Origin of the sequence: Leucothrix arctica (assembly GCF_003172895.1) — a bacterium.
GTDB lineage: Bacteria > Pseudomonadota > Gammaproteobacteria > Thiotrichales > Thiotrichaceae > Leucothrix > Leucothrix arctica.
In genome coordinates this window covers 57,672-114,440 of record NZ_QGKL01000042.1, presented here as the reverse complement: position 1 = coordinate 114,440, position 56,769 = coordinate 57,672, and the positions used below count along the sequence as shown (strand labels likewise).

The following is a 56,769-nucleotide window of genomic DNA, read 5'->3' as shown; positions in this document are numbered from 1 at the left end:
TGGTACATGGTAAGTACAGCCTTTACGATAAAATGCCCGGTGATCATTGGCAAAAACTAGCAAACCAGCGTTTATTTTACGCGTGGCAATATGCACACCCCGGCAAAAAGCTCATGTTTATGGGTGGAGAAATCTCTCAACCTGAAGAGTGGAATGAAATGACACAGCTCAACTGGCATGCTGCTAGTGAAGGTGACCGTCATGGAGTCAACCTACTCGTTGCCGACTTAAACAAACTATACCGCGACTGTAAGCCACTGCATGAACTCGACTTTTCAGACAAAGGCTTCCGCTGGATAGACTGTAACGACTCTGACCAGTCCGTATTGTCATTGCTTCGCTATGACCAAGAAGGTAATCACATTGTGTGTGTGTTCAATTTCACACCTATTCCAAGGCATGATTACCGTATCGGTATACCTACTGCGAGCGATTACACAGAAATCCTCAACACTGACTCTAGCTATTATAGCGGCAGTGACTGTGGAAATAGCGATACAATCAGTTACGAAGAGAAACCATGGATGGGCTTTGAACAGTCCATAAGTATAACGCTACCTCCGCTAGCCGCTCTGTTTTTGAAGGTAAAAAAATGAATGTATTGTTTGCCAGTAGCGAAGTCTGGCCACTGATAAAAACAGGTGGTTTAGGCGACGTTTCTTATAGCTTGCCGCACGCCCTTCAAAATGAAGGACAGAACGTCAGAATTATCATGCCTGCGTACCGTGACGTATTGAAAGTCTGTACTGATCTCAAAATATTAGGCTGGATGGACTCACCTTATGGCTATATGAAGCCAGCGATTCGTTTGCTTGAAGCCAAGCATCCCGACATCAAAATACCGCTTTGGTTGATTGATTGTCAGTCGCTATTTGACCGTCCCGGTAATCCATATTCAAATACCGAAGGCCATGACTGGTTTGATAATGCTGAGCGCTTTACGCAGTTCTCATGGGCTGTGTCAGAAGTCGCGATGGGTCATGTGGTTGATGACTGGAAGGCCGATGTTGTTCATGCCAATGACTGGCAAACTGGCTTAGTCTCTGCTTTTTTGGACAACTACGCTGATCGTCCAAAGCGTATATTTACCATTCACAACCTTGCCTACAGCGGTAACTATTCACGACAAATTTTTGATGACCTTGGACTACCTAAACAATGGTGGTCATCTGAAGGTGTTGAGTTTTACGGTGGCTTTTCGATGTTGAAGGCAGGCCTTATTTACTCTGATGCCATTACTACCGTCAGCCCAACCTATGCCAAAGAAATTCGCACCTCTGAGTTTGGTCATGGCTTAGAAGGTATCCTCTCTTCACGCAGTTACAAGCTGAGTGGTATTTTGAATGGTATTGACGATGAAGTATGGAATCCTGAAAAAGATCCCTACATAGCCAATAACTATTCACTAGAAACAATAGAAGAAGGCAAACTCAACAATAAACGTGCGCTGCTTGAAAAGTATGTGGATGAGCCAACCGAAGCCATGTTAGCTGCGCCACTATTAGGTATGGTGACCCGCCTTGTAGAGCAAAAAGGTGTGGATTTAATCACTCAAGCGATCCCTTCATTGATTAGTGAAAGCGATGCCAATTTCATACTGATGGGTTCAGGTAATCCTTATTATGAACGTGTCATCCATGAGTTGTGTGAGCACTACCCTGACCGTGTATTTAGTTATATCGGCTATTCAGAACCCATCGCTCACCTAGTTGAAGCCGCCAGTGACATATTCCTAATGCCTTCACGCTTTGAGCCATGCGGTTTAAACCAAATGTATAGCTTACGGTATGGCACCTTACCGTTAGTTCATAACACTGGTGGTCTCGCCGATACTGTCGTTAATGCCTCAGCAGAAGCCATCAATGATAAAACGGCTAATGGTTTTGTCATGTATTCTGCAGACACCGCAGCATTTATCTCGACCATTAAGCACGCACTCTACTTATATCAAGACCCAACACAGTGGAAAGCACTCCAAACAACCGCGATGCAGGAAGATTTTGCTTGGCGACACAGCGCACAACTTTATCTTTCTCTATACAAATAGTACACCATCATTAATCGATGCGTCCCTGATTAAAGGATTAATTCATGAACACCAATAAGAACCATGAGTCAAAGTCGCGCTTACAGCCTTTGCCTGTCACTAGCGATGCGCTAGAAGCTAGCTTTAACCATTATCTGACCTACTACCTTGGCCACAACTCAGTAACACTGCCTGACTATGCCTACAATGCGATCAGCCTCACTTTGCGTGATCGCATTATGGCCAATTGGTCAAATACAAATGCTGCACAAACGACCCCCGGGGTTCGACGTGCTTATTATGTCTCGCTAGAGTTTTTAATCGGTCGAGCACTAGGCAACCACCTATTGAATATGGACATCAAGCCTGAAGCTAAAGGGGCGCTTGAGTCTTTTGCAGTACACCTTGAAGATGCCATTGAAGCGGAACCTGACGCAGGTTTAGGTAACGGTGGATTAGGTCGTCTTGCTGCTTGCTTCCTTGATAGTTGTGCAACGTTACAACTACCCGTGACGGGCTATGGTATTCGTTACCAGTACGGTATGTTCCGCCAAGAAATCATCAATGGTTATCAAGATGAAGAGCCAGATCACTGGTTACGTGACGGCAACCCATGGGAAATCGAGCGCGCAGAAGACTCTGTTCGAGTCAAATTTGGCGGACGCACGGAATATCGCTTAAATGATGCTGGTGTGATGAAGGCTTATTGGTTAGATACACGAGATGTCGTGGCTATTCCTTATGACATGCCAGTAACCGGTTACCAAAACACCACGGTTAATACACTGCGTTTATGGCAAGCAACAGCGACAGACGAGTTCAATCTTGATGAGTTCAACGCGGGAAGTTACACAGACTCAGTGGGCGCTAAAAATAGTGCTGAAAATATCTCGATGGTGCTGTATCCAAACGATACCACTGAGAATGGTAAAGAGCTTCGCCTTAAGCAACAATACTTCTTAGCGTCTGCCAGCATCCAAGATGTTATTCGTCAGTGGGAAATGCGTTTTGACGGAAAGCCAGACTACTCAACGTTTGCCGATGACAATGTGTTCCAAATGAATGACACACATCCGACCATCTCTGTCGCAGAACTGATGCGTATTTTGATGGATGAAAAATGCATGTCATGGGATGCCGCATGGACTGTTGTGACTAAGTCATTAGCTTACACCAACCACACCCTCCTTCCAGAAGCACTGGAAAAGTGGTCGGTAGGTCTATTTGAAAAACTACTACCACGCCTGTTAGATATTATTTATGAAATCAATAGTCGCTTCTTAAGAGTTGTTGCACAGCGCTGGCCGGCAGACACTGCTCGCTTAGCACGTATGTCGATTATTGAAGAAGGTCCAACTAAGTTTGTGCGTATGGCACACCTTGCCATTGTTGGTAGCTTCTCTACAAACGGCGTTGCAGCGTTGCACTCAGAGCTACTTAAAAAGGGTCTGTTTCATGACTTTTATGAGTTATGGCCTGAGAAATTTAACAACAAAACAAATGGTGTCACGCCGCGTCGTTGGATTGCCCATGCAAACCCAATGATGACAGAGTTAATCACTAGTAAAATTGGTGATGGTTGGATTCGTGACTTATCACAGATTGAACAACTAGCACCTTTTGCTGACGTTAAAAACACTGAGTTTAGACAGAACTGGAAGGCCGTTAAACAGGCCAACAAAACACGCCTTGCAGATCTAATCAAAGAACGTATAGGTGTTGAGTTCAACCCTGAAGCAATGTTTGATGTACAGGTTAAACGTATCCATGAGTACAAGCGCCAATTATTAAATGTGCTGCATGTTATTCACTTATATAGCCAAATCAAAAACGGCAAAGGCGACAAGCATTGCCCACGTTGCGTTCTTATTGGTGGTAAAGCCGCTCCGGGTTATGAGCTTGCGAAAGATATTATCAAACTTATCAATAACGTTGCTGAAGTGATCAATAACGATAAAGATATCGGAGATCAGCTGAAGCTAGCATTCCTTCCAAACTACAATGTTTCTTCAATGGAAATTATTGCACCGGGCGCTGACTTGTCTGAACAGATTTCAACGGCAGGTAAAGAAGCATCAGGCACTGGTAACATGAAGTTCATGATGAATGGCGCGCTAACCATTGGTACGTATGATGGTGCAAACATTGAAATCATGGATGCAGTTGGGGAGGAAAACTTCTTCTTGTTTGGTCTACGTGAAAACGAGGTTGCAGATTTAAGAGGCAACTACCGACCCTATGAATGTGTTGATCATGATGAAGACCTGAAAGACGTTATTAGCCTGTTACAGTGCGGTCACTTTAACGCCAATGAGCCAGGTATTTTCGATAACATCATTAGCAGCTTACTTAACTTTAACGACCCTTGGATGACACTGGCAGACTTCCGTAGTTATGTCGATGCGCAAGAAGCCGTTGCAGCGGAGTGGAAGGATCAAGAGAGCTGGATAACAAAAAGTATTTTGAACAGTGCACGCAGTGGTTTCTTCTCAACAGACCGAACTATGGAGTCTTATAACGAAGAAATTTGGAAGCTGGAAAAAGTGACGACCTGATGTTGACAATTATGCAGCTACACAAATCAGTAGCTGCATAATTCAGTATTGATTGATTTTTAATCGATTCGCTGAAAGCCATACAAACAAAGGGTTAATCAATGAAATAACCCGTTATTAGCACTTATATCCACACAGATTGTGGATAACTATACAGACTCTCTAAATTGTCTAATTCTATTTTCAGACGATTCTGTAAACACATAACGCTTCGCTTGCTCTGCTTGAATACGTAACTTACGCTCTTGTAATGCTTCTTTACGCCTAGACTCTGTTGGCTGACTAGGTCTAACAATCGCCTTCAAAGTACTCACAAATTCTTGATACGCAGCATCTGATTTATCGCCACTATTCCATTCTTTTAAGCTCGCGATATCTGACCTATTAAATGCTGAAGGCAACTCCGCTGTTTTATAAAACACAGATATAAGCTTACCTGACTGTTCAGCCTGTTTTGCATCTTGTAACACCCAGTAGTCATCAACCGCTAAAGGCGACCAAATAGCCAAAACATTTTTTGCTGCTTCGAGCGCCGTTTGACTGTCTGGACGGATGTCATCACCCAAGACTGCAACGTGCTCCCACCAGACACTATAACCGTCAGACTCAAGTGCACTGACTAGTTTAGAAACCCAGTGTCTTTCCCTCGTGCTATAGCTGATATACAAGTCGGTCATTACGTCGTTCCTTTTTATTGTTAAGTTAATAATAACCACACACAGGCTTAACGTAAGCACCACTAGACGGATGGTAGCAGAAACACGATTTGTATTATTTTAGTACTAAAGGTAATCCAGCGACGATCAACACCGCATTATTCGCAACTGCCGCAACCTCTTGATGCAGTTTCCCAGCAATATCCACATAGTCGCGTGTAAGTTCACCCATCGGAATGATTCCCATCCCTACTTCGTTACTCACAAAGATAATGTTTCCGGGTAGTGTCTCTAATACGGCTAACAAGGCACTTTTTTCTGCCGCCATTAACGACTTATCTTCTGCACAAAGAAGATTGGTGACCCACATGGTCAAACAATCAACTAGCACGGTTACATTCGGTGCGGCATGTTGCTTTAAACTTGCTGCAAGTTCGATAGGTGTATTGACCGTTTGCCATTCACTGGGCCTAACACTTTGATGAAGCTTTACACGCTGTGCGATCGCCTCATCGCGTATTTCAGCCGTCGCCAAATAAATCACCTTGTTACCACTTTGTTTAGCCAAGTTTTCAGCGTAAGCACTTTTACCCGAGCGTGCCCCACCTAAGACCAATGTCAACTGCATACTTTCTCTCTTATCATGAGTAATTCTTCCGTCTATATTAACAGTTTAGTAAGGCCCTAAAACATCAAGCTAAGGCAGAAATTAAAGACTTTGATGTACATAATTGAACCTCCACCTAGCAACACTTGTCACACTCCTATATTACTAATACCCGTATTTAGAATGAACGTAAGCGCTCAATGTATGAAGGGATTTTTGGGTGGTTGGGACCGTTGATCGGGGTTTAGTAATCGCTGGACTGATTTTATACATTTTGTATAATGACCTTGCAGAGCGCTACCTATCTACAGCGTTATAATCCACAAGTTTATAATAAAGTCGTTGCAAATCTTTGATATTGCACACTTAGTCCTATAAAATGTGTAGTAATTACCATATTTATCAGCCAAGACAAGCTGTTACAACAAAAAACCTAATCATTAAATAATATTTCAGGGAAAGGAAAGTCTATGGACGTTTTAAGCCGCCTTAAGCAAGTCGCTTCTATATCTACCGTTGTTTTATGCATCAGTGCAGGTGCATTCACTCAAGCTACTGCCGCAGAGCGTTATATCGTTTCTGGCGTGGAAAGCTGGGATACTTTGAATATTCGTTCACAGCCTAACCACCGTAGCACCATCATTGGTGAAATCCCTGCAAATGGTAGCAGCATCAACAGTACTGGCGAAGAGTCAGGCAGCGGTCGCTCTACATGGACTAAGGTCAGCTTCAATGGTGTTTCTGGTTGGGTTAGCAAGCGCTACCTAGCAACAGACTACTCGTTCGTCGCACCTACACCAGCAGCGCCGGCAGTACCTGCGTACAGACCACAGCCTGCTTACACGCCACAAGTATCTGTATCAGTTGCCCGTACTGGTAGTATTTATGATTCAGGCGCTGGCACTACTACAAGCGCTGTTCGTAGTGTTTATGTTGGCCCAGGTAACGGTTTACCAGCAATTACTCGTAAGCAACAGCCAACGCGAGTTGCTCCTGTACAGCAAAGAAGAACTCCAGTTTCAGTTAGCCATACTCACCCTGCAAATGAGTGCACACGTTCTTCAACGCATTCTCATCCAGGTGGTGGCAACACGCATCAGCATCGTTACAGTTGTCAGGGTAAAGCAACGCAACAAGCACGCCCTCAAGTACAAGTTCGTGCGGCTAGCAATGCAAACTCACACACTCACCCGAGCAACCAGTTTACAAATGCTGTAACACACACACATGCAAGTGGTAATGCTAACCATAACCACAACTACGGTGGTCAGCAACGCACAGTACAACAGCCAACTCAGCAACGCGTTCAAGTTCGAGCCGCTGCTACAGGGACTGCACATACGCACCCTCGTAACCAGTTCTCAAACGCTGTGACACATACGCATGCGAGCAACAACCCTCAGCATGCACACAACTATGCAGGTAACCGCACGCAACAGCAGCAAGCGCGTACTGTGACGCCAACAGCTAACCAGCCTGTGACTCACATTCACCCACAGACTGCTTACAACAAGAAGACGACTCATACACATGTTGGCGGCGCTGGCGTTCATTTGCATGACTTCTTATTGCCTAAGACTAATCAAGTTCGACAGCAGCAGGTTTCTAACAATGACGCGAACCTTCACCGTCATCAAGCAAACCAGTTCACTCGCTCAACAGCACACACTCATGCAAATGGCCGTGTTGCTCATAACCACAGTTACAGTGGTCAACGTTAATAGCCTGAGGTAATGATGATTCAATCATCGTACTTACAGTGCATTTGGTCGGCTTAAGGGGGTAACAACTGGCATCAGCTGTTATTTCTATTGACTGCAAAATTTACCCCCCGTAAATTCGACCTTATATAGCCTCAGCAACATAGATATGTTCTGGGGCTTTTTTGTTATAAATAAGGATATTTATATGACTCGTTTTAGCAAGTTCACACGGATTGGGCTCACTATTGCTGCTACTTTATTTAGCGTACAAATCGCACAGGCAGCCGTTTTTCAAATCAATGGTGTCGAAAGTTGGGATACGCTCAATATGCGTTCACAGCCTGGCTCAAAAAGTGCCGTCGTCACTAAGATTCCCGCTAACGGAAAATACATTCGTGCAACAGGACAACGTCAATCCGTTGGTAATACGGTTTGGACAAAAGTCACTTGGCAAGGTAAAACAGGCTGGGTAAGTGAGCGTTTCATTCGCCCTATGCAAGCCGCTCCTGCACAAGCCCGACCAACTGCCCCAAATACCGCCGCACGAGCGCCTCAGCGTCCACAGCCAGCAGCTGCACCTAGAGCAGCAGTGCCTCGCACTAAAGCAGTCTCTGGCTCAAAAGGGAAATGGGTATTGGAGTGTGGCGACCGTAGCCCATTCTGGCGCACCATCGTTCACCCTAAGGCATTGGATGTTAACTTGCGTGGACAAGCAGCAGGTATGATTCCAATCACCTATGAAAAGCAACGTAGAAATCGCTGGAATACAGCGATGAAGACAGAGCTTAAAAGCTCTAACGGTCGCTTTACAACGAACCTAACGATAAAGTATACAAAGCAATGTCTGCATACTTTATCTAATCAGAAAGTACACTACCGAGTAGATGCACTGATTAATGGTGAGCAATTGAATGGCTGCTGCAAAGCGGTTCGCATTCAGTAGCAGCCAAACAAAATAGAAAAGGTTTAAACCTTTTAGAAATCTGAGTCAGGAGTCGACTTGTAATAAGACGGCTTCGGCTCAGCATTTTCACTTCGGTCAGTACTCTGACTCGAACTTTGATTTTGCGTGTCCTTACCGCCAACATTATTACCAAAGCCTTTCTTCTCACGACGTTTCTTCTGAGTTTCTTTCAGCTTTACACGACGCTTCTTACCGACTTCTTTCTTTGGCTTCTTACGTGATGGCGCTGCTGGTGCTATCTCATCCGGCTCAAAACCTGGAATCGTCTCACGCGGCAAACGCTCTCTCGTGTACTTCTCGATCGCTTCGTAGTGCGCAAGCTCATGGTGAGCAACTAAGTTGATTGCCTGACCTGTCTTACCTGCACGACCCGTACGACCAATACGATGCTGGTAGTCATTTGCTTGACGAGGTAGCTCGTAGTTAATCACACAATCTAGCTGACCAATATCAATACCACGTGCCGCAATATCCGTTGCCACTAACACACGCAAGTTACCTTGCTTAAAACGCGCCAAGGCATGCTCACGCTGCTCTGTAGGCACACTGCCGTGAAGCGTTAGTACATCGACATCTAACGACTTAAGTGCTGCTGTCAGCTGATCACAACTCTTCTTGGTCGTCGCAAACACTAAGACCTGCTCCCAGTCATTTTCTAGCAACAGGAAGTTTAACGCTTGAATCTTCTCACGCTGGTTAACGATAGCAACGTGCTGATCAATTAGAACCTTCGCGCCCAGCGGCACATCGATCACTTCAGGGTTATTGAGTACTTTACGCACCAAGTCACGAATAGAGTCAGGGAACGTCGCTGTAAAGAACAAGTTTTGACGCTTGTTTGGAAGGTGACGTAACACCGTCTCAACTTCATCTTGAAAATCTTGACTGATCAGACGATCAACTTCATCCAAAACCAAAGTACGCAGCTTGTTAAACACCACAGCCTTTGCTTCGATCAAACTAAGCAGTCTAGCGGGTGTTGCAACCAACACCTCGATACCGTCCTGCAAAATCGCCTGTTGCTTTTCTATCTCAACACCACCGTAAACACTAGTACAACGAACAGAGGGTCTCATCTTACAACCCATTGCTGCAACAACGTCAGAGACTTGCAATGCAAGCTCACGCGTAGGTACTAAGATAAGCGCACGAATGTGATGCCCTCTAGCGCCTTGAGCGCCCTCTTCTTCACGCTGAAGAATAAGCGACTGCAATAGTGGTAAAACGTATGCAGCTGTCTTTCCACTCCCGGTTTCAGCACTTGCTAAGACGTCACGTCCCTCTAAAATCTTAGGAATAGAACGCCCTTGAATTGGCATAGGACGGTCGTACCCTTGCAATTTAATTGCCTCAAGTAACGGTCGTGCTAGCTCAAAACGAGCAAATGAATTTTCTTCGGGGGTGGTGTAAGCCATAATCTTTTCGCAGAAACTAAATCAATTGCTTATTCTATCGCAAAGCTAGCGGTTATTGCAGCTTTAACTCAATGCCTTTTGTAACTGTAAATACGAATTTTTAGGCGTACGCTCCAGCGAATCAAAGTCAACATGGACTAAGCCAAAACGCTTTTCATAGCCCACTGCCCACTCATAATTATCGAGCAACGACCACGCGTAGTAACCTTTCACTGGCACACCTTCAGCAATGGCTTGCTTTACCGCATCCATATGTTGATTTAGGAAATTAATACGAGGCTCATCATCAATCACACCATTCTCATCCACAGTATCGTATGACGCCATGCCATTCTCAGTGATATAGATGGGTAGACCTTTTGTATACTCACGGTCAGCCCACGTTAAAAAGTGATGCAAACCGTCAGGGTAAATCTCCCAACCCATCGACGTTTTATCCAACGGCCCTTCAACCGTTTTATGTGCTGGGAATTGATCAGTACCATCAGGACTGATAATGCTGCGCGTGTAGTAGTTCACACCCAAAAAATCAACCTTCTCCGCAATCGTCGGAAAATCATCCTGATAATTTTTTGGTAAGTGCGGCTCAAGTCCAACCAGCACATCTTCAGGATAGGCCTGATTAAACACACCCCCTAAGAACCAACGATTATAAATACCGTCAAACAGGTGTGCAGACTCAATCGCCTCTGGTGTGTCATCCACTGGTTGGGAGTATTCAAAGTTAAGCACCACACCCACATTATCCATACCCAGACCACGCATGGCTTGTACCGACTTACCGTGAGCTACTAATACATGATGCATCGCACGAGCAGCAGCACGAATGTCTTTAACACCAGGCGCATGCTGTCCGAGGAAGTGACTCAGCCAAGTAACACACCAAGGTTCGTTAAACGTCGCCGCAGCATGAACGCGATCACCAATACGACCCATTACGACTTCTGTAAAATCAGCAAACCAGTTAGCAATATCGCCATTTCTCCAACCGCCTTGGTCAAGCAAAGCACTTGGTAGTTCCCAATGGTACAGCGACACATTGGGCTTAATCCCACGCTCCAATAAACCGTCAACAATACGTTCGTAATAGTCCAATCCTTCTTGATTTACCGCGCCACGCCCTTCTGGCATAACTCGCGCCCAAGATGTTGAAAAACGATAGCTATCAAACCCACCCGCTTTAATCAGATCTAAATCACCTTCCCACTGATGATAATGATCACAGGCGACACCACCGTCTTCACCACGCACAACGTTACCCGGAGTAGCAGCAAAGTCGTCCCACTGTGAGCGCCCACAGCCACCGAAGTCACTGCCTTCTATTTGATAAGCAGAGGTTGCAACACCGAAGTCGAAGCCCTCAGGAAAGTCCGAGCGCTTAAAGTTAATGCTCATTCGATTCACTCCTCATGAATATTGGTCTATGTAATATTAGTTTAGACAGAAACAGGACGACCAGTGGATTTACCAAGCACAAGCTCAGCCTCCCACAACTCATGGTATGGATCTGCTTTGGGCTGATTAATTTGATCTAATAGTATTTCAGCAACGCGGACACCCGCGTCTCTGATGGAAGAACGCACAGAGGTAAACATGGGGATGTCACCACTGTTTTGTAAAAATGACAACTGATCGTCAAAGGTAACGATCGAGACATCCTTACCAACTGTTAAGCCCGCTTCTTGAACCGCTCGCATCGCACCCATACTCGGTAAAATACTCGATAACAATATTGCCGTCGGTGGTTTAGCTCGCTTAAGCAGCTGCTTCATTGACTCGTAACCTTGTGGTTCGGTCATCTCACCCGTGAACATAATCTCAGGGTTAATCTCAATACTGGCTTCATGCAGCGCTTCTTCATAACCTGAACGACGACGCATCGCAAAGTTCATAAACTCAAAACCATTTATAAAAGCAATATCCCTGTGCCCAAGATCTAATAAATAGTTAGTCGCACGCTTAAATGCACGCACGTTATTGACGTCTACCCAGTTGTAAGTCGACTCATCCTGATTCGTACGTCCGTGAACAACAAAAGGAATGCCGATGTCTTGCAGCGCTTCTATTCGTGCATCGTAATTTGAAGGGCCATGGACAATCACACCATCGACACGACCATCTTTTGCAAGCTTTTTATAAACAGACTCTTCTTCGCCTTCCGCAACAACACGGATCAACATGTCGTAGCCCGCTTTACAGTAAACGTCACCCGCGCCGGATATGAAGTCAGAGAAGTGAGGGTTCATCACCATGTGTTTACTTAAAGGAATCACATGACCAATCGCCATCGCTTTACCTTTGGCCAAACCACTCGCCAAATGACTTGGGTGATAGTTATTAGCTTCAGCCGCCTCCACTACTCGCTTTCGAGTGGCTTCGCTGACCTCAGGGTAACCATTGATTGCTCGACTGACAGTTGTCGGTGAAAGCTTTAAGAAATCGGAAAGCTCTTTCAAATTCATAAACACATCCAAAGCGCTTTAAAATAATAGCGAATAAATATACCTCAAATATAAATAATCGACAACAATAAATTAAAACAAGCCAATATTACCTTGACAATACCTAGTAACATTGGTCTGATATTAAGGCTAAGTGGTTTTCCAAAGCGCTTTGATCAGTTTTGGATAATCAGAAAACTATTTTTCATACCCATGATGTTCCGAGGAGGAATCTACAATGATGAAGAAGATCCTATTAGCAACGGCAGTTGCAGCTAGCTTATCTTGCGGCAGTTTGTTTGCGGCTGATGAAGGCTTGAAATTTAAGCCAGGTGAAGACAGTAAGTTTAACTGGGCAAGCTACGAAGCGTTAAAAGAGATGAAGCTAACCGGTGAGACAATCACCCTATTTGGCCCATGGTTAGGTCCAGATAAAGCGCTCATAGAAAGTGTTACCGCTTACTTTGAAGAAGCAACAGGCGCAGATGTTAAGTACGCTGGCTCTGACTCGTTTGAGCAGCAAATCGTCATTGATACTCAAGCAGGTAGCCCACCTAATATCGCTATCTTCCCTCAACCGGGCTTAGCCGCAGACCTTGCCGCTAAAGGTTTACTAACGCCACTAGGCGATGACAGTAAAACATGGCTTGCAGACAACTACTCAGCCGGTCAGTCATGGGTTGAGTTGGGTACGTACAAGAACAAAGAAGGTAAAAAAGACTTTTACGGTTTCCCATACAAGACAGACGTTAAGTCGCTTGTTTGGTACATCCCTGAAAATCTTGAAGAAAACGACTACGAAGTCCCTGAGACGCTTGAGGAGCTAAAAGCACTCACAACCCAAATTGCCGCTAATGGCGAAAAAGCATGGTGTATTGGTCTTGGTTCTGGTGGCGCTACTGGCTGGCCAGCAACAGACTGGGTTGAAGACATGATGCTACGTACCGTGTCGACAGCAGACTACGACAAGTGGATCACAAACGAACTTAAGTTTGACGACCCTAAAGTTATAGCCGCACTAGAAGAGTTTGGTTGGTTCGCTAAAAACGACGACTATGTGGCTGGTGGCGCAGGCACCGTGGCAACAACTGACTTCCGTGACAGCCCTAAAGGCTTATTCACCTCACCACCACAGTGCTACTTCCACCACCAAGCATCTTTTATTCCTTCGTTTTTCCCAGAAGGAACAAAGCTTGGCGAAGATGCTGACTTCTTCTACTTCCCTGCCTATGAAAGCAAAGACCTAGGTAAGCCAGTTCTTGGTGCAGGTACAACCTTTGCAATCACTAAAGATTCAAAAGGTGCTAAGGCATTTATTGAATTCTTGAAGTCGCCAATTGCTCACGAAATTTGGATGGCACAGTCTGGCTTCTTAACGCCATTCAAAGGTGCTAATACCAAAGCTTACGCAAACGATGCACTCAGAAAACAAGGTGAGATCCTACTTGGCGCAACCAGCTTCCGCTTTGATGGCTCTGACCTTATGCCGGGTAAGATCGGTGCTGGTGCATTTTGGACAGGCATGGTCGACTACACAGGCGGTAAGTCTGCTAAAGATGTTGCAGAAGGCATTCAGAAATCATGGGATGACCTAGTTAAGTAATCGCTACACATACTCTCTAGGTCGCTGGGCCTTAAGTCTTTAAGGCTCAGCGCTTCTGTTCTAACTCTCTAAGTGAACACATTATGGAACAAATAATCTTTGCCCTTGTCGTCATGGTGCTAGGTATCGCTGGTTGCATATTCTACTTTGTAGGTAGCAATTACGTACTCGACCGCGTCTATGGTATTCATGGAAAAAGCCCTGAAGTTGCCGCAAAAAATTTGCGCCGCATAGCATTGATTCGCCCTTGGTTATTTCTCGGGCCAGCATTCTTAGCATTAACTGTTTATCTTATTTACCCCGTTTTTGCCTCGCTTTATATCTCACTATTTGACAAGACGGGTGACACATTCATCGGCATCAATAACTACACGTGGTTATTTGCCAATGACGAGTTTTTACAGTCATTTATGAATAATATGATGTGGCTACTCATCGTACCCGCAGCATCAACCTTTTTAGGCCTTGTAATAGCCGCCCTAACTGACCGTGTTTGGTGGGGAAATATTGCTAAAAGTCTCATCTTTATGCCCATGGCAATTTCCTTTATTGGTGCCTCAATCATCTGGAAATTCATTTATGACTACCGTGGTGATGGCGTAGAGCAAATTGGTTTACTCAATGCCATCGTCGAGTTTTTTGGTGGCACACCCGAAGCATGGTTAACCATGCCCGGCTGGAACAATATATTTCTAATGCTCATCCTAATCTGGGTACAAACCGGTTTTGCGATGGTCATTCTATCCGCTGCGTTACGTGGCATCCCTGAAGAAACGGTTGAAGCTGCAGTCATTGATGGCGCTAGTGGTATCCGTATTTTCTTCCAAATTATGATCCCTCAAATTTGGACAACCATTGCCGTAGTCTGGACTACGATCACCATATTGGTACTCAAAGTGTTCGACATAGTACTCGCCATGACCAATGGCCAATGGGATACGCAAGTACTCGCCAACCTCATGTTTGACTGGATGTTTAGAGGTGGCGGTGACTTTGGAAGAGGTGCGGCCGTTGCGGTCATCATAATGGTATTAGTTATCCCAATTATGATTTGGAACATTCGCCAAGAAAGCAAAGGAGGCCGATAAATGATTATGAGTAAAACAAGCTGGGGTGCGCAAACACTCGTCCATCTCAGCGTATTAGTCTTAGTCATTATGTGGACGATCCCGACGGCAGGTTTGTTTATCTCATCCATTCGAGATAAAGATCAGTTAGCCTTATCGGGCTGGTGGACGTCGCTTTCAGACTCACAACAAAACCTAATGCACCGTACCGAAGGCCCAGACAGTCAAACACTCGTTGACGGTAAGTACATACTCAAAGGCAATATTTTTGGGGCAGAAAAAGCCAACGATATTTCAGTCTTTGGTTGGAAGTCACGTAGCCCTGAAGCGTTTAAAGCGGGCACAACGGCTGACATGAACAAAGGCCAGACCATGGCGGTTGAAGCCAATGGCGACTACCTACTCACCTCACCGACCGAGTGGACAGGGTCACGCGGTAAACGAGTATTCTATAAAGTCACCGTTCCACCTCGCTTCACCTTAGATAATTATAAAGAGGTGCTTAGCTCGGAAGGTATTGGCCAGTCGTTTATCAACTCATTAACCGTGACCATCCCATCCACTGTTATTCCAATATTGATGGCGGCCTTTGCAGCTTACGCACTCGCATGGATGGAGTTCCCTGGACGGTTTGTATTAGTCGCAATTGTTGTGGGCTTGTTAGTAGTGCCTATACAAATGTCATTGATTCCATTACTACAACTGTACAACAGTATCGGGAGTTTCTTTGGCGTTAGTCCCAAAGGCTACCTCGGAATATGGCTCGCCCATACCGGCTTTGGTTTGCCGCTCGCCATATACCTACTACGTAACTACATCGCTGGACTGCCTAAAGAAATTATCGAATCTGCCCGTGTCGATGGGGCTAACCACTTCACGGTATTCGTTAAAATCATATTACCGTTGTCGTTCCCTGCACTGGCCTCTTTCGCCATCTTCCAGTTCCTTTGGGTGTGGAATGACTTGTTGATTGCCATGGTATTCCTCGGTAACGGTGAAGATGAAATCGTACTGACAGGACGCTTACGCGAAATGCTTGGCTCTCGTGGCGGTAACTGGGAAATTTTAACGGCATCAGCATTCATCACCATCATTGTTCCACTCTGCGTATTCTTTAGCTTACAACGCTATCTGGTGCGCGGTTTGTTGGCTGGCTCGGTCAAATAGGGAGACCACTATCATGAATAATCAAACAACGTTAACGCCGAGCATCGATCAAGATTGGTGGCGCGGTGCGGTCATCTATCAGGTTTACCCACGCTCATACCAAGATACCAATGGTGACGGTATTGGTGACTTAAAAGGCATTACACAACGCCTACCTTACATCTCAGCGCTAGGTACGGATGCGGTGTGGATTTCACCGTTTTTCAAGTCTCCTATGAAAGACTTTGGTTATGACGTGTCGGACTACTGCGACATCGACCCGATGTTTGGCAACCTGCAAGACTTTGACGACATGATCGAAAAGGCTCACTCGTTGGGCCTAAAAATCATGATCGATTTAGTACTGTCACATACGGCTGACTCACACGAGTGGTTTAAAGAAAGTCGTAGCAGTAAAGACAATGCAAAACACGATTGGTATGTCTGGGCGGATGCTAAGCCTGACGGCAGTGCGCCAAACAATTGGTTATCAATTTTTGGTGGCCCTGCTTGGACATGGGACACCACGCGTTGCCAGTACTACATGCACAACTTCCTCACGTCACAGCCTGATCTCAACTTCCATAACATGGACGTACAGCAGTCACTACTAGACGTAGCTCGCTTCTGGTTAGAACGTGGTGTGGATGGCTTTAGACTTGATACCATTAACTTCTACATGTGCGACAAGCAGCTACGTGACAACCCTGCTTTACCCATTGAAGAGCGCAATGACACGATTGCTCCAAGTGTTAACCCGTACAATTTCCAGAACCACTTGTACGACAAGAACCAACCTGAAAACATCCTATTCCTTGAACGCTTACGCGCATTAATGGACGAGTACCCAGCGCGAGCAGCAGTGGGTGAAGTGGGCGACGCACAGTACGGCATGAAGATCCTTAACGATTACACCCAAGGCAATAGCCGCATGCACATGTGTTATTCGTTTGAGTTTTTATCGGGCAAAGCACCCTCTGCTGACTACATTTTTAATGTGCTGAGTCGCTTCTCCAAAGAGGCACCTAATAGCTGGTCTTGCTGGGCATTTTCAAACCACGATGTAGTGCGTCATGCGACTCGCTGGGCAGATAACCATACCGATAAAGACGATTACTTACGCATGATGACAACCTTCTTGCTGACCTTACGTGGCTCGGTGTGTTTGTACCAAGGTGAAGAATTAGGTCTCCCTGAAGCAGACGTCAGTTTTGATGATTTGCAAGATCCTTACGGCATCCAGTTTTGGCCAACGTTCAAAGGGCGTGACGGCTGTAGAACCCCTATTCCATGGGAAAAGGACGCTGTCAATGCAGGCTTTAGTGACACTAAAACGTGGCTTCCTGTCGCGGAAAGTCATTACGCACTAAGCGTTGATCAACAAGTTAATGACAGCAATTCTATCTATACGTTTTACCAACAAATCTTGTCATTTAGACGAGAACACCCTGTCTTAGCAAAAGGAGAGCTGAGTGAGTTGAACTGCGACGGACAAGTACTATCGTTAGTTCGTCATGACGACTCTAACGCCTTGCTGTGCGTGTTTAACATTGGTAATGACCCTGTTGAAGTCAACGTTCCTCAAAAGGATGCAGCGATAGTTAACACACATTTAGTCAGCGGCCAGTTACAAGAAGGCACCCTGACACTAGGTGCATGGAGTGCTTCAATTATTGAGCTTCCTCACTTTAAAAACACATCAAAAAGGTAAGCTCATGCAAGGTTTAAAACTAACCAACTTAAAGAAAAGTTACGGTCTTATTGAGGTTATCCATGGCGTTGACTTAGAGATAGATAAGGGTGAATTCATTGTCTTTGTTGGCCCATCGGGTTGTGGTAAGTCAACGTTGCTACGAATGATTGCAGGCTTAGAGTCGATCACTGACGGTAAGCGAGTCAATGAAACGCCGCCGTCATTACGCGGCATTGCCATGGTGTTTCAAAGTTATGCGCTCTACCCACACATGACGGTTTACGACAATATGGCGTTTAGCTTGCGCATCACTAAGGCCAGTAAAGACGAGATTGATCAACGCGTGCGTAAGGCGGCAGACACACTGCAATTAACTGATTACTTAACACGACTACCTAAAGCATTGTCTGGTGGGCAACGCCAGCGTGTAGCCATTGGCCGTGCGATTGTACGAAACCCTAAGGTGTTTTTATTTGATGAGCCACTGTCTAACCTTGACGCAGCGCTTCGAGTCAAAACACGCCTTGAAATTGCGTCGCTAAAAGAAAATATGCCCGGCACAACCATGATTTATGTGACACATGATCAGGTTGAAGCGATGACATTAGCCGATCGTATCGTAGTGTTATCTGCGGGTAAAATCGAACAAGTTGGCTCACCGCTAGAACTATACACACGCCCTGCTAATTTGTTTGTGGCTCAGTTTATTGGCTCTCCAGCGATGAATATTATCAGCGCTAAAGTAGCTTCAGTGAGAGATGACACAACGACTATTGTTTTAGGCGGAGGCAATACACCGACACTACCGTTTGCACTCAGCAGTGACCAAGTGAGTAAGCCCGTTCACTTTGGTATTCGTCCGGAAGACTTGGAGTTGTGTGACCCATCTGAGGCGGTCGTTAAAGGAAATATTTCATTCATCGAATCACTCGGTGAAGTGACCATTTTGTATGTTGAAGTGGAAGGCAGCAAAGAACCATTTGTTGCTAAATTGGCAGGGATTATGTCGCTTGAGCGTGGCTCAGACGTAGCCTTTAAAGCGCCAGCAGACAAACTTCATCTGTTTGATGAAGCGGGGTTGACTCTCCGTAAGTAATTACGTGAGAGTACGGGGAAGATGCCCTAGTAGGTGGTAAGTGCTTTGCCATTTATTAGGGCATTTTTATATGCGTTATTTGTCGACCTTAATCTTGGCCCTTTTCTGTGTTGCTCATCTTTATAAACAAAGTATCATTGCCTGCTCCCCCTTCAAAAAATAGGCTAACCATGAGCTGGATTTTATTCACCTGTTTTGCCGCTTTTTGCCAAGCATGGCGCAACGCACTACAAAGCAAACTCAGCAAGCAGCTCAATGTCCTTGGTGTCACCCTCGCCCGCTTTCTCTGGGCAAGCCCTTTAGCTTTAGTCTACCTAATTGGTTTATACCAATGGCAACCCGCTGAAATACCCCACTTCGCTGCGAAGTCTTATTTTTTTATTGGTAGTGCAGCGGTTATGCAAATAGTCGCTACTGCATTGATGGTAGTGTTATTTAAGCAAAAGAACTTTGCCGTCGGTGCAGGTTTGGCGAAATGCGAAGCACCTGTCGCCGCACTCTTAGGCGTCATGTTTTTTAGTACTACACTTACCTACTTAGGCTGGATCGGTGTTGCCATTGGTGCGATAGCTATAATGATTTTAAGCTCACCTGACAAGATCAAAGACATTTCACTAAAAACCATTATGATCGGACTAGCGTGTAGTAGTGCATTTGCACTGACATCACTCTGGGTACGAGAAGCGAGCCTTAGCCTCAACATTCCTTTTCCACACAGTGCCGCATGGGTGCTGTTCTTAGTGATCACGTTGCAAACCTTGATGCTTGTGGTTTATCTATTTATACGTGACAGACAAACACTCAAGCATATGGTCACCAGTCATAAGATGATGGTGATGTGGACGAGTTTGATGAGCTTTCTGGGGTCGTTAGGTTGGTTTAGTGCGATGTCATTACAGACAGTGCCCTACGTTAAAACGCTTGGGCAGATTGAAATATTCTTTATGATACTGATCTCTACTTACTGGTTGAAAGAACAAACGCGTAAGAAGGATATGTTGGCGTTAGTGCTGGTTGGGATAGCGGCGGTTTTGGTGATGGTTCACTAAACCAGTATGCATTGGTATTTTCTTATTCGCCACCATTGAGCATGTCATGTAAATGAGTGAGATTTTCTTTGTTTGCTTTATATAGCTCACCCGCTGCAGTAATAAAACGCTCAGAGTAAGATCCGTTATTATCATTGGTGCACTCATATACAATTGATTTTAACCTCTGTAGTTCTTCAATTTGATACCCGGCTAAAAGCATATCAATGAGTAGCCTTTCAGTCATGAAAGAAAAACTATCGAATTGTGATATCCCTGAGTCAATCATGTTTTTTGCATAGCGATGAACATTAACTTCAAAAGTGGGGTAATCCTTATCATCAGTGAATAGGTAAATCTCAGCTTTCTTTTCGCCCCATAGCAAGTCGGTATTATTGAGAATAACATTTGCCCAGATGATTGAGGCAGCTTCATAACTATCATCCGGGTGACCTAGCTCATACTCACAGTAACCGAGCATGTATAGATCCTTGATGCTGCCATCAAAGTGACACTCTTGTTTATATTCATGCCCAAGCCAGCATTTATCCCAGAAATCTCTATATAGGGAAATGGCGTCATCAAGAAAGAAAGTGTCAGATAGTTTTACGATATTCATAAAATTAATCCTGAATACTCATCATCAAAAAGCCTGTAAACGCGGCATTGCTAGGACTTAACTTCGGGTCAGACTCATCACGCAAGTTAGTCAAAAACTCACTATAGTCACGATAAAACTCAAACGATGGTCGTGGCTTGTAAACCAACTCCTTATCCATTTCAAAGTACTTCAAAATAGACTTGGTAGTATTGGGTTTAATAAACCAATTCTCCTTCATATCGAAGTAATAAGGAATCGCACTAATCAGCGACCAGCGCCCTAGTTTCAAGGTCACTAACTGCTCAAGTATCTGATCAAAACCTTTCTCTTTATCGCCATGTAGCATGTCAAACAAAGCATCTGCCAATAGCTCACGCTCAACGGGAGAAAGCGTACCTATCGCATCTTTAAACTTTGGCTTATCGAACATAGAGATCATCGACGAACGAGAGATCATCAATATCATATTTTTGATGATGGCTTCTGGCATTCCAAACTGAGTTTCGGCAAACATCTCTTGCGCTTGAATGGCTAACTTATCGACGTTGTGTTTCTTACGAATTTTGAGCATTTCAGGATCATCAAAGCCGTCAGGGAAACGTGCAAAAAAGTCGCCTTGTAGTTCAAATAGCTTGTCGATTCTCATAAAATATCCTCGTTAAATTCTGGCGATAGTTTATCATTTTTTAAACGTGGATAGTGCAAAATAGAGACTACTGAGAATCCTCATACAACCAAACCATGCGGTCCAGAAACCACATCTTTGCCAAATAGACAAAACTCATCCCATGCAACGTCAGATAAATATTCAAATCCCAGAGACCATAAATTAAGATCAACCCACCTATCGTCTGCAAGCCATTCAAAATCAATATCGGTAGTTTGTGTTTTTCTAAACTAGCAGCGTCCTTGTCCGTGATATAAACCCTCTCCCCTAATACCGCTTTAGCGCCCCAGTTATCAAAGCTAGTAGGCTTCGCAAATAAACGCGGGTTCACCACTACCCAAACCACCAAAATAACAATAGGAATAAGGCAGTACCAGCCTAACCAAACCCTCGACCATACGGCTAAAACAATAAAGGGTAGCGTTGCAAACCGAGTCCATATTGACCAAGGGTTTGCATGGTGCAGCCAACTCTCTTCATCTGGCAGAAAAATTTTTGAAAGGCCTTTTTTCATATCCATAAGTAGACCAACAGCTGGTTAGAAGAAACTTTATTTTACGCGCTGTAGCGCCTTTGTTACGAATTTTCCGGTATTAAAACGATAATAAAAATAATTGATTAAATACTTTTAAAGTTAATATTATCGATTTTATATTGCATAATTTATTATTATCGTTTTAAATAAATGTGTTATCGCCTCTTTTTGCAGTGTGTTTCACCAATAAAGTATCTGAAACAGTACTCAAGGAGCAGAAATTAACCTACTGGATTTTCCAGCGGGTACAAGGAGGAGAGCTTCATGCAAAAGAAAATTATTACTGGTGCAATATCAGTTTTAGCAAGTATGGCCATTATTCCCAGTGTCAGTTTTGGACATCACGGTGTAAACGGTCAATTCGACCTATCCAAGACCTTAGAAAAAACAGGAACAGTCACCCGAGTACGCTTCGTAAACCCCCATTCGTATGTCTATTTCGACGTTAAAGATGATGCAGGTAAAGTCGCCAACTGGCGTTGTGAGTTGCGTTCAGGCAGTTTGCTAAAACGCAAAGGCTGGAAGAAAGAGTTATTTTCTAAAGGCACTGAAATCAAAATCGCTGGCTCACCTGCCCGCAAAGAACCAACGACGTGTTACACAGACACCGTTACTTTTAGTGATGGTCGCATGCTGTCACGTTACGGCTCGTTTGATAAATCTGGCAAAATAGTTAACCCAAAACTAGATGCTGCTGCACTTGAAGCTGCCGCTAAAAAAGCGGGTGCTACCCTCAACGTCCCAGACTTATCGGGTAACTGGGGAGAGCCAGTAGCGGATGGCCCACCGGTAGCTTATGGTGTTGGACGACCGCCTGCTTATGAGTTAACACAAGCTGCGAAAGATGTAGGTAACAAATGGACTTCAGCTGACAACCCTCGTTTCAACTGTAAACCGACTAACATCATTCTTGATTATCGCTTTGACCAGATGATTAATAAGTTCGAACAGTCTGCAACGGAAATCACGTTGACCTACGGCTTTATGGACGTGGTTCGTAAAATCCATCTCGATGGCAAGTTTCCAGACAAGATCGAACCAACGCTGGCGGGCTACTCTGTAGGCACTTGGAAAGACGGTAAACTTGAGGTTAAAACCAAAGGATTTGCTGAAGGTTTCATCGCAGTCATTGGCGGGCGTTCAAAAGCCTCTATTCCGCATAGTGACCAAATGGAAGTCGCTGAGACTTTCTATATTGATGACAAAGGTGAGTTAGTGCGTGAATACACAATGACTGACCCTGTTTATCTTGCTAAGCCATTTAGCCACCTTAACAAGTCAGTTAAAACCACAGATGCGTTTGAAAGCTTTGCCTGTGACGACTTAACGGTAGAAGAAGGTTTTACCGAAAAGTCATAACGCCATAAGCGTTGTAAAAGCCGCTATCCGAATGCTAATCCCCTGATTTTTGGATAGCGGTGTTTATGTAAAATTTATTGTTAACACTGCAAATGTGTAGAACATGTGAAGATGATGTGAATCTGGGTAAATGTGATGTCTTAGTCATAACGTTTGAACTAAGCTCTTACCTAATAACTAATCAAGCAGACTCAACAATAAATACATTTAACGTGTCTATCTTTGATCACATTTTTTAACCAATTTATCTCTAGAGAACCCCATGGAAGATTTCCTATTTTCACTCGAAGACTCAGCACTTGGGATGTATGTTTCAAGTTCCATATGGGGCTATCCGATCGTACTGTCGCTGCACGCGCTAGGTATGGCCGCATTGGTCGGTGTATCGCTCATGTTAGCGTTTAGAGCACTGGGCTTTGCTAAAGTCATCCCCGTGACCTCACTCGCATCCTACTGGCGCATTGCTCAAGTAGCATTCATCATCAACCTACTTTCAGGGGTCGGACTGTTTTTGGGGAGCGCTTCAGAGCTTGCTTACAACATACCGTTTCTTATCAAAATCGTCTTAGTATTTGTCGGTCTTTTTTTGACTCAACGCTTAGTAAACGTCTGCATAAACGGTGATGGCGACGTGAAAAAGTCTGATCGAAATTTAGCAGCATGGTCAGTGATTGCTTGGGTCGGTGCATTAATAACGGGCCGTCTAATCGGCTACGTACTTTAGGGGTGTGACAAATGAATGACGTAATTGATTGGCTAACGGCCACACCACTAAACGCTTTTATCACAAACAACAGCTGGGTTTGGCCGAGTATGGAAATGATCCATTTCTTGGGTCTGTGCTTGCTGTTTGGTTCTTTGATCATTATAGATTTGCGTACACTAGGTTTTGCTCGCAAATTACCCATCACCTCGGTGGACGTATTTATCACCCTCACGCTAATCGGCTTCTTGCTCAACTTAGTAACAGGCGCACTGTTTGTCGTTGGTGATCCTGAGCGTTACTTTGTGAATATTGCCTTTAAAATCAAGATGGGGCTTATCGCTATTGCCGCGATTAATGCACTCATCTACATACTGACGATACAACCAAAAATACATGCTGGCGCTGACTCACAAGACTTGCCTCGTTATGCAAAAGTAGTAGCGATAGTGTCACTGACTATATGGACATGCGTGATCGTATTAGGTCGCTTCATTCCATACGTTGAAGACTTGTAACTCCCGATGATAAAGCTGACAGACATAACGACACCTAAAATATTACTGCTGCTAGTAATCATCGCTAGCAGCATACTTGGGCAAGCCTTTGCTCACGGTGTAGCTGGTACAGACCAGTCATACTTAATGCAACTTGATGGCGTACACGCTTTCCCAATGATGTACTTGGGTGCGAAACACATGGTCACGGGTTACGACCACTTACTCTACCTTGCTTGCGTCATCTTCTTTTTACGAGACTTAAAGGACGTCATAAAGTTTGTCAGCCTGTTTGCGATTGGTCACTCGATCACACTGCTGTTTGGCGTACTGTCAGGCATACACGTTAACGTATTCTTTATTGATGCCATTATTGGGTTATCGGTCTGCTACAAAGCACTGGAAAACCTCGGTACTATTCGCTTTCTTGACCCTAAGATCGCGGTGTTTGGTTTTGGTCTTGTGCATGGCTTTGGACTGTCGTCTAAACTCCAAGACCTCTCGCTATCTGAAGATGGCCTAATCAGCAATATGATCTACTTTAATGTCGGTGTTGAGATTGGACAAATCATCGCACTTACCTTCCTCTTTCTATTATTTTCTTGGCTCCGTTCGCTCAAGAATTTCTCAAACATTGCACGTGACTCTAACGTCGTGTTATTCGGAGCTGGCTTAGTGCTATTCGGAATGCAGACCGTTGGATTCTTTATTACCTAGGTGGCTTATGACAAACGACGTAAAACCAGACTCAACCATTACTAAACGCTTAATCGTCTCATCAATCGGTGCTGCGGCACTCCTTGTAGCCTTTGTATTACCTGCAGAATATGGCATTGACCCAACGGGTGTCGGTGAACTAACCGGTGTTAAAGCATTATCTAAGACGACTGCACCTGCAAAAGCGGGGACTGATTTCGGTCAGACGATGAATTTCAATATTGAGAAATATGATCTAGAAGCCGAAGAGATTAATCAATCGATTCGCGGTCTGCTTAAGTTAGAAGACAAAGTCTTTAAATCTGAAACAATCGTGATTGATTTAGAAGACTTGGGTGAGATGGAACACAAATTCATCATGAAACAAAACTCGTCACTGCTCTACTCATGGAAAGTGTTAAACGCCAAAGGCGATGGAGTGTTTTATGAGTTCCATGGCCACCCTTCAACCGCTGATGCACCGAACTACCCTGACGGCTTTGAACAGGCTTACAGCAAAGGCGAAGGCTTCGGTCAAAGCGGTACGTTTACTGCACCATTCCCTGGCTATCACGGTTGGTTCTTTATGAACTTAGAAGAAGGCCCTATCAAGATTGAAATCACCGTGAGTGGTTACTACGACGAGCACAAAGAAATGCACCGTGCAGTTGATGGTGTAGTGACTAACAAGGTTGAGTTTTAATTAAGTCACATTGCCTATCGCTTTGTTGGTGAGTTATTGATGACTGATCACGAGTCACCGATTACTGCTGCCAGCAAAGCGGTTTATTTACTGTTTCTGTAACGTGCCACTGTAAGACAATAACAAACCAATCACAGGGGCTTCAAACCCCACGTAGAACTTGTAACCACCCTCCTCGATGTATTTGTACGCCTTTGACTTTGGGAACATCCAAACAGGTAAAAGCACTCCAAATAAGCTAAAACTCAAACAACGCCAGTACCAACCGTGATCTTTGATATCGACGGTTAACTTCATCTGTAGCGGCCCAGTTTTTTCTATCCAGTAGCCGTCTTTGATTGTTTTTATTGGCTCGAAGGTAGACTTCATTTCGGTGGTGTTGTTAAATTTTCTATCCCAATGCAAACCAACATCACTGTGACTGATCGTGACGCAGAGATCGTTTGTGCCAACTGGTGGTAGGTTTAGTTTTGCTTGAAGTCGCTTACCTAAGATACCAGCGATTCCAGTCCCTAATACCACGTCTACTTTACCGACAAGTTTGCCGCCGTATTGGTGCAACGCTTGTAATTCTGGCGCTAGTTTTGAAAAATCGTTTGCGAACCAGTTTTTAACGATGTTGCTGGTCATGGTTATTTCCTGTGCGGGTAACACGTTCAGTGACAAAAGTTTTCTAAAGCATGAACAAGGCTTACGCCTATTCATAGAGATAATACCTCTAAAATTGTGTCATAGCTTTCATCTATCGCACTGGTTGTATTTATCCACTTAACAAAATTAATGAGAATGATTACTATTTAAATCATCAACACAAACACTCATTTGGACTTTGTCATGTTAAAAACTATTACTTTCGCTATCGTACACTTCGCAACGGCTTTCACAGTCGCTTACTTAATCACTGGTAGCTTGGTCGTTGGAGGCGCAGTTGCCTTAATAGAGCCAGCCGTTAATACCGTTGTTTTCTACTTCCACGAAAAGATTTGGGCTAAGTACGATGTAGCGCAGTTTTTCACAAGCTTGTTACCTGCTAGCAGACGACATGCATAAACTAGAAACACCAACGCGCACCGAGATAATTGCTGTTCCCGCCGGTATAAAAGTCATCAAGCCGTCATATTAGTTCGATACCCTCACCCCTCGAACTAATAGGCGGCTTACAAGGTTTCATGTGCAAATTTTCTTAATCGACGGTATCGGCCCATTCTTTCGTGGCTATGAGCGTAAAAAGATAAATTGGTCTAAGATTCCATTTGCCCACTTAGATACCGATGGCCCAGGCAGGCACAACCAGTTCTACAACATTCGTCAGGACATGAACGAGTTTGCACACCACGTCAGCCAACAAGGTTACAACGCTGTATCTCTGGATGATGTGAGTCACCTAGTCACGCACCCTTGGTACGAACCCGAGTTAAACACACGCATAGAAGTGTTGCAGGAAGAATATCGTAGCCTGTTCCAAATACTCCAGACGCATGGTTTGGTCGTATACCTGACCATGGATATGTTTTCCAGTACTGCAAGCGTCCGTGAAAAACTAGGCAACTCTCCTAAAGCCATTAACGACTTTGTAGCGCAGCTAGTAGATCGTTTTTTAACAGCGTTCCCTGAAGTTGCTGGTGTCATCTTGCGTATTGGTGAGTCCGACGGACTTGATGTCAAAGATGACTTTCGAAGTGAATTACACATTCGTACACCCAAAATGCTCAACCGTTTCCTACAAACGATTTTACCTGTCTTCGAAAAACATAATAAGAAAGTCATATTACGAACTTGGACGGTCGGCGCTTACTCTGTCGGTGACTTAATTTGGCATCGCGACACACTCGCACGCGCCATCAAAGACATCGATAGCTACGCGTTTATATTATCCATGAAATACGGTGAGTCTGACTTTTTCCGTCACTTACCACTGAACAAAAGCTTCTTTCGTACCAACGTCCAAAAAATGGTCGAGCTTCAAGCGCGTAGAGAGTACGAAGGCGCTGGCGAGTTTCCATCATTCATTGGTGCTGACTATGAGCACTACGCCCGTGAGTTACGCGGTGCAAACAACATGGTAGGCATTAGTGTCTGGTGCCAAACAGGTGGCTGGCTACCCTTCCGCAGATTAGCCTTTATTGGTAAAGGCTCAATCTGGACAGAGATCAATGCGGCAGTCACGCTACGTTTATTTCGTGATGACTGTACGGTCGAACAAGCCCTTCAAGCAAGCTACCCAGACATGAACTTGGCGGCACTGACTCAGCTACTTCGTTTATCCGAAGAAGTTATTAACGAGCTGTATTATCAAGAAGAATTTGCGCGCCAGAAGTTATTCTTTCGACGTGTACGGATACCGCCACTCACCGGTGTGTATTGGAATACTATTTTTATCAATCAATCGCTACGTAAAGTCCTGCGCTATTTTGTGAAAGACCCTGAGTCATGTGTCCGTGCAGGCAATGCAGCACTGGGAAAAATTGACGATATGCGGGATCAAGCGGAATTATTGGGACTACCCGTTGATGATATTGATTTCATGCGTGATACCCTCGGTATATTGGCGTTGGCTCGTGAGTACTACTTTGAGTCAGATGACGCTGAGGTGTGTAAAAAGATAAAACAGGCTAAGAAGCATTATAAGAAGCAATACCCCAAAGGCACACGCTACCGATACGTCATAAAGGTCAACTTTGAACCCTTTAAAATGCGGCCTCAGTTTTTGCATTGGAGTCTGGCTATTTTGTTGAGACGTAAGCGTGGATATCGATTAGTTGATCAATTGTTTACGGTTCATTTATTGGCGCTGGTGTATCGCTTGGTGAAAAAGCGTCGGTCAAAACTCATGCCCAAATTTGCCCGTAAAAGTGCGATGGGAGTTGATGTTGTGCTGCGGTAGTTATGTTTTACTCTACAGCTCAGTGGAGTTGAGCTTACTGTAAATCGAATAAATCAACGACAACAGTAAACACGTGAATGCGGGTATAAGTAAGGCATTAAACTTCAAAAAACTGAAAAAATACGCGCCAAACCCTCCGCCAATAATAAAACCACCAATTATTATCACAAACAAAAGTGCCTTTCTTTTATCAAAATGCTCACCTCTCATTTTAGAACCCAACATGATGCCGAGATCTGTAAATAAACCGGTGACATGAGTCGTTCTAACGACTGCACCGCTGTAGGTGGTGACGAGTGCATTTTGTAATCCACAGGCAGCTGACGCTAGGTAATGACCTAGTAATGAGGCTTCGGTTAAGAAGTAGATTGAAGTGAAAATAAACAGTGACTCTAGGGTTAGGAGGCGACTGTAGTTTCGACCTAACTTCAACGTTCCACCATTTAAAAAGTAACCGGATATCGCAGCGCCTAATAAGAAACTAAGCAGGATAAAAGCTAAATGAAGGGAGTCAAAGAAGGTAGCGTTGATAGCGCCTGAGCCGAGTAGCGTTGCTGTTCCTGAGAGATGTGAAATGGATTGGTGATGAAAACCCAATAGACCAATGGCGTTTATAAACCCCGCTACTAGCGCAAGGACAAACGAACCATATTCAACCCATTTAGGCAGTTTTGAAATCACGGTAATCCTTTCGGTGTGCTCCTTTTAGTGGTGACAAATCATACTCTATATTTGCTAAATTTTTGGGTTTAAAATTACTGAATAATCACCCGATAGGTATAAATAGCGCTAGGGTTAGACGGTGGATCAGCTGCAAAAGAGCCTTTAGGTTTTAACGTGATATGAGTCACTGCCGCGTCTGTACCCTCTCCACCTGCTGTTGGCGCATAACTGAAATCACTTCCATCCGTTGAGAAGTCAATGCTATCGGTCAAGCTGGATAAGCCAGAAAACAACCAAGTTGTATTACTGCTGGTTGAGCCATCCACAAAACCTATTGGCCCTATTCCACTGGGTATGTCGGTCACCATCAGTGCTGTATCAGGTGGCAACGCATCTGATATTTCAAACTGATCATTATCTGTGTAGTCATAGCCAGTATTGGTGACAAGCAAGGTATATTCGATCACGGCACCGGGAATAGCTTTCGGGTTTGTCGTGCCATTAAGTGGGTCTGAAATAACAGATGAGCTTTTCTGCATCGTAAAGTTGGGTGGGAAGTTGACGTCAAAGCCTTTTGAGAAGCTCAATATACCTGCCGCCTCTGCATCAGCGGTGGTGATAGTTCGTTCGCTGTCATTATCGGTTTCTTCATCGACTCGTAAATTAATCGACGTAGTTGAAGTACTGCCATTACGTCGTAACCAACCACCGTCTGGATTATTGCGGGTGTTTTTTGAGAACACGCTGACAGGTGCGCTGCTAAATGGTGTTCCGAATGTGTGAGTGGTGTCTCCATTACTCCAACCACGTATGTTTGTAAGTGACGTTTCACCTAGAAATTGAATGCTCTGATTTTGACTATCCGTAAAACTACCACCCGCTCCTTGTGCAATGGCAATGTAGCCGATCTGTTCATTCTGAGTGACACTTCCTTGGCTTGACTCAGAACGCTCTAGTGCAACACTAAAGCTATTGGCAGCAATATTATCGATGGCGATTGTTAACCATGGCAGAGAAGAAACGCTCGGCGCTTGAGAGCCATTTTCTCCCGTTTCATTGTTCATTGTTTGAATCGCAGCAACTATCGTTGGTGGAGAGCCGAAGTTATGTTGAAGTGTTACATTTTCCCAGCTGTTCACCCCGCTTACATTACTAGCTTGTTGCGTTTTACTGGTGTTAACAAACCCAGCTTCGATCACCGTACCATCAGGAAACAAGTGAACACCTGGCTCAATAGCAACATAGGCACTATCCATAGCAAGGTGAACACCGTCTCTAGCGAATGGCTCAACTGGGCTTACTTCAAAACCGCTGGTACTGACATTTCGAACCCTTGTGGTTGAAGGGTCACCACCACTGGTTGACGGCACGGTAACGACAATTGGCGTCGTCGTGTAAGCCTGTCTAAAACCAATACTCTGCCATGAGCTATCGTTAAAGGTATTGTGGGTAGTAAAGTTCGCTGCTTCTGTTTTCCACGCCATCGCGGGTGAAATAAAAGAGTAAGAACCGACCAGTATTAAGCTAAATAGTAGAGTACGCATAACTGTATATTTTTTATTATATTTATTTTTAGTATACGAGCGTGCTTTAGAGTGAACAACTAAAAACAGCTAAACGTTATGAATCCGACACAATGTATAGGTTAAAGTAAGTTGCTTCATATAATGCGCAGTAAATACTATTCGGGCATTTTCTGTGCTTATCTGTTGGAGCAAAGATGAACAGACTAGAAGTTAAGGCGCTGACCAAGGCATTGCGTTAACGTCCATATTACATTTGCTATTTGAGTTAGCGACTTAACACAGCAGAAAAATAATGTTGAACTAGCTGATAGAACCGCGTGACATGCAAAGGCTTTTCGCCCTTGTAAGGGTGTATAAAATAGAACGGCCATTGTGGCCCTATGTATTGCGGCAGCACCCTAACCAACTTGCCCTGCTCTATTAACGGCTGACAAATGATATTGGGCAGTAACGAAACTCCTAAGTGCTGTAACGTCATCGCTACCGCACTGGGTAAAGAATTGACTCTCGCAAACTCATTAAGATTAACTTTAATCTGCTTTTCTGGAGCCTTATCTTCTGAGATATTGATTGAATTTAATTGCCATTGGTTCGCAATCCATGGCCGTTGTTGTAATGCTTCTAAATTTTTAGGGTGCTTATTTTTTTGAATATATTCTGGACTGGCACAAAAATATTCACAAGTTGAAGCAATGGGCAAAGCGCGGTAATCACTGTCTTTTGGCTCTCCACCAAAGACAGCAACATCGAGCTTGTTTTTGACCAAGTCTTGCTTTTCGAGTGTGACCGTTACCTTCAATGTTAAGCCCGGATACTCCCGACTTAACTGACTCAAGGCAGGGATCATTATTTTTTCCTCTAAAGCATGTGGAAAAATCACTGAAAACACACCCTTCGCCTGCTCTTCGCTAGCTCAAAAAAAGCCATATCAACCTGACCTTTTAATAACTCACAACGTTTTAGTAACTTCTCACCTGCTGTCGTCACTGATAGTCCACGTGTATTGCGCTTAAGCAACTGTACGCCTAACTCTGCCTCTAATCGGGTTATTTGTTGGCTAACAGCGGATTTACTCATGCCTAATAACTTAGCTGCTTTAGTAAATGAGCCTTGTAACGCAACCTCAGAGAAAGTGATTAACGAGGGAAGTAGCTTAATTTTGGTCATGTAATCCTTAATCAATTGTCGTTTTAACTCGTCTTAATTGCCATCACTCCATTGTTCATAAAATGGAACAGTAAGTTAATTTTATCGATATTGTTCAATAATATTATTATTGTTAACCTACGTACAACATTAATCAAACACCCAATAAAGGAAAGACAATGAGCAGTTTAATTATCGCTAATTTCAATTTATTAGACCAAGAAAAATTAGCACAATACGGCGCCGCCGCAGCAGTCACGATTGCTAACTATGGTGGAGAATTTATTGCTAAAGGTCAGTCAAATAACATGAGCGGTGACTCAGATTACACAATGGCTGCCGTTATACAATTTGCAGACAAAGAAACAGCAACCAAGTGGTATAAGTCGCCTGAATATCAAGCAATCATACCCTTACGTGATGAAGCGATGGACAGCCAATTTCTCTTAGTTGGCTAACACAACCACTACAGCGCTGAGCCTGAAACAGGTAAGGTATTCCTATCGGGTGATCAGTAGCACTTCACTGAAAACCACACTAACAACGGCGTGCCTACATTTAACTTTGATCGAGCGGATAGATTAGCGGCTTCAGACCGCTTAAACTGCCTGATCAAAAACACAAATAGAAAGCTCATTATCCAGCATGAAAGCAAAGATAATACCGATTTGCCTAAGTTTCCTAAGTATATGAAATAAGGGTAGTCACTAAGCGTGTACTATCGGTGTTGGCGCTGGCCAGATGAGCCGCATTAACTCTGCGCGTATCGCAGGTATTAAAGCAGAACACGCTGGCTTGGTTGTACTCGGCTCTATGAAGTCATCTGATGCGTTCTTCCCGTTTGCTGACAGTATTGAATTAGCGGATAAGGCTGGCATGGCGATGGTGTTTGCTGGGATGCGTCACTTTAGACACTAAGTTTAGGCTTGGTTAGAATGATTGGGAGGCCGGCTTTTTGTCGGCCTTTTTTTGTTGTATCTAGTATCAACATATTCAACTAGATACAAAGACAAGCTTTGTTGCCCAGTAGTATAAATTATACAAAAATACGGATATTGCTATAATTTTAACAATATTTAATATTTTATGGGCATGATATAGAGGCTTGTAACCCTGCCAGAAGTAAGTTCCACTCCATTGAGGTGAATAACCAGACCTCTCTTCTTCTTCTCGCATAAGGCTAATTATATAAGTTAAAAAACCACGAAAAGTATTATAAAACAAAAGTACAAAAATGATAATTTGATGAAACCACTCCTTATCAAAACCTAAAAGTAATTCAATTATCGAGTAACACTGATAAGATTCACATGTTAAATTAATTCCAATATGATTTTGATAAACATTAATTGCGGCCCAATAAATAGCTTTCATCGTATAAGGTAGAGTTGCTAGAGCGAGTGCTAACAATGTTATTAACATTGCTGGCCCTGTATATGTCTTTCTTAGTACTGACCAAGGGTCGCGTGCATTTACCGCAAACCTTGTGTTACGAATATAAGTAGAATTCAAAAGATAGTTCTTTGTAAATCTTAAATCAGCATGCTCCAGCTCTGTATTTGTTAAATCTGAATTTTCTAAATTTACACCCTTAAGATCAATATGATTAAGCTTAGCTCCACAAAGATTACAACCAGACATATCTGCGTTAATCAGCTTTATATTTTTCAAGTCTGCTTCAATAAAATAAGAATTCTTTAAATTTGCAGATGTAAAATTACAATTATCAATCAATGAACCATTAAGTTTTGAGTTTGCTAAATTTGCATTTGAAAAATCACAGCTATTAACTAATGCTCCATTAAATTCAGAGTTCTCAAGGTCAGCTTTGTAATAATTACACTCAACTAAAGTTGCCCCATTAAATTCAGCTTTTTCCATCGTAGCAGATGGAAAATATCCTTTCTTAATTTCAGTTCCATTGAACTGAGATTCAGTTAAATTTGACTCTCTAAAGTTAATATCTGTGAGTGTTACTCCACAAAAGTTTACTGAATTAGCTACTGTTGATGTAAAATTCACCTTAACAAGATCGCCACTACAAAAGTTTGATGACGATAGTACACATTCTTCTAGATTAGCCCCCTCCAGAAGCGTATTCCCTAAATAAACTCCTGACATATTAGACTTGCTCAGATCAGCACCTTTTAGACTAACACCAGATAGCATAATTCCCTGTAAGTCTTTTTTTATAATTTCAGCGTTACTTAAATCAAAATAGCTATCAGGTTTGAACCTATTTTCAAACCAAGAATTCCATTTCTTCACACTTTTATTTATCAGTTCGGCATTTGATTGTTCTGGCATAAGCTATTCACTTAGTTTTTAGTATTAACATTCAATAAGTTCGATTGGGCGTACTAACATCACTCGCCGAGAAGATATCATACAACATGTATAATATATCTAAACTCAACTTCGATATAGTCTATATATAAATCAGAATAGGATATATATAGTCCTAGAGGCTGGTATTGTGGGAGTGACATGAGAGAAAGCTAAGCAGCTCCTTTGGTATAATAAGCATTTACCTTTTCACTCATGAAAGCTTTTCCAATACAAGCCAACGGTATTAAATAAAGTACCGTACTTACAAGTGGCATGCTAGTACCCCACTCCACGCTTTGTACGACACCAAAGACTATGAAAACCAATGCTAGTAAGATACATATAGTGATTACAAGTTTTGGTGTTTGTTTACCGCCACACCTAAGTTTATACCCTAGTATAGCCACACCAAGAGCAATAATGACCTGTAGTATTCCTGGGTAAACATCAAAAATGCCATCGACCTGTTCATAATATAGAGCTACATATGAATGAAAAATCCCACTCAAAATAGCCAACCCACCTAAAATCATAAATGTCCATGAAGTTACATTCACACTGGTTGGTAACTCTCTCTGATTCATTTAGTCACACCTCTTCTAACAAAACTTACCTGAAGAACATCTTACTTAGGAGGCGACTAAACAACAATCTGATTCATTTCTTCAACAGACACAGGTTGCGCTTTTTTGTATTTACTTAACAAGCCAGCAACTTCCATCGCCTTTCTAGTAATGGGTTTGATCACGACTTCATTCCGATCATTTACAATAAACTCTACCTTGTCGCCAGTCACAAGGTTCAGTCTATCCCGCACATGCTTAGGAATAGTTACTTGGCCTTTTTGTGTCATGGTTGATATGAGTGCATTCATTGCGAGCCTCTCAAGTATTACTTATTAAAATAATCATTACCTATAGCAATACCATATTTTCAAGTACTCAACAATTTCTGTATTTTTAACCATTTCACCCCAAGATACGCTCACGCTCGTAAAGCTTAATCGTCATAAACACGAATAACAGTGCTACCAAAGCGCTACTTACCATTGATAGAAGTATCAGCGCTAAGTCGATATGCTCACCTTTGAGCGTTTCAATAACAATCAAACCTTGGCTTAAGCTGGGTATCCACATGTTTGATAACGAGGGTTCTGGTGACAGGAAGCTTAATAATATTAAGGGCATACTCGGGACAATTGCCATAAGGCTTAGATACGACTGTGCTTCTTTGTAGCTTTTGGTGAAGGATGCTAAGAACACCATGAGCGAACAGCCTAAGAAAACAAAAGGCAGATTTATCATCAAAATCACGGCAATTTTTGTTGCGCTTAGCGTGATCTCAAACGACTCAATCGGCAAAAACTTGAATGAAAAAGCCAAGCTTAAGAGCACGAAAAATAGGGTTAATGCTGAAAACAACATCGTCGCTAATAGCTTTGCTAAGACTATCGATTTACGACTTGCGGGTTGAATGAGTAGTGTTTCTAAAGAACCATTTTCACGCTCACCTGCGGTGGTATCAATTGCTAAGTACATGCCACCGAGCATGATAAAAATAATAATGAGGTACGGCATCATTGTTAGCACTTGCGTATTTCGTAGCTCCGATGGGGCTACATCAGAGACGTTGAGTTGTATGCTGTGGATGACTTTGGGGCTGACGCCTCGGGCTTGCAGGCGTAAGGAGCTTATTCTATTGCCATAGGTATAAATGGCTCGTTGTAAGCTTTGATATCCAATTTTTTCTAAGCCAACGATAGAGCTGTCATGTATCAAGAGTAACGGTGCTGTTTCTCCCGTGGCAAAGCGCTTGGGGTAATCTTCGGTGATTTTTAAGATCATCCGTTCTTCACCATCACGCACGGCTTGCTCATAGTCCTTTGGTGCGTCGTTGATGGCAAAATTACTTTGTTCGAGCCAGTTCATTAAGTTAGGCGCGTGTTCTGCCCCCACGACAGCCAGTTGAATCGCTTCTGCACTGATTGAATCTGTTTCATCTTTTATGGTTTTTTCTGCAAACCAAAGAAAACTGAATAATAATAAAGGGACAAGAATCGTTGCGCCGAGAATTGTATTTAGGGTTCGTCTATCACGAAAATTATCGATGACTTCTTTACGAAAAATAATCCAAATCATTCTTAATTGATTACTTCTAGTAGCGGCAGTATTTTTCATCACCCCAATCCCTCTTCTGAACCAATGGCTTTCACAAAAGCATCTTCCAAATTGTCTTCGTTGCTTAGGTTGCGGATATCATCAGGAGAGCCGTTAGCAACCACTTTTCCATTGGCTATTATCACGATTTCATCACATAAAAAGGCGACTTCTTGCATGATATGACTGGAAAGCAGTACACAGTGACCCGCTTCCTTTAAACGCAAAATGACCTCTCTTAATCCACGGGTTGCCATCACGTCTAAACCATTCGTGGGTTCGTCTAACAATACATTTTTAGGTTTATGTACTAAGGCTCTTGCCAGTGCCACTTTGGTTTTTTGGCCTTGAGAAAAGCCTTTGCAGCGTCTATCTATGAATTTCTCCATGTCTAGCACGTCGACTAATTCATTAATTCGGTTGTTTAAGTGCTCACCTGTAAGACCATGCAATTCACCAAAGTAACAAATATTCTCACGCGCCGTTAAACGCTCATAAATACCTGCGTTATGGGTTAATACACCAATGGAAGATTGCACGGTCATTGACTCTTTATGGGAATCAAATCCATCGATTAATGCCTTGCCTGAGTCAGGTTCAAGCACGGTATATAACATTTTAAGTGTGGTAGATTTCCCGGCACCATTAGGGCCAAGCAAGCCTGTTATTTTTCCGTCCTCTGCCACAAATGAAATATCATCAACGGCTTTCACGGCTTTGAAATGTTTTTTTAGATTGTGTACTTCTATCATGACGTAGGCCCCGCATTATTATTGAAAAACGGCATTGGCCTTTCTCGTTTTATGCAATCAGTTTTAAGGTGTTCAAATGATCCTTCTTTAATAAACTGACTGCCTAATTGCAATACACATCCTCGAACAAAAACGCCATGCCCATGGGCTGGAACCACTAAATGCTTCGAGTTCGACAACATTTTTGCTGCTTGCTCACCGTTTTCTGGTGGCGTAATCGGGTCGGTTTCACCGGATAAAATAAGTACTGGCACATCACTATCGAATGGCTCAAAGAAGTCCTCATCTTTCAGGCCACGCGGAAACACTTCACACATTGCTGCGATACTGTTTGCCATGTCATTACCGAAGTACGTGTTGTCTAAACCCTGTACGTCACTCTCGGTGACATAAGGCGCATCTTCGGTACAAACAATCGCATTGCTCATGGCGATGGCAAGGTCTTTGGAAAATTCAGACCCAACCATCAAGGTTTGAGCAGTTAAGGGAATGTAGTTTTTGGCATGTGCTTGCGAGATCAGCATCGGCAATAAGGCATTACTCTCGGTGGAGTAAGCCATTAGTCTTAGCACGCCATATAAATCTTGCTCGGATAACTCTTCGTCAATTAACTCACCACTAACCGGATGAAGTAATGACACGGTGACTGGCGCTTGAGATAAACGCTCCCTCAGTTCTTTAAACTTTAATGAGATATCACCAAATTGTTTATTACAGACAGATGAGGTTTTGCAACGTTCGGCCATTTGATCAAACGCGGCTTGTGATCGACGGGCAATTTCACCGCCAGCTAGATTAAGACCAATAGGTGTCACACCATCGAGAATAACAGCGCGTGTTTTCTCTGGAAAACGACGTAAATAATGTTGTGCTACGCGCGTGCCGTAGGATACTCCATAAACACTCAATTGCTCATAACCTGCGGCCTGTCGCACCGCGTCTAAATCTTGCACCGCGACGCTGGTGGTATAAAAGCGTGGATCGGCATCCAGTGCGTCTAAACATTGTTGGCTGAGTTGTTTGATTTTTTCAGGATCAATCACATCTGTCGCTTCTTGCATGTCAGGACACGTCAAAACATTAGAACGGCCAGTGCCTCGCTGGTCTACGACGAGTATGTCTCTGTTTGCACGAATGCCGTTAAGCACGTTGCTGTAGCTGATGATCAAGTCAATTGAGGAAGAGCCTGGGCCTCCCTGAATAAGGGTGAAAGCATCTGCTTCGGGTTTAGATGAATGTGAGGGTAACTTTACAATCGAGAGTTCAATCAGTTTGCTATTAGCATCATCGGGGTTTTCATGCCGCGCTAAGGTCGCGCATTGCGCATCAATTTGATAAGCGCCTTGGCTTATTAAGCAACGTTTAAATGCTAGACTGGCGAATGCGGTCGTTGAGTGTGCTGGGCTTTCTTGGGGAGTCTCTTCAGCGCTCACCCGTGTTGAACTTAGTGCTGTAGACAAGATGAGTGATAGTGTGAAAATTGAAAACAATGATAGTGGTGCTAAGCGATAATACATCAATTTTTCTCGTTATTTTTGATTGAATATTTGTTCTAGAAATTCGATATTTAGAATTTCATCTGATTGTCTTAATAGCTCCTTTTTTGTCTTTTAATATTATCAGGACCTAAACCATTGTTTTCAATAAAGCATTATCAGTGTCAACAGTGACCCACTAATATAGCAAAATTCACTCATAAAAACCAAAAACAACTCAAGGCATTGCACCCTACGAGGTAGATTCATTTACAAGCGAGATGAACTCTTTTGGCTGTTGGGATGAAGTTAGAGGATGCTAAAGCGTATATAGCATTCATGCACAGTGAGCATCGCGTAGAAAAGAGCTTAGACCAGAAAATTAAACAACAAAAGCAGTCGCTAATTCATAAAAGAGCATATAAATTCCGCCGCAGACTATTGTAAACAACAAGCTGTAAAGTGTTTTTACTATGCCTTTTTTCGCTCCAAAAGCTCTGAAAAAGTATAACGGCACACCAAATATACCTATAAATCCGCATAATAACGCGGAGCCTGTAGGTTCTTTTATTTCTGATATAAGTGCTGGCTAGAGGTCTTTTCTTAATGTTCTACTGTACAATTTAGTACAAAAAATAACATATACTTTATCATTAACTACCAAAAAAGCCCCACACTAGCTGCTGGAATTTTATTTATAACGACAACGAACCCCAATAAATCAGCGCAGAACAGACAAACCAAAATACCCAATGCCCTAGAAAGAAATACTCCTTCGCTTTTTGCTTTAAAAAGACCAACTGCAATAACCAAACGCAGCCCCATAAGAAGTAAAAACCTGATAAGGCAAAACCAAACAGCTGCTTTTGCGCAATGACATCGGTAAACGCTAAGGTAAATAACAACACAGATAAAACCAATAAGTCGATACTGACCAACTGAAAGGCGCACATCATCTGCACCCAGTTTCGCTGGACAAGGCTACCTTTCGAGTCACTAGACACTTTCGCAGGTTCAACACTCAGCGATTGAATAATACCTCCAAATAAGTGCGCTAGCAGTGCCAACACAGTTAAACACCCAACGATAACAATAGGATAATTCATATTAAGACTCCCAGAAACGCGCTTCCCACCCATAATCACGGTACTTACAGGTATACAGTAAACCTAAAGTAAGCTCACCAACAATGGCTAGAAAAATACCAACACCCGAGTTACCCATCATAAACTCCAATACACCCAACGCTGCCAGCGACAGCATCATCACTGCCATACTCAAGCAAACTGACTGGCGTACTTTCATGTTATTCACATCTTTTAAGGAGTATACGAATATAGATAACCCTAAAAATAGCACCGCCGCTCGATGTGTGAAGAAGATTGCAGAAGCCGTTTCTTCTACGTCAAACAGCTTGAAGATAACCATCGGCGTGAATAGCAGCGTCAAGCACAAGGTAAACATGACCGCCGTACTCACCAAACTAAGTTGTTTAAACGTCATTAGAAGCTCCCTTTAAGAGTAACGACCACACCCATTTTTTCAAATATTTGGTACAAACCATGTAGTGTTCGATTGTGGAACACCATTTCCTCAGCGAACTGATCAACATCGATATGTTTTTGCAGGTTCATAATCGCTGGCTTCCCCTGTTGCGTATAGTCAGAGTGGCCGAAGTCAAAAGACTCTGATAGGTAAGGCAAAGCAACCCACTGCCCAAATGGACGTAATACGTCCTGATAAAACTTATCAGTCGATTCAGCATGGGCCATTCCCATCCCTCGATAAGCGTCGAAAACCGCCTCCGCATCATCTTCAATATAACCACGCATACATTTAGGAAACTCATTGGAGAATCTGTCTGAGAATTTTCGAATACAGCCAAAATCAATCAAAGTGATCGTGCCGTCTTCATGAAACAGGAAGTTTCCTGGGTTTGGGTCTGAGTGAATTTGCTTTAGGGTCTTAAATGAATACATAAAAAAATCATACAACAACTGTGCAGCTTGATTACGCTGTGCTTGAGATGGATTGGTTGCTAACCAGTCATTAAGGTGTAAGCCCTCTACAAACTCAGAAGTAATAATATGTTCGGTGCTTAGTTCGTCATAAACCGTTGGAACATTTATCCCTTCGAGGTTTATATTTTGCTTAAACCAGCGCGTATTTTCGGCCTCAATACGGTAGTCAACCTCTTCCATCAGACGTGCTTCAATCTCATCTAGAGACTGCAAGATTAAATGCGTATTGGCTAGCCCACGAGCAACGCCGCGCATAATGGTCATGTCACTTTTTATGGACGTGCCAATACTCGGATACTGTACTTTCACCGCAACATTTGTACCGTCCTCTAACGTCGCTTTATGCACTTGTCCCAAGCTGGCTGCGGCAAATGCGTCCGACTCGAACCGACTAAAGGCTTGCTCAGGCGTACGCTGAAGCTCGGCTATAAATGCTTTTCTCAACAAGACACGATTTAATGGTGGGACTTTATGAAACGACCTTGATAATTCTTTTTGATAAGACTCAGGCAACATGCCCTGCTCCATTCCTAACATTTGAGCAATTTTAAGTGCTGTGCCTCGTAGCTGTGTCAGCGCACTAAATAGTACCTTGGCATTTTTTTCATCGAGTAGGTCTTTGTCTTTTTCTTGCGCTGCTTTAGATAAAAAAGGACGTTTTATCTTATGTTTTAACTCACCCACACCCACTCTAGCAGCAGCTAAACCTGCAACACCTGTTCGCGCTAGTTTCCCATTTGGTATTGAATCCGTCATGAGTTACTCCCCACGTGCTTGCATAAACGGACGTTTCTTGGAAACCTTGTTCTCTTCACCTTCTTGACCAAAATTAAGAGAACCCAAACCTGCCATCACATGTGTTCGGAATAAGAAAGAAATAAGGTCGAGTGATTTACCGATTAAACCTTGGTGTAATAGGCTGGACACGATATCCATGCTCTTATTAATGACTTGGCTGGTATTGGCAAAACCTTCAGAGTCATCTTTTAACCAGTAAGCCAATAGACCCGTTTGATAGTCCCAAAATAGGCGTGGTAACAGTTCGGTGTAAGGCTGATCGGGTATTTCACCGGCTTCGATCGCAGCTTCCAACATGTCCGTCACCATCAACGTATAAAGCTCGCGCGTTTTGGTTAAGTGTAAAGACCCTGTCGTTGGCGAGTGGTAAGTCAGCTTAAACACTTCAGTTAAAAACTCACGTGCAGGTAGCCAGACTTCAAGCTGTAACTCGACTAGCTGCTGCAACTGCTCATGCAGTGTGTACTCGTGAAAGTCTTCAATACCTTGCAACGACTCCATCACTTGCTGTTGGATGTATTCACAGTAGCCGTATAGCAATTTCTCTTTAGAGGGGAAGTAGTTATAGATAGTCGCATCACCAACGCCTGCTCGCTTGGCAATCTCCCTCATAGACGCTGATTTAAAGCCTTTCTCGATAATTACATCGACCGAAGCCTCTAATATTTTTATCCGCGTTTTCGCTTTTTCTTGTTCAGTTACTTTCATAGGAAACCACCAGATAGAATTTACCATACATTAAAATCAATTTTTATAATTTTAATATATAGTAATTTCACATTAAGTGGAATCGTTTTTATTTTCCGTAGCCTGACTACTCTTTAGCGAATGATGCGAGTGCTTATTTAAGTCCATGCAAAGTGGAGACATAGCTTTACCCTGCTTCATTTCCTGTGGTGACTTGTGATACAGAAAAACCATCTTGATTTAATTGATGAATCTCACGCTGAAAATCCTGAGCTAAACGCTTACCATCAATGACGCTTTCAGAAAATTCAACCTGAGACGTAACAACCTATTATCTGTTCGGCTCCCAGTACTCATCAATTATTTCGGTTTCACCAGCACTATGAAACGTTACGGTAAACCAATCTTCATTTTTCCCTGCTACAGGGTAATGCCAAGTATTTTCAGGCACAACATCCCAGCTTTTATCAAAAGATGAAGTAAGGTTTTTGTCAGGACTTACGACTGCGCATTCTTTAAATGACATATCAACACCACCCGGAGAAGCGGAGTGAATTGCTCCCTCACCCGTGAATGAAACAAGTCGCTGAATACTATTGCGATGTATTTCAGGACGAGGCATTTTACAACCTGCACGTAAAATAAAGACTCGGCACAAGCCAACCATTCCTTTCTGTTCATCAGGGATTTTATTGGCAAAGTGATCAATAGAAATATTGTAAGATGCGAAAGGCAGAGAATATTCTAGGTCTTCAAAAACAGCTAAGGCAGCCTTGAATCCTGAGTCAATAATATCTCTAGTACCAGGGTCATTAAACACTAAAGAATGTAGCCTTTCTATTAAAGCAGTATCGAAATTATTGACTTTTGGCATGAAAAACGCTCCTATTAAGTACACATAGCGCTGCCATAGGCAGCTAAATCGATGTTAGCATAGCCAACTTCTATTTCCCCTTCGCAGCTTGTTCCAACGACACTAGTTACTACTGTAACAACCAACGAACCCGTTTATAAGAAACAGCGTAATGCACTAAAACAATAACCACGAAAACCCAAGCAATAGATGATTCATTCAAATACATAAACGAACCAAAACCTGCTGCGAAAAACAGAAACTCTAACAGTAATCGCAAAGCTCCTGAAATAGGAACGGGCGCATTTCCCGATCGACTAGGGTCGTTTGGAACCGCAAACACACCCCAGAATGTGGCGGCTGCGATGGGGATTGCACCAGCTAAGACATAACCTAGCAAGCCCTCACCTAAGCTCCAGCCCAACATTCCCATTGCTATTAAAGCGGCTATTTCGAGAAAAAATCTGACCACTAAATTGATCGCATTTACACTAGGCATTACACATCCTTTTCAGTCTGTTTAACATTATTAGGATCAAAGCTAACAAAGTCATCTTGTAAGTCATACTCTTTCCTTAGCATTTATTTTGAGACTTTCTCCATGCCCCAGATCATTAACCCACCGACAACCATCAAACCCAATGCCAAGCGAATGTGACTGAGTTTATCCCTTGCTAGTTTTATACGTTGAGCAAAGGCTTCACCGCATCAGGGTAGCGGCAATATTCTCACTGAGTTGCGCCTGACTGCGTATACCAGGAATAGGAATGATAGTCGCTTCGTGCTGCATTAGCCAAGCAAGTGATAACTGCGCAGGCGTACATTGTTTGTCACTTGCCAAGGTTTGTAAGCATTCAACTATTTTCAGATTTTCATCGGAGTTTTCTTCCAAAAAACGCGGACTCACTAAGCGCCAATCGCCCTCTTCTAAGTCACTTCGTATCTGGATTGCACCTGTTAAAAAACCTCGTCCGAGCGGACTGTAAGCCACCAAACCAATACCTAACTCCTAACAAAACAATAACGTTACACCAACAGACACTACAATTTCGCAATATTACTCTGTACACACATCAAAAACACAGAGTAACCCTATGATCTTTCAAAACTATCTTTCACTCACAAGCACGCTAACATTGACGGTGCTGCTAACTGCTTGCAATAGCAGTCTAAAGGCTGAGTTCGACGAAAAAACTGACTATGAAAAAGCGCATGGCATTTGGGAGAAGCAAGGCTACGGCGACATCTATCAACTGACTGACGTTAATGCCAAGGTCTACGAATATAATAGCCATAGTTGTATGTTGAGCGATGTACTAACGATTGAGGAAGCAGAAGAAGCAATCATCGATAGTTTTGAAATTAGCCAAGGTGGACGCTCAGCAGTAATAACAACAGCACAGGCTGGTGTTTTCCCGGTCAACCTTCAACTACGTGATGCTTTGCCGGAGACATGCGAAGAAGACAAGCTACTCGAAACGTCAGACCCTGAAATAGCATTCGAACACCTCTGGCATACCTTTAACGACTACTATGCATTTTTTGAAATACGTGAGGTGGATTGGCAAACACAGTACCAAACCTATCGCCCGCTCGTATCCAGTGACACAACGGATGAGCAGCTATTCACTCTCATATCCGCAATGTTAGCGCCTTTACAAGATGGCCATATTGGACTTACTGCCGGTGATGAAGATTTTTCACCGGAACCTGACAGTCAGCTTGAAATAGATTTGTACAAGGCATTCACTCAGCAAAATGATGTAGACAACTTCTCTCAATTTGCCTATAGCATGCTTGACCAAATAAATGATATTACACTGAGTAACGTGTCAAACCTCAAGCATGCTGGTGGAGAGGATGAAGACACCATATCCTGGGGTACGCTATCGGGCAATCTAGGTTATCTAAATATAGCCAGTATGATCAATGTCGTTACTGATGGTGATATCGAAGATAGCCATAAAGAAGCTGAAGCAGCTAACACCATCTTAAGCCAAGCATTTGAAGACTTAAAAGACACGGATGGTATTGTTATTGATGTCCGCCTTAACTCTGGTGGGCATGACGCAGTTGGCTTGGCAATCGCGAGTCACTTTTTCTCTTGAGGGCTTTGCTGATGGGAGAGATCTTGCGCTAGAGGCCGCTATGGAAGCAATTTCAGAATAGCGTAACGCCGTTTTTCTAACCCCTAGCTAGTTGAAAACAATAGCTAGGGTTTTAATCCAACCTTGCTGACTGCTGTAAAAGACTTTCAAGATATGAAAAATCAATATCACCAGCGCTTTTGAAGTTTACGTGTCTTCTCTTTTTCCCAGTGCCACTTAATAGCTTGCTTGGGTCTTTCAAGTTTGCTCCCTGACTAAAAGACACTTGGACATGTTCAGTGTAAATAAACACACCACAGAACTGTCCTTCTTTTTCATCTGGCTTAACAGTAAACAGTGTTCCGCCGTATTTACTATGACTGGTGCAATCAGGTACGGAGTGGTGAATCAAGGCTTCCAACTCATTCGCTAAAGAAATAAGGCTCAAAGGCTCGGTGCTCATAATTAACTCTCCACAATGCTTGGTTTTTACAGACTATAAAACAATCGGTGTGGGCTCACCAACTAAGCTTATTATTGGCGCGCCCGACTCATTCCAGCGAAAAAGTGTGACATGCCATGCTTTAGGATCTTTACGTGATGGGTCGATTAAACCAATTTCTTGATGTGTTCTTAGCAAATCAGACACCTCCCAGCTAGTAGGTTCATCATCTTTGGCAATAGCCGCTTGCCGGTCTTGGCTGGCCTTCTCTCGGTAATCACTATTTCCTAATCTAACGCGCAAACTCTTACCAATATTCCGGAGACTTCCGTGTATGTATTTTCAAACATGTTATTCCCTATTTTTTGCTAACGATGCTTAGGCTCTTATGCCTTAGTTGGTGTGTGCGGCTTGCGCTTCATAAAGTAGTGAATATCATTTTCTGAAGTGACCTCAAAACCGTAACGCTTATACAATGTTCCGACTGGATTCCACTTCAAAAACTCAAGCACAACGCATTGCGATTTTTCATCACATTCCTCAAGAAATGTTTTTAAGATTTGAGTACCGATACCTTTATCTCTATATTCATCAAGCAAGTAAAACTCACCAAACCTTGTATGCTCTGGTAGTTCGTGAATGGACACTGTACCTATGGGCTTACTTTCCAAATGAATAATAAACCAAGGTTTTTCTGAGTAGCGTTGCTTATGTAGGTTTCTTTGGAAGGACTCATCCCAGCCCCATTTTGTTGTAATGTGCGGCCCCATCGCTTGGCGTTTTGCTTCGAAAGCGAAGTCAGTATCACTTTCTAATGCAGCTACTAATTCAATTTTCATAATAAACACTAATCCTCTAACATTGCCCTGACTTACTAGTCAAAGTTCACTTACTACAAAGCTTTAAACGAAGCCGTTAAGCCTGAACTTGACGGCTTACATTCCGCAAAATCGTACTTTATAGTGTGGACTTTGCTAAATCGAAGCGCTCCAGCACAAAGTTGCGAGGGATGAAACAGCAGTGATCTTATCTGATGCAGCTAAAGCAGTGGAAGCCGGTGGCGCGGATTTTTTAATGAATAATTTTAAAAATTACTCATTTTCTCCAGCCCCAACAACCTCTCCTTCCGCTCAACCCCACCCGCATAGCCCGTCAACTTTCCATTCTTCCCAATCACCCGATGGCAAGGCACGATAATCGAAATAGGATTCCTCCCATTAGTCATACCCACCGCCCTCACCGCTTTTGGGTTATCAATAGCAATCGCCAAGTCCTGATAACTCCACGTTTCACCATAAGGAATCTTCTTTAACATCGCCCAAACCTGCTTCTGAAAATCAGTCCCATCAGCAACCGTAGTCACATCAAACTGCGTTCGTTTTCCAGCAAAGTACTCGCTCAATTCAGTCACTGCTTGCGTCAGTATCGGATGATCATCTTGCTGCATTCCAAAGTCATCAGGTGCGGTGGTTTGTACTTCAAACCAAGCGCCAGTCAGTCCAGCGTCACGGGCTTGCAACGTCATTTGTCCTAAAGGGCTTGGGTAGCGAGTAAAATACTTCATGATTGTGAGTTCCAACAGTTAAAGGTGGCGTAGCTACCCCATGGCGATAGGGATTCGATAAGTTGTTTTTGGTCATCAACATCGGCAATGGCTTTCTTAATCACCAAGTCAGTTGATAAGAAACAATCAGGCTGTGACAGGCCGCGTAATTTGGCATAGCTCACCGTCCAAGGCCCAATGCCTTTTAACGCCAACCAGTCCTCTGGCGGCGCATCCATGTGATCAACCATGTAGTCAGCAAAGCGCTTTAAGGTATCTTTGCGGGTTTGCGGCATTCTCAACACGCTAAAGTCGGCATTGACAATCTCGGTGGGTGTTGGGAAATAACGCCTAGAAGCCACGCCACTTTCCTCAGTTTCATCCAGACTACTAACAAAACCATTCAGTACCGTGATCGCTGCGGTAATAGACACCTGTTGCCCAAATATCGCTCGAACACCTGCCTCCCAAGCGCTCCATACTCCCGGAATACGCAGTCCACTAGTCATCAAAGGCCCGATAGCGGTTTGTTGCAGATGTTGCTCTATCACGGCGATATCCGCATCCAAGTCAAACAAACGACGAATCTGCGACACCATGTGTTTAAGCTGTGTGATGTCATCAATATCAAAGGTGATTTCTAGTGTGTTTTTAGCGCCTAGCTCCGCTTTAAACCAACCTTGCGAATGAGTGGATACAAAGGTTCGGGCGTAATAATCTTCACCTACCTCTTCGATACTTTGAATCGCGCGTTTGCGATAAAACGCTAATAAGTGATCCCAATTAAATGGGGGGCGGTAGCTCAGACGTAGGTGCTTATCGACAGTGGCATCGGCTGCATTAGTATCAGCTCGTGTAGTTTTTCGAGTGTCGCTAGGTGTGAGTTTTAGCTTCTTTTGGAAGGCGTCATTAAATCGACGCACACTGTTAAAACCACTAGCAATCGCGATATCACCGATGCTCATATTGCTGGTATGAAGCAGTTGCTTGGCGAACATGAGCTGCTGATACTGCGCGTATTGTTTGGGTGACATACCAAGGTATTGTTGAAACAGTTGTCGTAGGTAGCGGTCACTAATACCGAGGCGACTACTCAACTCTGGGAGATTACTACTTTGCAATTCACCTTGATCAATCAGATTCACCGCTCGCTGAAAGGTTGTCTCTACTCCTTTCCAAGCCCACGAACCCGGCGCACTGTCTGGACGGCAACGCAGGCAAGGCCGATAGCCTGACTGTAAGGCCTGAACTTGTTTCGCGAAGTATTCCACATTGGCTTCTTTCGGCAAATTGGCAGGACAGATTGGCCGACAGAAAATACCGGTGGTTTTGACGGCAACAAAGAAGCGACCATCAAAACGGTTATCACGAGCGAGTCTGGCGCTTTGGCATTGCTCAAGCGTCAAGCCAGACAAATGTGTGGAGTGATGTGTTGTATCCGCCTCTAGCATAACGGCTTCTGCCCTGTCATTGATATGAACGAATAGTGTAACGCCTCTGGGCGGTGAAACTAGCCATTTTCGGCACTAGAGGTTTTGACGTTATCGCATGAACAGAACCACCGCAATTTTGTTCAATACTTTGCACAACCACTGGCGCACACTTCTGGCCTTGTTACAGAGCAGAGAGTAAAGAATGACTATTTCAATGATGCTACCTATGGCCGCGTTTGCGCTAGCGGCATCCATTTCGCCGGGGCCAGTTAATCTCATATGCCTCAGCAGTGGCTCGCGTTATCCACTATCCAAAGGTTTGATCTTCGTAACGGGTGCGACGCTGGGCTTTATCTGTCTTTTCGTTGCTATCGGTCTAGGGCTTTATTCAGTGCTGTCAGTCATCCCCAATCTCAACGTCATCTTGCGCTGGGCAGGCATCTCATTTTTACTTTACCTTAGTCTTCAGCTGTTTCGTGATAACGGGCGAATAGATGCGAGCGAATACGATAATGCGCCAGGGTTTATGACAGGTGCGATCATGCAATGGGTCAACCCTAAAGCATGGATAGCTTCCGCATCAGGGATTGGTGCTTATACCAATGGGCAAAACTTTGGTGATGTCACGATTTTTGCAGCATTGTATCTACCAATTTGCTGGCTATCATTGAGTTGCTGGGTTTACGCAGGCGCTTTTCTACGACGCTTTATCACCCAACCAAAAGTACTCGTTACTCTCAACCGAACGCTTGCACTTTTACTGCTCGCTAGCTGTGTCTTTCTGATTATTGAGTAATGACTGCCGATACTGTTTTGGCGTCACTGCTAGTAGCTTTTTGAAGGTACGTTGAAAATGTGGCTGATCCGCAAAGCCATTATCTACCGCTGCCTCAGCAATAGGATTCCCATTTTTCAAATCTTGTTGTCCACATTGAATACGGTGGTTGACTAGATAAGCATGTGGCGTGAGGCCAAAATACTGTTTAAAAGATCGAATCAGGTGCCCAGAGCTATATCCAGAAAGCTCACACATTGTTTCCAAAGGCACATCTTCAGAAGCATTTTCCTTTAAATAATCCGCAAGTACCAGCATAGCTGTCGGTATGTTCGAGGTCGGTGATACTTGCCCAGATAGCTCCACCATCAATTCACTCAAGTACTCCGTTACAGCGGCCTGTTTATCTAGTAACGCTCGATCTGTATCGAGTAGGCATTCCACCATCTGACAATAGCCCGAATACCACTTGGTAGTTGACAGCGTTGCGACAGGTATATCTTGCCAACTAGCCACTTTAACAAGGCCTAGCTCATATCTAAGGTTGCTTAACCAATCAGCATCGATATACAACATCAGGTAGCTCCAATGCTGGTTATCAATAGGATTACAAGCATGTACCCAGTTTGGATTCATAATAACCAAAGTGCCTTCACTCACCTGATACTGGTCATCCCTGTAAATAAACGTGCTCTGGCCCTTGGTGATAGCACCGAGAGACCATTGCGTATGACTATGTGGCGCGTAGTGGAGCTTTCGGCCGTCCTGAACCCTTCGCAACTCTACATGAGGCATGCGGGTGTCTCGCCAAAACATGGGCGTGCTAGCCGTTGTGGTCTGCTTATTTGTTTGGTCTAAGATTAACGTCATAATAATTTTTGCGCCCTAACGCATTCCAAGCCGAATGACACCTTCAGTAAGCACACTAATGACACAACGTAACGGCTGATAAAACATATTATTAGCACCGCCCGATTGAAAGCCAGTATCTCGATGGTTTTGCTCATCTTCTAAAATATCCTGCACCGCTTTTAGTGCTTCTACATCTTGCTTGCTTTGAAGGTACTCAATCTGATTATGTAGGTGATTTATCACAACACTCTCCACTGCCCAAGTGCATGCCATAATCCCTCTTCTACCCACTAGTGCTGAAGTAAACCCCATCGCGTAACCACCAAGGCCACACAAATAATAGCTCTTACACTTCACGCCATTTCGCCGCTGTATTTCCTGCCAGAACACATCCAAATGACGTTTTTCATCGGCAAGAAAATCTTCGAGAACAGGTACCAGATCTTTCATGAAAATGTTAGCTAAAAAAAGCTGCGAACGATAGATATTGACCGCACCAAACTCTCCCGCATGATTCACTTTAAGGATCTTGGTGGAAGTGGGTAAGCCGGTGTTGCTCTCACGATATTTCATAGTCTATGCACTTTTCGAGTTATATCAGCGCTTGGCTGACTCGCTCCAAGTATGGCATTTCCTTATCCGACCTAACCAATCTAAGCACAAAATCAAACTTGTTTACATCAGTACAGTATTCAAAGTCAGACATCGGGCTCCAAGGCTTTTCAGCATCTAAGAATCGTTCAGCACATGGCGATGCTATTAAACGGTTTCTAATCTCAGTTTCATCAAATGCTTTATCCAACAAGAGGCTTTCCAAGTAGTCTGCACAAAGATCATCTTCATCCGTGGACTCAGCCGCGCCAAGCCCCATCCTAACCAGACTGACGCATTCAGGTTTCTGCTGCTTGATATAGTCTGCCGTCGCCTTTGCATTCACTAATGCGCCTGTTAACACCTCCGAGGCATTACGGGTATTGACCAAGCCTTGAGTCCCAGCATGAGTAGTTTGGACGACCACTTTATTTTTTAGATCTTCTAGCTGGATTTCTGTCGGAGAATTACCAAAGTCAAAACCCGACAACTTCTTACCGCCTCTTTCGCCAATACGGACAACTGTGTTGCTTTCATCTTTATACGAGAGCGCATCCGTAAACTCACCAACAGGAATAACCTTGGTAACGCCTTTATCGAAGCAATAGCAGGCAACAGAAAAAGCTCTGAAGACATCGATAATAACAGTGATACCTTCTGCTTGTTTAGCGCCTTCTACGAAGTCTAGTTTTTGTATTTTCATGAGGTAGCTTCTTATTTGATTGTGTTTGTAAGTAATTGGTAGCGAGCCACTCGGAACTCACCTACGTCTTTTATATCTAACATTTCAAAGCCATAATTTTGGTAAAAACGATGAAGTTCAGGCCTGTCGTCGCAGTCCAAACGCACCCAACTAAAGCCTCTAATTTTCGCTTGATCAATAATAGCCGTCAGTGCTTTCTGGCCGAGCTGCTCACCAGCACGAACTGGGTCTATTGCGAGTTTGTGAATATACAGGCTATCGTGCTCTGTCATCTCAGGCCAAAATAACGGGTCACTCTTCTGTAGAAATACCACCCCTACAAAAGTAGTCTCGATTAAAAAATTAAGTTCGTCTAATCGATAAGACTGTTGAACGCTAGCAACAGACACCTGATCTTTTGCCCATAATGTACGGTCTAAACCATTCAGCCGGTCAACGACTTGTGACAATAAACTAGACGCCTTTTCCCAGTCCTGTTCACTGTTAGCTTTTTCTAGCTTCATGTTATGCATCAAACCTAATTTGAAACCCTGTTTTATTACCCACGAAACCTGCTGACTCATAGAACTTGTGAGTTGACTCCTTTTTAGAACCAGTCATCAAAGCGACTTTATAACACCCAGCTTTCTCAGCGAAGTCTCTGGCGAAACCTAGAACCGCTTTACCAACACCGCAGTTACGATGCTTTTTTGACACAATAACGTTTTCAATAATAGCAAACGGGCGACCTGACCAACTAAAGTTTGAACACATATTTACAGTACAAGTACCAACAAGCTCACCGTTAATAAAAGCACCAACGACACAACCGCCACTTTCAATCAGCGATAAATATATTGACGCTATTTGATGGTCATTTGGCCTAGAAAAACTGGCGTTTTTAAGCTCATCAATCAGTGATAAAACGGCTTTAACTTCATTGTAAGTTACCGCTCTTATTTCCATGTTATAAATCCTTCATACAAAATTAATCTCTTTCCAAGGCGTGTTTTTAACGCATACTCCTCGCGTTGTAATATCATCTCAAAACAGCCAACTCCGCACCCTTAACGCCACTGTAAATAACTCATGAAAAACTCAACACTGCTATTACTGATAACCGTACCGCTATTACTGACTGCTCTGTTTTATCTGTGGTTTCGCGAGGGAACGGTGGTTTACCAAGCATTGGGTTTAAGTAGTCAACAGCTGCATTTTTTTGATAATAATTTCATCAACTCTCTTCCCAGCTTTGCGCATGTCTATTCGCTATCTCTCTTAAGCTGGTGGGCTAATGGTAAAAAATATGGCTTGTTTTCAATTATATTATGGGTGATCATAAACATTATTTTTGAGCTAGGCCAGCTAATAAATCATGATCAAGCGAGTTATTTTCCCCCATTACTCGCAGACTATTTTGCAAATGGTCATTTTAGTGTCTTCGATGTAATCGCGATTTTATTTGGCGCACTGGCCGCTTACATCACCATAAACAAATTCAAAGGGACTTGAGATAACTATGAAAGGAAGCATTTTTCAACTAACTGCAATTGCGCTGGGTATATTCCTAATTATCGGTTCAGGTGGATCAGGAAGTAGTAGCTCAGATGACTCTACGGAAGAAGAAGTAATAGAGCCTAGTGAACCGGAAGTACCAGAAGAGCCTGTTGATTTAACGCCGGGTATACCGTCTAACTTCAGAGCCGTTTCAGCTTATGAAGGAGCTTTACTGTCATGGAAAGAAACCGCCAATGCCAATAGCTATGAACTGTGCTACGCAATGGAAACGATTACCAATTTTAACGACTGCGCTGACTACAGTGGTGGCACGAGTTTTAGCGTCGGTACAGCAACATCAGCAGCAGTGAGTGCATTAACCGCAGGTACGCCTTACTACTTCCAAGTACGTGCTACCAATAGCGAAGGCACGACTGGTACGGCAAGTGAACTCGTCATCGCCACACCAGGGCTTGGCCTAAACGATACAGGTATTACGGTCTGTCGTGGTAATGACTCTGTCGATCTCGACTGCACATCAGGCTTATTCACTAACCAAGATGCGGACCACGGTTTAGATTTTACTGCAACAGACGACATTGATGGGCATACTGGTTTTACCTTCACACGATTAGATGAGACTGGCGCAGAAATTGATAGCAGCGCACTAGACTGGTCATGCGCAAAAGACCAAAACACAGGTTTAATCTGGGAAGGAAAACACCGCAACATTAGTACTGAAACTGCTAGTAGTGATAGTTTGCACGAAGCAAGTGACTCTTTCACTTGGTACAACTCAAACGCCCAAAACAATGCAGGAACCGCTGGCGAACAGAATAGCGTAAACGACTCATGTTATGGTTATGATGCTTCTAACGTTACAAGCTACTGCAACACTGAAGCATTCATCGAGCGAGTGAATACAGCGGGCTACTGCGGCCTAAACAACTGGCGCTTACCTAACCGCCATGAGCTAAATTCGATTGTAAATTATGATGCGGTTGAGCCAGCAGCAGACTTGAGTGTTTTCCAATACACAACGTCTGATGTGTTCTGGAGCGCAACACCTGTCTACTCGGCATCCTTTTCAGGTGAGCAAGCTTGGGCAACTAACTTTAACTATGGTGGCAGCAGTAAAGTACATAAAACTGAAAGCCACAGTGTTCGCTTAGTCAGTGATGGACAATAATAATTTAAGATCTGCAGATCAGGAAATGATGATGAAAACAATTATAATAATCGCGTTGACCTTCGGTTTTTTATCAGGCGTTGCACATGCACAGTCTTGTAGTAGCACTATTGATAAAAGTACGCCAGACGTCCGCTTTATTACCTCAAATGACGAGGTCAAAGATCTCGTTACAAATCTAACGTGGAAGCGTTGCGCACAAGGTCAAACATGGAACTCTGATGATGCTAGTTGCACTGACGCATCTTTAACATTCACATGGAGCCAAGCGCTGTCTGAAGCGTATGACGGATGGCGCGTACCCAACATCAAAGAACTTCACAGCATTGTTGAAGTCTCTTGTCGCTCACCCGCAATAAACGAAATGATCTTTCCTAATACGGACAGCGACAACTTCTGGACAGCCTCTCCCTACATCAATAATGCACACACGTGGTCTGTGTCATTTACCGATGGTAATGATCAAGGCTTTAGTAAAAGTGAAGGGATGTTCGTTCGCCTAGTGAAGGACGCAAGCTAAGGCGCTTATAGATACATTAGCTGTTATAGGCAAACCAGTCAGGGCGGCATTCTCAAAGCCGCCCTAACCTCAACACTAAGCGACTACAACGTAAATTCAACCACAAAAGACTTGTGTCGATACTCCCCCAGCTCCGAAATATCATACTCTTTCTCAAAGCTTTCTTTATTAGCCACAATCTCACGTAACGCCGAACATAGTGCATCAACATCGTCACGTGTGTTGTACAGGCTAAAACTCGCCCTCACCATGCCACGCTTACGATTAATCATCGCTGCTTGCTGTTCCTCGGGCACACTATCAAGGTCTAAATCCCACAGTGCTTCTTTCACCATAGAGCTAACATAAGGGTGCGCACAGAAGCACTCGTTTCGCACAGCAATTCCGAAATAATCACTCAACACTGCCGCGACCAAACCGTGATCAACGTCTTCAATATTAAACGACAACGCACCTAAGCGAGTTTGCTCAGTCTGACCATAAACTACTAAGCCTTGAATGGAAGCCAACTGCTCAGCAGCGTACTGCCACAACTCAACACCATGCGCTTGAACCTTATCCAGCCCATAGCCTTGTAAAGCCGCCATCACTTTAGCTAGTGAGTAAATACCCAATATATCTTTTGTGCCAGCTTGCTCGCGTTGAGGGTAGCTATTGAGGTAGTCCACACTGTCATAGTCAACGCGCTCAACCACGCCACCACCGACTTCATCACTTGGGTAATGTGCTAGCAACTCAGACTTAGCGATGAGGATACCGGGCGAACCTGCGCAGTAAACTTTGTGACCTGAAAACGCTACAAAGTCGACATCGTACTCAGCGATATTAAGACTCATGTGAGCGGCACTTTGTGCAGCATCAAGCACTGCCAAAGCATCGTATTGATGCGCTAATGCCACGATCTCAGCAACAGGATTTACAATACCCGTGACGTTACTTACACCAGAAAAAGACACATAGTTTACGCGTCCTGGGTGCTCTTTAAGTAAAGCCTCAAGCGCAACTAAATCAATCTCACCTTGCTGCGCTGACTCACCTACCAAGGGGATATGAATCACTTCTGCGTTTACTAAAGCTGTCTGCTCTCGATGAGGCAAATCATTCGCGTGGTGTTCCATTGCCGAAACCAGCACGATTGGTTTTTCTGAAGCACGTTTCGTTAAACGGCGAGCAATATTATTCATCACACCCGTTGTGCCATTGCCTAAGGAGACAAGGCTATATTGCTCATCAGCACCACAGGTATCTAAAATTGTTTGCTTCGCCCACGTGTGTGCCTGACTGCAAACGTGCGCTGAGGCATGAGAAAAACTGTGACTATTGGAATAATGGGGTAACAGCGCATCTCTAGCATCGATTGCCGTTTTCATCACAAGCGGTGACGCTGCACCGTCCAAATGAATACGACGCTTGGTCGACCCGCTAGCGAGTTTGTATTCTGTATCTAGACCAATAAAGTCATTAATCAAATCAGGCATAAGTGCACTTTTCCTAAAGAGTCGGGTTGCTAATGGAAGCAATGTATTCACCATACGCTCTATAGTCAATTTAGACGCGTTTTGGAGGGTTTATTCACAGCATAAATACCTTGTTAACAAGCTTTTTAGCCACAACAAGCCCACGGTACTTGCTATCAACAATCTGTACTCTTGGCAACTTTCCAAATGATAATCCAACCAAGCTTAATACTGATATGGGCTAAAGCTTTCAGTCGCTGAATGTTTAATAACGCTGAATCCTATTGAGGGATGCTGTACTGCATATCTATCATCTATAATTGCATACGCTGGATATCTACTTTTGTAAGTGACCTTAAGGAACGCATGAAACGAACAGTATTTTATATAAAGCCAAACGAAGAAAGCGCTAATTTACTTCAGTCAGTCGTTAATGATTTAGCTAAGTCATGTGATGGACCAAGCTTTTCCCCACACCTTACTTTTTACACAGGAAAGATATCTGAAGACGAGTCACCAGGAGAGCTTCTAAGGGAGTCAATAAAAGGTATAGAGCCACTTTTGTTAACGCCTAAAGAGATCAAGTTTGAAGACTTTTTCACACGAAGTTTCTACTTGTCTTTTGAACTTTCAGAAAGTTTAAAGGACTTG

At 43.6% G+C, this 56,769-nt stretch carries 62 protein-coding genes and 1 pseudogene (2 of these 63 running past the window's edge); 26 read left to right on the top strand and 37 right to left on the bottom strand.

Annotated elements, in window-relative coordinates; all coding sequences use genetic code 11:
- The 3 genes in view from glgB to DKT75_RS17680 are tightly spaced (at most 44 nt apart) and all read left to right on the top strand, a layout consistent with a single transcriptional unit that may run on beyond the window.
- On the top strand, window positions 1-596 hold the 3' end of the coding sequence (gene glgB, locus DKT75_RS17690; RefSeq protein WP_342767371.1) for a 1,4-alpha-glucan branching protein GlgB. It extends 1,570 nt beyond the left edge of the window; 596 of the gene's 2,166 nt are visible here — the last part of the coding sequence; its start codon lies beyond the left edge, outside the window; its stop codon occupies window positions 594-596.
- Window positions 593-2,047, top strand: coding sequence for a glycogen synthase GlgA (gene glgA / locus DKT75_RS17685; RefSeq protein ID WP_109825262.1), 1,455 nt, complete (start codon window positions 593-595; stop codon window positions 2,045-2,047). The genes glgB and glgA overlap by 4 nt, the downstream gene beginning before the upstream one ends.
- Window positions 2,048-2,091: 44 nt before the next feature.
- A complete protein-coding gene (locus tag DKT75_RS17680) occupies window positions 2,092-4,581 on the top strand; it encodes a glycogen/starch/alpha-glucan phosphorylase (protein ID WP_109825260.1) in 2,490 nt (829 codons plus the stop codon).
- Window positions 4,582-4,730: 149 nt separating this feature from the next.
- Here DKT75_RS17680 and DKT75_RS17675 read toward each other — a convergent pair whose 3' ends face one another.
- The gene (locus tag DKT75_RS17675; protein WP_109825258.1) at window positions 4,731-5,258 is read right to left on the bottom strand and encodes a toll/interleukin-1 receptor domain-containing protein; all 528 of its coding nucleotides are present in this window, start codon (window positions 5,256-5,258) and stop codon (window positions 4,731-4,733) included.
- Between the two features lie 94 nt (window positions 5,259-5,352).
- Entirely contained in the window at window positions 5,353-5,865 is a 513-nt protein-coding gene (gene cobU, locus DKT75_RS17670) for a bifunctional adenosylcobinamide kinase/adenosylcobinamide-phosphate guanylyltransferase (RefSeq protein WP_109825256.1), read from the bottom strand.
- A 449-nt stretch (window positions 5,866-6,314) separates the two neighbouring features.
- On the opposite strand from cobU, the gene DKT75_RS17665 reads away from it, so the two are divergent.
- Complete coding sequence (locus DKT75_RS17665) at window positions 6,315-7,565, top strand: SH3 domain-containing protein (protein ID WP_109825254.1); 1,251 nt, start codon at window positions 6,315-6,317, stop codon at window positions 7,563-7,565.
- Window positions 7,566-7,752: 187 nt separating this feature from the next.
- A complete protein-coding gene (locus DKT75_RS17660; protein WP_158278911.1) occupies window positions 7,753-8,490 on the top strand; it encodes an SH3 domain-containing protein in 738 nt (245 codons plus the stop codon).
- Between the two features lie 32 nt (window positions 8,491-8,522).
- On the opposite strand, the gene DKT75_RS17655 is transcribed toward DKT75_RS17660, so the two are convergent.
- From DKT75_RS17655 to DKT75_RS17645, 3 genes are all read right to left on the bottom strand, one after another.
- Window positions 8,523-9,926: a DEAD/DEAH box helicase gene (locus tag DKT75_RS17655; protein WP_109825250.1), complete on the bottom strand. Its 1,404-nt coding sequence runs from the start codon at window positions 9,924-9,926 to the stop codon at window positions 8,523-8,525.
- A 63-nt stretch (window positions 9,927-9,989) separates the two neighbouring features.
- Complete coding sequence (locus DKT75_RS17650; RefSeq protein ID WP_211665482.1) at window positions 9,990-11,321, bottom strand: GH1 family beta-glucosidase; 1,332 nt, start codon at window positions 11,319-11,321, stop codon at window positions 9,990-9,992.
- Window positions 11,322-11,362: 41 nt separating this feature from the next.
- Window positions 11,363-12,388 (bottom strand): LacI family DNA-binding transcriptional regulator, encoded by a 1,026-nt coding sequence (locus DKT75_RS17645; protein ID WP_109825248.1) that lies wholly within the window; start codon window positions 12,386-12,388, stop codon window positions 11,363-11,365.
- 217 nt (window positions 12,389-12,605) lie between these two features.
- Here DKT75_RS17645 and DKT75_RS17640 point away from each other — a divergent pair, with 217 nt between their 5' ends.
- From DKT75_RS17640 to DKT75_RS17615, 6 genes are all read left to right on the top strand, one after another.
- A complete protein-coding gene (locus DKT75_RS17640) occupies window positions 12,606-13,970 on the top strand; it encodes an ABC transporter substrate-binding protein (protein WP_211665481.1) in 1,365 nt (454 codons plus the stop codon).
- An 83-nt stretch (window positions 13,971-14,053) separates the two neighbouring features.
- Window positions 14,054-15,058: a carbohydrate ABC transporter permease gene (locus DKT75_RS17635; protein WP_109825246.1), complete on the top strand. Its 1,005-nt coding sequence runs from the start codon at window positions 14,054-14,056 to the stop codon at window positions 15,056-15,058.
- Window positions 15,059-16,204, top strand: a complete 1,146-nt coding sequence (locus DKT75_RS17630) for a carbohydrate ABC transporter permease (RefSeq protein WP_170310682.1) — start codon at window positions 15,059-15,061, stop codon at window positions 16,202-16,204.
- A 13-nt stretch (window positions 16,205-16,217) separates the two neighbouring features.
- On the top strand, window positions 16,218-17,894 hold the full coding sequence (gene bglA / locus DKT75_RS17625; RefSeq protein WP_109825244.1) for a beta-galactosidase BglA: 1,677 nt from the start codon (window positions 16,218-16,220) through the stop codon (window positions 17,892-17,894).
- Window positions 17,895-17,898: 4 nt separating this feature from the next.
- Window positions 17,899-18,972: an ABC transporter ATP-binding protein gene (locus DKT75_RS17620; protein ID WP_109826527.1), complete on the top strand. Its 1,074-nt coding sequence runs from the start codon at window positions 17,899-17,901 to the stop codon at window positions 18,970-18,972.
- A 170-nt stretch (window positions 18,973-19,142) separates the two neighbouring features.
- On the top strand, window positions 19,143-20,021 hold the full coding sequence (locus DKT75_RS17615; RefSeq protein WP_109825242.1) for a DMT family transporter: 879 nt from the start codon (window positions 19,143-19,145) through the stop codon (window positions 20,019-20,021).
- 22 nt (window positions 20,022-20,043) lie between these two features.
- Here DKT75_RS17615 and DKT75_RS17610 read toward each other — a convergent pair whose 3' ends face one another.
- The 3 genes from DKT75_RS17610 to DKT75_RS17600 form a co-directional block, all read right to left on the bottom strand.
- Window positions 20,044-20,619 (bottom strand): hypothetical protein, encoded by a 576-nt coding sequence (locus tag DKT75_RS17610; RefSeq protein WP_146201403.1) that lies wholly within the window; start codon window positions 20,617-20,619, stop codon window positions 20,044-20,046.
- Between the two features lie 4 nt (window positions 20,620-20,623).
- On the bottom strand, window positions 20,624-21,247 hold the full coding sequence (locus DKT75_RS17605; RefSeq protein ID WP_109825238.1) for a hypothetical protein: 624 nt from the start codon (window positions 21,245-21,247) through the stop codon (window positions 20,624-20,626).
- Window positions 21,248-21,314: 67 nt separating this feature from the next.
- The gene (locus DKT75_RS17600; protein ID WP_109825236.1) at window positions 21,315-21,788 is read right to left on the bottom strand and encodes a DUF6653 family protein; all 474 of its coding nucleotides are present in this window, start codon (window positions 21,786-21,788) and stop codon (window positions 21,315-21,317) included.
- A gap of 279 nt (window positions 21,789-22,067) precedes the next feature.
- Between DKT75_RS17600 and DKT75_RS17595 the strand changes: the two genes are divergently transcribed.
- The 5 genes from DKT75_RS17595 to DKT75_RS17575 all read left to right on the top strand — a co-directional run bounded on the left by DKT75_RS17595 (window position 22,068) and on the right by DKT75_RS17575 (window position 25,761).
- The gene (locus DKT75_RS17595) at window positions 22,068-23,162 is read left to right on the top strand and encodes a DUF6152 family protein (RefSeq protein ID WP_109825234.1); all 1,095 of its coding nucleotides are present in this window, start codon (window positions 22,068-22,070) and stop codon (window positions 23,160-23,162) included.
- A gap of 262 nt (window positions 23,163-23,424) precedes the next feature.
- On the top strand, window positions 23,425-23,886 hold the full coding sequence (locus DKT75_RS17590; RefSeq protein WP_109825232.1) for a hypothetical protein: 462 nt from the start codon (window positions 23,425-23,427) through the stop codon (window positions 23,884-23,886).
- Between the two features lie 11 nt (window positions 23,887-23,897).
- Window positions 23,898-24,383 carry a DUF6644 family protein gene (locus DKT75_RS17585; protein ID WP_109825230.1) on the top strand — a complete coding sequence of 162 codons (486 nt, stop codon included), beginning with the start codon at window positions 23,898-23,900 and terminating at the stop codon, window positions 24,381-24,383.
- A 6-nt stretch (window positions 24,384-24,389) separates the two neighbouring features.
- Window positions 24,390-25,079, top strand: a complete 690-nt coding sequence (locus DKT75_RS17580) for a HupE/UreJ family protein (RefSeq protein WP_109825228.1) — start codon at window positions 24,390-24,392, stop codon at window positions 25,077-25,079.
- A gap of 7 nt (window positions 25,080-25,086) precedes the next feature.
- The gene (locus DKT75_RS17575; RefSeq protein ID WP_109825226.1) at window positions 25,087-25,761 is read left to right on the top strand and encodes a hypothetical protein; all 675 of its coding nucleotides are present in this window, start codon (window positions 25,087-25,089) and stop codon (window positions 25,759-25,761) included.
- A gap of 87 nt (window positions 25,762-25,848) precedes the next feature.
- On the opposite strand, the gene DKT75_RS17570 is transcribed toward DKT75_RS17575, so the two are convergent.
- The gene (locus DKT75_RS17570; RefSeq protein WP_158278910.1) at window positions 25,849-26,391 is read right to left on the bottom strand and encodes a DUF4166 domain-containing protein; all 543 of its coding nucleotides are present in this window, start codon (window positions 26,389-26,391) and stop codon (window positions 25,849-25,851) included.
- 204 nt (window positions 26,392-26,595) lie between these two features.
- On the opposite strand from DKT75_RS17570, the gene DKT75_RS17565 reads away from it, so the two are divergent.
- Together DKT75_RS17565 and DKT75_RS17560 are read left to right on the top strand one after the other, a co-directional pair.
- Window positions 26,596-26,811, top strand: a complete 216-nt coding sequence (locus tag DKT75_RS17565; protein ID WP_109825222.1) for a DUF2061 domain-containing protein — start codon at window positions 26,596-26,598, stop codon at window positions 26,809-26,811.
- Between the two features lie 121 nt (window positions 26,812-26,932).
- Window positions 26,933-28,645, top strand: coding sequence for a hypothetical protein (locus tag DKT75_RS17560; RefSeq protein ID WP_109825220.1), 1,713 nt, complete (start codon window positions 26,933-26,935; stop codon window positions 28,643-28,645).
- 12 nt (window positions 28,646-28,657) lie between these two features.
- On the opposite strand, the gene DKT75_RS17555 is transcribed toward DKT75_RS17560, so the two are convergent.
- The 4 genes from DKT75_RS17555 to DKT75_RS17540 all read right to left on the bottom strand — a co-directional run bounded on the left by DKT75_RS17555 (window position 28,658) and on the right by DKT75_RS17540 (window position 32,001).
- Window positions 28,658-29,326 (bottom strand): YoaK family protein, encoded by a 669-nt coding sequence (locus DKT75_RS17555; RefSeq protein WP_109825218.1) that lies wholly within the window; start codon window positions 29,324-29,326, stop codon window positions 28,658-28,660.
- Between the two features lie 74 nt (window positions 29,327-29,400).
- Window positions 29,401-30,852, bottom strand: a complete 1,452-nt coding sequence (locus tag DKT75_RS17550) for a hypothetical protein (RefSeq protein ID WP_146201402.1) — start codon at window positions 30,850-30,852, stop codon at window positions 29,401-29,403.
- A 247-nt stretch (window positions 30,853-31,099) separates the two neighbouring features.
- Complete coding sequence (locus DKT75_RS17545) at window positions 31,100-31,723, bottom strand: substrate binding domain-containing protein (RefSeq protein WP_109825214.1); 624 nt, start codon at window positions 31,721-31,723, stop codon at window positions 31,100-31,102.
- Window positions 31,711-32,001: a LysR family transcriptional regulator gene (locus tag DKT75_RS17540; protein ID WP_109825212.1), complete on the bottom strand. Its 291-nt coding sequence runs from the start codon at window positions 31,999-32,001 to the stop codon at window positions 31,711-31,713. Before DKT75_RS17540 ends, DKT75_RS17545 begins: the two co-directional genes overlap by 13 nt.
- A 158-nt stretch (window positions 32,002-32,159) precedes the next feature.
- Here DKT75_RS17540 and DKT75_RS17535 point away from each other — a divergent pair, with 158 nt between their 5' ends.
- Window positions 32,160-32,438: a DUF1330 domain-containing protein gene (locus DKT75_RS17535; protein ID WP_109825210.1), complete on the top strand. Its 279-nt coding sequence runs from the start codon at window positions 32,160-32,162 to the stop codon at window positions 32,436-32,438.
- Window positions 32,439-32,697: 259 nt separating this feature from the next.
- Window positions 32,698-32,898 (top strand): annotated as a pseudogene (purH, locus tag DKT75_RS17530) (bifunctional phosphoribosylaminoimidazolecarboxamide formyltransferase/IMP cyclohydrolase); the annotation flags it as partial.
- A gap of 75 nt (window positions 32,899-32,973) precedes the next feature.
- Here purH and DKT75_RS17525 read toward each other — a convergent pair.
- From DKT75_RS17525 to DKT75_RS17465, 13 genes are all read right to left on the bottom strand, one after another.
- Window positions 32,974-34,287: a pentapeptide repeat-containing protein gene (locus DKT75_RS17525; protein ID WP_109825208.1), complete on the bottom strand. Its 1,314-nt coding sequence runs from the start codon at window positions 34,285-34,287 to the stop codon at window positions 32,974-32,976.
- A gap of 191 nt (window positions 34,288-34,478) precedes the next feature.
- A complete protein-coding gene (locus tag DKT75_RS17520) occupies window positions 34,479-34,892 on the bottom strand; it encodes a hypothetical protein (RefSeq protein WP_109825206.1) in 414 nt (137 codons plus the stop codon).
- Window positions 34,893-34,948: 56 nt separating this feature from the next.
- Window positions 34,949-35,182, bottom strand: coding sequence for an AbrB/MazE/SpoVT family DNA-binding domain-containing protein (locus tag DKT75_RS17515; RefSeq protein WP_109825204.1), 234 nt, complete (start codon window positions 35,180-35,182; stop codon window positions 34,949-34,951).
- Between the two features lie 94 nt (window positions 35,183-35,276).
- Window positions 35,277-36,485, bottom strand: a complete 1,209-nt coding sequence (locus tag DKT75_RS17510) for an ABC transporter permease (protein ID WP_109825202.1) — start codon at window positions 36,483-36,485, stop codon at window positions 35,277-35,279.
- Entirely contained in the window at window positions 36,485-37,216 is a 732-nt protein-coding gene (locus tag DKT75_RS17505; RefSeq protein WP_109825200.1) for an ABC transporter ATP-binding protein, read from the bottom strand. Before DKT75_RS17505 ends, DKT75_RS17510 begins: the two co-directional genes overlap by 1 nt.
- Window positions 37,213-38,733, bottom strand: a complete 1,521-nt coding sequence (locus DKT75_RS17500; RefSeq protein ID WP_109825198.1) for an alpha/beta hydrolase — start codon at window positions 38,731-38,733, stop codon at window positions 37,213-37,215. Before DKT75_RS17500 ends, DKT75_RS17505 begins: the two co-directional genes overlap by 4 nt.
- Before the next feature lie 653 nt (window positions 38,734-39,386).
- A complete protein-coding gene (locus DKT75_RS17495; protein WP_109825196.1) occupies window positions 39,387-39,797 on the bottom strand; it encodes a hypothetical protein in 411 nt (136 codons plus the stop codon).
- Between the two features lies 1 nt (window position 39,798).
- On the bottom strand, window positions 39,799-40,194 hold the full coding sequence (locus DKT75_RS17490; protein ID WP_109825194.1) for a hypothetical protein: 396 nt from the start codon (window positions 40,192-40,194) through the stop codon (window positions 39,799-39,801).
- Window positions 40,194-41,468 carry an ABC1 kinase family protein gene (locus DKT75_RS17485; protein WP_109825192.1) on the bottom strand — a complete coding sequence of 425 codons (1,275 nt, stop codon included), beginning with the start codon at window positions 41,466-41,468 and terminating at the stop codon, window positions 40,194-40,196. The genes DKT75_RS17490 and DKT75_RS17485 overlap by 1 nt, the downstream gene beginning before the upstream one ends.
- 3 nt (window positions 41,469-41,471) lie before the next feature.
- Window positions 41,472-42,218: a TetR/AcrR family transcriptional regulator gene (locus DKT75_RS17480; protein ID WP_109825190.1), complete on the bottom strand. Its 747-nt coding sequence runs from the start codon at window positions 42,216-42,218 to the stop codon at window positions 41,472-41,474.
- Window positions 42,219-42,528: 310 nt separating this feature from the next.
- Window positions 42,529-43,071, bottom strand: a complete 543-nt coding sequence (locus DKT75_RS17475) for a hypothetical protein (protein WP_109825188.1) — start codon at window positions 43,069-43,071, stop codon at window positions 42,529-42,531.
- Window positions 43,072-43,180: 109 nt separating this feature from the next.
- Window positions 43,181-43,549 (bottom strand): YrdB family protein, encoded by a 369-nt coding sequence (locus DKT75_RS17470; RefSeq protein WP_109825186.1) that lies wholly within the window; start codon window positions 43,547-43,549, stop codon window positions 43,181-43,183.
- Window positions 43,550-43,750: 201 nt separating this feature from the next.
- On the bottom strand, window positions 43,751-44,044 hold the full coding sequence (locus DKT75_RS17465) for an aldo/keto reductase (RefSeq protein WP_342767369.1): 294 nt from the start codon (window positions 44,042-44,044) through the stop codon (window positions 43,751-43,753).
- A gap of 100 nt (window positions 44,045-44,144) precedes the next feature.
- Between DKT75_RS17465 and DKT75_RS17460 the strand changes: the two genes are divergently transcribed.
- Window positions 44,145-45,158: a S41 family peptidase gene (locus tag DKT75_RS17460; protein ID WP_109825182.1), complete on the top strand. Its 1,014-nt coding sequence runs from the start codon at window positions 44,145-44,147 to the stop codon at window positions 45,156-45,158.
- Window positions 45,159-45,270: 112 nt separating this feature from the next.
- On the opposite strand, the gene DKT75_RS17455 is transcribed toward DKT75_RS17460, so the two are convergent.
- The 5 genes from DKT75_RS17455 to DKT75_RS17430 all read right to left on the bottom strand — a co-directional run bounded on the left by DKT75_RS17455 (window position 45,271) and on the right by DKT75_RS17430 (window position 48,573).
- Entirely contained in the window at window positions 45,271-45,600 is a 330-nt protein-coding gene (locus tag DKT75_RS17455; RefSeq protein WP_109825180.1) for a DUF1801 domain-containing protein, read from the bottom strand.
- 33 nt (window positions 45,601-45,633) lie between these two features.
- Window positions 45,634-45,882, bottom strand: coding sequence for a hypothetical protein (locus DKT75_RS17450; RefSeq protein ID WP_109825178.1), 249 nt, complete (start codon window positions 45,880-45,882; stop codon window positions 45,634-45,636).
- Window positions 45,883-45,965: 83 nt separating this feature from the next.
- Entirely contained in the window at window positions 45,966-46,418 is a 453-nt protein-coding gene (locus DKT75_RS17445; protein WP_109825176.1) for a GNAT family N-acetyltransferase, read from the bottom strand.
- A gap of 245 nt (window positions 46,419-46,663) precedes the next feature.
- Entirely contained in the window at window positions 46,664-47,143 is a 480-nt protein-coding gene (locus DKT75_RS17435) for a methylated-DNA--[protein]-cysteine S-methyltransferase (protein WP_211665479.1), read from the bottom strand.
- On the bottom strand, window positions 47,140-48,573 hold the full coding sequence (locus tag DKT75_RS17430; protein WP_109825174.1) for a DNA-3-methyladenine glycosylase 2 family protein: 1,434 nt from the start codon (window positions 48,571-48,573) through the stop codon (window positions 47,140-47,142). Before DKT75_RS17430 ends, DKT75_RS17435 begins: the two co-directional genes overlap by 4 nt.
- 184 nt (window positions 48,574-48,757) lie before the next feature.
- On the opposite strand from DKT75_RS17430, the gene DKT75_RS17425 reads away from it, so the two are divergent.
- Complete coding sequence (locus DKT75_RS17425; protein WP_170310681.1) at window positions 48,758-49,351, top strand: LysE family translocator; 594 nt, start codon at window positions 48,758-48,760, stop codon at window positions 49,349-49,351.
- Here the strand turns inward: DKT75_RS17425 and DKT75_RS17420 are convergent.
- Genes DKT75_RS17420 through DKT75_RS17400 form a run of 5 tightly spaced genes read right to left on the bottom strand, consistent with a single transcriptional unit; the run spans window position 49,313 to window position 52,421 of the window.
- On the bottom strand, window positions 49,313-50,200 hold the full coding sequence (locus DKT75_RS17420) for an AraC family transcriptional regulator (RefSeq protein WP_211665478.1): 888 nt from the start codon (window positions 50,198-50,200) through the stop codon (window positions 49,313-49,315). The two genes, DKT75_RS17425 and DKT75_RS17420, sit on opposite strands and share 39 nt — an antisense overlap.
- A gap of 15 nt (window positions 50,201-50,215) precedes the next feature.
- Window positions 50,216-50,755, bottom strand: a complete 540-nt coding sequence (locus DKT75_RS17415) for a demethoxyubiquinone hydroxylase family protein (protein ID WP_109825172.1) — start codon at window positions 50,753-50,755, stop codon at window positions 50,216-50,218.
- A gap of 19 nt (window positions 50,756-50,774) precedes the next feature.
- The gene (locus tag DKT75_RS17410) at window positions 50,775-51,476 is read right to left on the bottom strand and encodes a 2-phosphosulfolactate phosphatase (protein WP_109825170.1); all 702 of its coding nucleotides are present in this window, start codon (window positions 51,474-51,476) and stop codon (window positions 50,775-50,777) included.
- Between the two features lie 11 nt (window positions 51,477-51,487).
- A complete protein-coding gene (locus DKT75_RS17405) occupies window positions 51,488-51,979 on the bottom strand; it encodes a GNAT family N-acetyltransferase (RefSeq protein ID WP_158278909.1) in 492 nt (163 codons plus the stop codon).
- A gap of 1 nt (window position 51,980) precedes the next feature.
- Window positions 51,981-52,421, bottom strand: a complete 441-nt coding sequence (locus DKT75_RS17400) for a GNAT family N-acetyltransferase (RefSeq protein ID WP_109825166.1) — start codon at window positions 52,419-52,421, stop codon at window positions 51,981-51,983.
- 123 nt (window positions 52,422-52,544) lie between these two features.
- On the opposite strand from DKT75_RS17400, the gene DKT75_RS17395 reads away from it, so the two are divergent.
- The 3 genes from DKT75_RS17395 to DKT75_RS17385 are packed head-to-tail and all read left to right on the top strand — an operon-like array spanning window position 52,545 to window position 54,661.
- Complete coding sequence (locus DKT75_RS17395; RefSeq protein ID WP_109825164.1) at window positions 52,545-52,967, top strand: hypothetical protein; 423 nt, start codon at window positions 52,545-52,547, stop codon at window positions 52,965-52,967.
- 7 nt (window positions 52,968-52,974) lie between these two features.
- The gene (locus DKT75_RS17390) at window positions 52,975-54,141 is read left to right on the top strand and encodes an Lcl domain-containing protein (protein WP_109825162.1); all 1,167 of its coding nucleotides are present in this window, start codon (window positions 52,975-52,977) and stop codon (window positions 54,139-54,141) included.
- A gap of 31 nt (window positions 54,142-54,172) precedes the next feature.
- Window positions 54,173-54,661: an Lcl C-terminal domain-containing protein gene (locus DKT75_RS17385; RefSeq protein WP_158278908.1), complete on the top strand. Its 489-nt coding sequence runs from the start codon at window positions 54,173-54,175 to the stop codon at window positions 54,659-54,661.
- Between the two features lie 83 nt (window positions 54,662-54,744).
- Here the strand turns inward: DKT75_RS17385 and DKT75_RS17380 are convergent, their stop codons facing one another.
- Window positions 54,745-56,139: an aminotransferase class V-fold PLP-dependent enzyme gene (locus DKT75_RS17380; protein ID WP_158278907.1), complete on the bottom strand. Its 1,395-nt coding sequence runs from the start codon at window positions 56,137-56,139 to the stop codon at window positions 54,745-54,747.
- A gap of 345 nt (window positions 56,140-56,484) precedes the next feature.
- Between DKT75_RS17380 and DKT75_RS17375 the strand changes: the two genes are divergently transcribed.
- Window positions 56,485-56,769, top strand: partial view of a 2'-5' RNA ligase family protein gene (locus tag DKT75_RS17375; protein WP_109825156.1) — the 5' portion only. It continues 237 nt past the right edge of the window; only the first 285 of its 522 coding nucleotides appear in the window; the start codon lies at window positions 56,485-56,487; its stop codon lies off the right edge, out of view.

Coding starts and splice junctions, on each gene's coding strand:
- glgA (WP_109825262.1), top strand. CDS start 593: ATGAATGTATTGTTTGCCAGTAGCGAAGTCTGGCCACTGATAAAAACA.
- DKT75_RS17680 (WP_109825260.1), top strand. CDS start 2,092: ATGAACACCAATAAGAACCATGAGTCAAAGTCGCGCTTACAGCCTTTG.
- DKT75_RS17675 (WP_109825258.1), bottom strand. CDS start 5,258: ATGACCGACTTGTATATCAGCTATAGCACGAGGGAAAGACACTGGGTT.
- cobU (WP_109825256.1), bottom strand. CDS start 5,865: ATGCAGTTGACATTGGTCTTAGGTGGGGCACGCTCGGGTAAAAGTGCT.
- DKT75_RS17665 (WP_109825254.1), top strand. CDS start 6,315: ATGGACGTTTTAAGCCGCCTTAAGCAAGTCGCTTCTATATCTACCGTT.
- DKT75_RS17660 (WP_158278911.1), top strand. CDS start 7,753: ATGACTCGTTTTAGCAAGTTCACACGGATTGGGCTCACTATTGCTGCT.
- DKT75_RS17655 (WP_109825250.1), bottom strand. CDS start 9,926: ATGGCTTACACCACCCCCGAAGAAAATTCATTTGCTCGTTTTGAGCTA.
- DKT75_RS17650 (WP_211665482.1), bottom strand. CDS start 11,321: ATGAGCATTAACTTTAAGCGCTCGGACTTTCCTGAGGGCTTCGACTTC.
- DKT75_RS17645 (WP_109825248.1), bottom strand. CDS start 12,388: ATGAATTTGAAAGAGCTTTCCGATTTCTTAAAGCTTTCACCGACAACT.
- DKT75_RS17640 (WP_211665481.1), top strand. CDS start 12,606: ATGATGAAGAAGATCCTATTAGCAACGGCAGTTGCAGCTAGCTTATCT.
- DKT75_RS17635 (WP_109825246.1), top strand. CDS start 14,054: ATGGAACAAATAATCTTTGCCCTTGTCGTCATGGTGCTAGGTATCGCT.
- DKT75_RS17630 (WP_170310682.1), top strand. CDS start 15,059: ATGATTATGAGTAAAACAAGCTGGGGTGCGCAAACACTCGTCCATCTC.
- bglA (WP_109825244.1), top strand. CDS start 16,218: ATGAATAATCAAACAACGTTAACGCCGAGCATCGATCAAGATTGGTGG.
- DKT75_RS17620 (WP_109826527.1), top strand. CDS start 17,899: ATGCAAGGTTTAAAACTAACCAACTTAAAGAAAAGTTACGGTCTTATT.
- DKT75_RS17615 (WP_109825242.1), top strand. CDS start 19,143: ATGAGCTGGATTTTATTCACCTGTTTTGCCGCTTTTTGCCAAGCATGG.
- DKT75_RS17610 (WP_146201403.1), bottom strand. CDS start 20,619: ATGAATATCGTAAAACTATCTGACACTTTCTTTCTTGATGACGCCATT.
- DKT75_RS17605 (WP_109825238.1), bottom strand. CDS start 21,247: ATGAGAATCGACAAGCTATTTGAACTACAAGGCGACTTTTTTGCACGT.
- DKT75_RS17600 (WP_109825236.1), bottom strand. CDS start 21,788: ATGGATATGAAAAAAGGCCTTTCAAAAATTTTTCTGCCAGATGAAGAG.
- DKT75_RS17595 (WP_109825234.1), top strand. CDS start 22,068: ATGCAAAAGAAAATTATTACTGGTGCAATATCAGTTTTAGCAAGTATG.
- DKT75_RS17590 (WP_109825232.1), top strand. CDS start 23,425: ATGGAAGATTTCCTATTTTCACTCGAAGACTCAGCACTTGGGATGTAT.
- DKT75_RS17585 (WP_109825230.1), top strand. CDS start 23,898: ATGAATGACGTAATTGATTGGCTAACGGCCACACCACTAAACGCTTTT.
- DKT75_RS17580 (WP_109825228.1), top strand. CDS start 24,390: ATGATAAAGCTGACAGACATAACGACACCTAAAATATTACTGCTGCTA.
- DKT75_RS17575 (WP_109825226.1), top strand. CDS start 25,087: ATGACAAACGACGTAAAACCAGACTCAACCATTACTAAACGCTTAATC.
- DKT75_RS17570 (WP_158278910.1), bottom strand. CDS start 26,391: ATGACCAGCAACATCGTTAAAAACTGGTTCGCAAACGATTTTTCAAAA.
- DKT75_RS17565 (WP_109825222.1), top strand. CDS start 26,596: ATGTTAAAAACTATTACTTTCGCTATCGTACACTTCGCAACGGCTTTC.
- DKT75_RS17550 (WP_146201402.1), bottom strand. CDS start 30,852: ATGCGTACTCTACTATTTAGCTTAATACTGGTCGGTTCTTACTCTTTT.
- DKT75_RS17540 (WP_109825212.1), bottom strand. CDS start 32,001: ATGACCAAAATTAAGCTACTTCCCTCGTTAATCACTTTCTCTGAGGTT.
- DKT75_RS17535 (WP_109825210.1), top strand. CDS start 32,160: ATGAGCAGTTTAATTATCGCTAATTTCAATTTATTAGACCAAGAAAAA.
- DKT75_RS17525 (WP_109825208.1), bottom strand. CDS start 34,287: ATGCCAGAACAATCAAATGCCGAACTGATAAATAAAAGTGTGAAGAAA.
- DKT75_RS17520 (WP_109825206.1), bottom strand. CDS start 34,892: ATGAATCAGAGAGAGTTACCAACCAGTGTGAATGTAACTTCATGGACA.
- DKT75_RS17515 (WP_109825204.1), bottom strand. CDS start 35,182: ATGAATGCACTCATATCAACCATGACACAAAAAGGCCAAGTAACTATT.
- DKT75_RS17510 (WP_109825202.1), bottom strand. CDS start 36,485: ATGAAAAATACTGCCGCTACTAGAAGTAATCAATTAAGAATGATTTGG.
- DKT75_RS17505 (WP_109825200.1), bottom strand. CDS start 37,216: ATGATAGAAGTACACAATCTAAAAAAACATTTCAAAGCCGTGAAAGCC.
- DKT75_RS17500 (WP_109825198.1), bottom strand. CDS start 38,733: ATGTATTATCGCTTAGCACCACTATCATTGTTTTCAATTTTCACACTA.
- DKT75_RS17495 (WP_109825196.1), bottom strand. CDS start 39,797: ATGAATTATCCTATTGTTATCGTTGGGTGTTTAACTGTGTTGGCACTG.
- DKT75_RS17490 (WP_109825194.1), bottom strand. CDS start 40,194: ATGACGTTTAAACAACTTAGTTTGGTGAGTACGGCGGTCATGTTTACC.
- DKT75_RS17485 (WP_109825192.1), bottom strand. CDS start 41,468: ATGACGGATTCAATACCAAATGGGAAACTAGCGCGAACAGGTGTTGCA.
- DKT75_RS17480 (WP_109825190.1), bottom strand. CDS start 42,218: ATGAAAGTAACTGAACAAGAAAAAGCGAAAACGCGGATAAAAATATTA.
- DKT75_RS17475 (WP_109825188.1), bottom strand. CDS start 43,071: ATGCCAAAAGTCAATAATTTCGATACTGCTTTAATAGAAAGGCTACAT.
- DKT75_RS17470 (WP_109825186.1), bottom strand. CDS start 43,549: ATGCCTAGTGTAAATGCGATCAATTTAGTGGTCAGATTTTTTCTCGAA.
- DKT75_RS17460 (WP_109825182.1), top strand. CDS start 44,145: ATGATCTTTCAAAACTATCTTTCACTCACAAGCACGCTAACATTGACG.
- DKT75_RS17455 (WP_109825180.1), bottom strand. CDS start 45,600: ATGAGCACCGAGCCTTTGAGCCTTATTTCTTTAGCGAATGAGTTGGAA.
- DKT75_RS17445 (WP_109825176.1), bottom strand. CDS start 46,418: ATGAAAATTGAATTAGTAGCTGCATTAGAAAGTGATACTGACTTCGCT.
- DKT75_RS17435 (WP_211665479.1), bottom strand. CDS start 47,143: ATGAAGTATTTTACTCGCTACCCAAGCCCTTTAGGACAAATGACGTTG.
- DKT75_RS17430 (WP_109825174.1), bottom strand. CDS start 48,573: ATGCTAGAGGCGGATACAACACATCACTCCACACATTTGTCTGGCTTG.
- DKT75_RS17425 (WP_170310681.1), top strand. CDS start 48,758: ATGACTATTTCAATGATGCTACCTATGGCCGCGTTTGCGCTAGCGGCA.
- DKT75_RS17420 (WP_211665478.1), bottom strand. CDS start 50,200: ATGACGTTAATCTTAGACCAAACAAATAAGCAGACCACAACGGCTAGC.
- DKT75_RS17415 (WP_109825172.1), bottom strand. CDS start 50,755: ATGAAATATCGTGAGAGCAACACCGGCTTACCCACTTCCACCAAGATC.
- DKT75_RS17410 (WP_109825170.1), bottom strand. CDS start 51,476: ATGAAAATACAAAAACTAGACTTCGTAGAAGGCGCTAAACAAGCAGAA.
- DKT75_RS17405 (WP_158278909.1), bottom strand. CDS start 51,979: ATGAAGCTAGAAAAAGCTAACAGTGAACAGGACTGGGAAAAGGCGTCT.
- DKT75_RS17400 (WP_109825166.1), bottom strand. CDS start 52,421: ATGGAAATAAGAGCGGTAACTTACAATGAAGTTAAAGCCGTTTTATCA.
- DKT75_RS17395 (WP_109825164.1), top strand. CDS start 52,545: ATGAAAAACTCAACACTGCTATTACTGATAACCGTACCGCTATTACTG.
- DKT75_RS17390 (WP_109825162.1), top strand. CDS start 52,975: ATGAAAGGAAGCATTTTTCAACTAACTGCAATTGCGCTGGGTATATTC.
- DKT75_RS17385 (WP_158278908.1), top strand. CDS start 54,173: ATGAAAACAATTATAATAATCGCGTTGACCTTCGGTTTTTTATCAGGC.
- DKT75_RS17380 (WP_158278907.1), bottom strand. CDS start 56,139: ATGCCTGATTTGATTAATGACTTTATTGGTCTAGATACAGAATACAAA.